44 protein-coding genes, 1 tRNA gene and 1 other RNA gene (2 of these 46 only partly in view) are annotated in these 57,671 nt (G+C 63.4%); 30 read left to right on the top strand and 16 right to left on the bottom strand.

The annotated features are described in order from the left end of the window. Positions 1-2,106, top strand: the 3' portion of a protein-coding gene (locus JSV08_10015) for a hypothetical protein (protein ID UCF80816.1). Its footprint begins 417 nt before the window's first position; 2,106 of the gene's 2,523 nt are visible here — the last part of the coding sequence; its start codon lies beyond the left edge, outside the window; the stop codon is at positions 2,104-2,106. Between the two features lie 191 nt (positions 2,107-2,297). On the opposite strand, the gene JSV08_10010 is transcribed toward JSV08_10015, so the two are convergent. Then, positions 2,298-4,079 (bottom strand): SLC13 family permease, encoded by a 1,782-nt coding sequence (locus JSV08_10010; GenBank protein UCF80815.1) that lies wholly within the window; start codon positions 4,077-4,079, stop codon positions 2,298-2,300. Positions 4,080-4,202: 123 nt separating this feature from the next. Here JSV08_10010 and JSV08_10005 point away from each other — a divergent pair, with 123 nt between their 5' ends. From JSV08_10005 to JSV08_09955, 11 genes are all read left to right on the top strand, one after another. Then, complete coding sequence (locus JSV08_10005) at positions 4,203-4,484, top strand: DUF503 domain-containing protein (GenBank protein UCF80814.1); 282 nt, start codon at positions 4,203-4,205, stop codon at positions 4,482-4,484. Further along, the gene (gene rbfA, locus JSV08_10000) at positions 4,471-4,833 is read left to right on the top strand and encodes a 30S ribosome-binding factor RbfA (GenBank protein ID UCF80813.1); all 363 of its coding nucleotides are present in this window, start codon (positions 4,471-4,473) and stop codon (positions 4,831-4,833) included. Before JSV08_10005 ends, rbfA begins: the two co-directional genes overlap by 14 nt. A 20-nt stretch (positions 4,834-4,853) precedes the next feature. Then, positions 4,854-5,759: a tRNA pseudouridine(55) synthase TruB gene (gene truB / locus JSV08_09995; protein UCF80812.1), complete on the top strand. Its 906-nt coding sequence runs from the start codon at positions 4,854-4,856 to the stop codon at positions 5,757-5,759. Between the two features lie 14 nt (positions 5,760-5,773). Next, positions 5,774-6,304: a macro domain-containing protein gene (locus tag JSV08_09990; GenBank protein UCF80811.1), complete on the top strand. Its 531-nt coding sequence runs from the start codon at positions 5,774-5,776 to the stop codon at positions 6,302-6,304. A gap of 163 nt (positions 6,305-6,467) precedes the next feature. Then, a complete protein-coding gene (locus JSV08_09985; GenBank protein ID UCF80810.1) occupies positions 6,468-7,007 on the top strand; it encodes a prepilin-type N-terminal cleavage/methylation domain-containing protein in 540 nt (179 codons plus the stop codon). A gap of 5 nt (positions 7,008-7,012) precedes the next feature. Next, entirely contained in the window at positions 7,013-7,702 is a 690-nt protein-coding gene (locus JSV08_09980; protein UCF80809.1) for a prepilin-type N-terminal cleavage/methylation domain-containing protein, read from the top strand. Between the two features lie 4 nt (positions 7,703-7,706). Beyond that, positions 7,707-8,972: a hypothetical protein gene (locus JSV08_09975; GenBank protein UCF80808.1), complete on the top strand. Its 1,266-nt coding sequence runs from the start codon at positions 7,707-7,709 to the stop codon at positions 8,970-8,972. 21 nt (positions 8,973-8,993) lie between these two features. Next, positions 8,994-9,845, top strand: a complete 852-nt coding sequence (locus JSV08_09970; GenBank protein UCF80807.1) for a pilus assembly PilX N-terminal domain-containing protein — start codon at positions 8,994-8,996, stop codon at positions 9,843-9,845. Next, positions 9,832-15,435, top strand: coding sequence for a hypothetical protein (locus JSV08_09965; protein UCF80806.1), 5,604 nt, complete (start codon positions 9,832-9,834; stop codon positions 15,433-15,435). Before JSV08_09970 ends, JSV08_09965 begins: the two co-directional genes overlap by 14 nt. Positions 15,436-15,615: 180 nt before the next feature. Continuing rightward, positions 15,616-16,389: a hypothetical protein gene (locus JSV08_09960; GenBank protein UCF80805.1), complete on the top strand. Its 774-nt coding sequence runs from the start codon at positions 15,616-15,618 to the stop codon at positions 16,387-16,389. A gap of 79 nt (positions 16,390-16,468) precedes the next feature. Next, complete coding sequence (locus JSV08_09955) at positions 16,469-18,340, top strand: hypothetical protein (GenBank protein UCF80804.1); 1,872 nt, start codon at positions 16,469-16,471, stop codon at positions 18,338-18,340. Positions 18,341-18,348: 8 nt separating this feature from the next. On the opposite strand, the gene JSV08_09950 is transcribed toward JSV08_09955, so the two are convergent. Then, a tRNA-Ile gene (locus JSV08_09950) sits at positions 18,349-18,420 on the bottom strand. 366 nt (positions 18,421-18,786) lie between these two features. Here JSV08_09950 and sppA point away from each other — a divergent pair. From sppA to JSV08_09935, 3 genes are all read left to right on the top strand, one after another. Then, on the top strand, positions 18,787-20,511 hold the full coding sequence (gene sppA / locus JSV08_09945) for a signal peptide peptidase SppA (GenBank protein UCF80803.1): 1,725 nt from the start codon (positions 18,787-18,789) through the stop codon (positions 20,509-20,511). A gap of 61 nt (positions 20,512-20,572) precedes the next feature. Further along, a complete protein-coding gene (locus JSV08_09940) occupies positions 20,573-21,064 on the top strand; it encodes a hypothetical protein (GenBank protein UCF80802.1) in 492 nt (163 codons plus the stop codon). Between the two features lie 3 nt (positions 21,065-21,067). After that, positions 21,068-21,520, top strand: a complete 453-nt coding sequence (locus JSV08_09935; GenBank protein UCF80801.1) for a nucleoside recognition protein — start codon at positions 21,068-21,070, stop codon at positions 21,518-21,520. A 31-nt stretch (positions 21,521-21,551) separates the two neighbouring features. On the opposite strand, the gene JSV08_09930 is transcribed toward JSV08_09935, so the two are convergent. The 3 genes from JSV08_09930 to JSV08_09920 are packed head-to-tail and all read right to left on the bottom strand — an operon-like array spanning position 21,552 to position 27,444. Next, positions 21,552-22,145: a hypothetical protein gene (locus JSV08_09930; protein ID UCF80800.1), complete on the bottom strand. Its 594-nt coding sequence runs from the start codon at positions 22,143-22,145 to the stop codon at positions 21,552-21,554. A gap of 12 nt (positions 22,146-22,157) precedes the next feature. Further along, positions 22,158-23,645 (bottom strand): tetratricopeptide repeat protein, encoded by a 1,488-nt coding sequence (locus JSV08_09925; GenBank protein UCF80799.1) that lies wholly within the window; start codon positions 23,643-23,645, stop codon positions 22,158-22,160. A gap of 25 nt (positions 23,646-23,670) precedes the next feature. Beyond that, positions 23,671-27,444 (bottom strand): tetratricopeptide repeat protein, encoded by a 3,774-nt coding sequence (locus JSV08_09920; protein ID UCF80798.1) that lies wholly within the window; start codon positions 27,442-27,444, stop codon positions 23,671-23,673. A 220-nt stretch (positions 27,445-27,664) separates the two neighbouring features. On the opposite strand from JSV08_09920, the gene JSV08_09915 reads away from it, so the two are divergent. The 7 genes from JSV08_09915 (at position 27,665) to JSV08_09885 (ending at position 38,361) form a co-directional block, all read left to right on the top strand. Then, positions 27,665-28,633 (top strand): hypothetical protein, encoded by a 969-nt coding sequence (locus tag JSV08_09915; protein ID UCF80797.1) that lies wholly within the window; start codon positions 27,665-27,667, stop codon positions 28,631-28,633. Positions 28,634-28,783: 150 nt separating this feature from the next. Next, a complete protein-coding gene (locus tag JSV08_09910; protein UCF80796.1) occupies positions 28,784-31,000 on the top strand; it encodes a sulfatase-like hydrolase/transferase in 2,217 nt (738 codons plus the stop codon). A 115-nt stretch (positions 31,001-31,115) separates the two neighbouring features. After that, positions 31,116-31,523 (top strand): chemotaxis protein CheW, encoded by a 408-nt coding sequence (locus tag JSV08_09905; protein UCF80795.1) that lies wholly within the window; start codon positions 31,116-31,118, stop codon positions 31,521-31,523. After that, positions 31,498-31,971: a chemotaxis protein CheW gene (locus JSV08_09900; protein ID UCF80794.1), complete on the top strand. Its 474-nt coding sequence runs from the start codon at positions 31,498-31,500 to the stop codon at positions 31,969-31,971. The genes JSV08_09905 and JSV08_09900 overlap by 26 nt, the downstream gene beginning before the upstream one ends. Further along, the gene (locus JSV08_09895; GenBank protein UCF80793.1) at positions 31,968-33,563 is read left to right on the top strand and encodes a response regulator; all 1,596 of its coding nucleotides are present in this window, start codon (positions 31,968-31,970) and stop codon (positions 33,561-33,563) included. Before JSV08_09900 ends, JSV08_09895 begins: the two co-directional genes overlap by 4 nt. A gap of 90 nt (positions 33,564-33,653) precedes the next feature. After that, positions 33,654-34,694 carry a DUF1611 domain-containing protein gene (locus JSV08_09890; protein ID UCF80792.1) on the top strand — a complete coding sequence of 347 codons (1,041 nt, stop codon included), beginning with the start codon at positions 33,654-33,656 and terminating at the stop codon, positions 34,692-34,694. Positions 34,695-34,761: 67 nt separating this feature from the next. After that, positions 34,762-38,361 carry a protein kinase gene (locus JSV08_09885; GenBank protein ID UCF80791.1) on the top strand — a complete coding sequence of 1,200 codons (3,600 nt, stop codon included), beginning with the start codon at positions 34,762-34,764 and terminating at the stop codon, positions 38,359-38,361. 14 nt (positions 38,362-38,375) lie between these two features. On the opposite strand, the gene JSV08_09880 is transcribed toward JSV08_09885, so the two are convergent. From JSV08_09880 to JSV08_09840, 9 genes are all read right to left on the bottom strand, one after another. Then, on the bottom strand, positions 38,376-40,481 hold the full coding sequence (locus JSV08_09880; protein UCF80790.1) for a glycine--tRNA ligase subunit beta: 2,106 nt from the start codon (positions 40,479-40,481) through the stop codon (positions 38,376-38,378). Next, on the bottom strand, positions 40,474-41,337 hold the full coding sequence (locus JSV08_09875; protein UCF80789.1) for a site-specific DNA-methyltransferase: 864 nt from the start codon (positions 41,335-41,337) through the stop codon (positions 40,474-40,476). Before JSV08_09875 ends, JSV08_09880 begins: the two co-directional genes overlap by 8 nt. Continuing rightward, positions 41,334-42,200, bottom strand: coding sequence for a glycine--tRNA ligase subunit alpha (locus JSV08_09870; GenBank protein ID UCF80788.1), 867 nt, complete (start codon positions 42,198-42,200; stop codon positions 41,334-41,336). Before JSV08_09870 ends, JSV08_09875 begins: the two co-directional genes overlap by 4 nt. Then, positions 42,197-42,985: a DNA repair protein RecO C-terminal domain-containing protein gene (locus JSV08_09865; protein ID UCF80787.1), complete on the bottom strand. Its 789-nt coding sequence runs from the start codon at positions 42,983-42,985 to the stop codon at positions 42,197-42,199. The genes JSV08_09870 and JSV08_09865 overlap by 4 nt, the downstream gene beginning before the upstream one ends. A 47-nt stretch (positions 42,986-43,032) precedes the next feature. Next, a complete protein-coding gene (locus JSV08_09860) occupies positions 43,033-43,965 on the bottom strand; it encodes an RluA family pseudouridine synthase (protein UCF80786.1) in 933 nt (310 codons plus the stop codon). Positions 43,966-43,976: 11 nt separating this feature from the next. Further along, positions 43,977-44,747: a cobalamin-binding protein gene (locus tag JSV08_09855; protein UCF80785.1), complete on the bottom strand. Its 771-nt coding sequence runs from the start codon at positions 44,745-44,747 to the stop codon at positions 43,977-43,979. 45 nt (positions 44,748-44,792) lie between these two features. Continuing rightward, the gene (mdh, locus tag JSV08_09850; protein ID UCF80784.1) at positions 44,793-45,719 is read right to left on the bottom strand and encodes a malate dehydrogenase; all 927 of its coding nucleotides are present in this window, start codon (positions 45,717-45,719) and stop codon (positions 44,793-44,795) included. 59 nt (positions 45,720-45,778) lie between these two features. Continuing rightward, a complete protein-coding gene (icd, locus tag JSV08_09845; protein ID UCF80783.1) occupies positions 45,779-47,020 on the bottom strand; it encodes an isocitrate dehydrogenase (NADP(+)) in 1,242 nt (413 codons plus the stop codon). A 91-nt stretch (positions 47,021-47,111) separates the two neighbouring features. Further along, on the bottom strand, positions 47,112-48,788 hold the full coding sequence (locus JSV08_09840; protein ID UCF80782.1) for a hypothetical protein: 1,677 nt from the start codon (positions 48,786-48,788) through the stop codon (positions 47,112-47,114). Between the two features lie 114 nt (positions 48,789-48,902). On the opposite strand from JSV08_09840, the gene rnpB reads away from it, so the two are divergent. The 8 genes from rnpB to JSV08_09800 all read left to right on the top strand — a co-directional run bounded on the left by rnpB (position 48,903) and on the right by JSV08_09800 (position 55,365). Further along, an RNA gene (gene rnpB / locus JSV08_09835) (RNase P RNA component class A) lies at positions 48,903-49,341 on the top strand. Positions 49,342-49,381: 40 nt separating this feature from the next. Continuing rightward, positions 49,382-50,605, top strand: coding sequence for a M20 family metallopeptidase (locus tag JSV08_09830; GenBank protein UCF80781.1), 1,224 nt, complete (start codon positions 49,382-49,384; stop codon positions 50,603-50,605). A gap of 130 nt (positions 50,606-50,735) precedes the next feature. Further along, positions 50,736-51,275, top strand: a complete 540-nt coding sequence (locus JSV08_09825) for an LOG family protein (protein UCF80780.1) — start codon at positions 50,736-50,738, stop codon at positions 51,273-51,275. Positions 51,276-51,295: 20 nt separating this feature from the next. Continuing rightward, a complete protein-coding gene (gene lepB / locus JSV08_09820) occupies positions 51,296-52,018 on the top strand; it encodes a signal peptidase I (protein ID UCF81884.1) in 723 nt (240 codons plus the stop codon). A gap of 60 nt (positions 52,019-52,078) precedes the next feature. Then, positions 52,079-52,831, top strand: a complete 753-nt coding sequence (locus tag JSV08_09815; GenBank protein ID UCF80779.1) for a response regulator — start codon at positions 52,079-52,081, stop codon at positions 52,829-52,831. A gap of 86 nt (positions 52,832-52,917) precedes the next feature. After that, the gene (locus tag JSV08_09810; protein UCF80778.1) at positions 52,918-53,916 is read left to right on the top strand and encodes a lysophospholipid acyltransferase family protein; all 999 of its coding nucleotides are present in this window, start codon (positions 52,918-52,920) and stop codon (positions 53,914-53,916) included. Continuing rightward, positions 53,913-54,485, top strand: coding sequence for an HAD family hydrolase (locus tag JSV08_09805; protein UCF80777.1), 573 nt, complete (start codon positions 53,913-53,915; stop codon positions 54,483-54,485). The genes JSV08_09810 and JSV08_09805 overlap by 4 nt, the downstream gene beginning before the upstream one ends. A gap of 10 nt (positions 54,486-54,495) precedes the next feature. Continuing rightward, a complete protein-coding gene (locus JSV08_09800) occupies positions 54,496-55,365 on the top strand; it encodes a DUF3108 domain-containing protein (protein UCF80776.1) in 870 nt (289 codons plus the stop codon). A 194-nt stretch (positions 55,366-55,559) separates the two neighbouring features. On the opposite strand, the gene JSV08_09795 is transcribed toward JSV08_09800, so the two are convergent. After that, the gene (locus JSV08_09795) at positions 55,560-56,048 is read right to left on the bottom strand and encodes a HEAT repeat domain-containing protein (protein ID UCF80775.1); all 489 of its coding nucleotides are present in this window, start codon (positions 56,046-56,048) and stop codon (positions 55,560-55,562) included. Continuing rightward, on the bottom strand, positions 56,048-57,671 hold the 3' portion of the coding sequence (locus JSV08_09790) for a cyclic nucleotide-binding domain-containing protein (GenBank protein ID UCF80774.1). It continues 203 nt past the right edge of the window; the window shows 1,624 of its 1,827 coding nt (coding positions 204-1,827); its start codon lies beyond the right edge, outside the window — the gene reads right to left on this strand; the stop codon is at positions 56,048-56,050. The genes JSV08_09795 and JSV08_09790 overlap by 1 nt, the downstream gene beginning before the upstream one ends.

Below are 57,671 nucleotides of genomic sequence, written 5' to 3'. Positions count from 1 at the left end.
GTTTACGAGCTTCTTTCGGGAGAACGGAAGGTGCCCGGCTCGGAAGTGACGGCAGCGACGGAGGGTAAGCTTCCGGAAAAGCGCCGCGAGCGCGCCAAGAAGCTTTTCCGCCGGCAGGCCGGCCCGCCCGACTGGCGGGAGATTCCCGTTCGCGTCGTTGTGTGGCACCATCTGAACAATTTTCCTAACGAGCACTTCGAATTCCGAGCAAACACCGAGGATTTCGAATGGGTTCGGTATCGGTTTAATCCCAACCTCGAGCGCGAATGCAATGCAAGGCGCATCTCCTATGAAACGGCGTGGGGACGCCGGCAGGTGATCTGGAGAGGGGGCGTAAACTGGGACCGCCGGGAAGACTATCGGCAGGACGAGGGCGGCTGGACGGCGAACCTGCGAAAGCGCCTTCACGAAGACCGCCGCCCCATCGAGATTCTTCATTACGATATGGACATCACGGTGGAAACGGACGTGTTCCTTAAAAATAGAATGACGATGCGCATTCGCCCGCGAAAGGAGGGAGTGCGCTGCGCATGGTTTGAATTTTGGTCCCACATCCCCGACTACAATCAGAAGGCCTTTATCATAAAGAAATGCACGGACGCCGGGGGGAATCCCCTTCCCTTTTTCCACGACCGTAATGAGCTTCTGGTGGACATGGGAAAGCCCATGGAAACGGGAAAAGATTATACGGTCGCTCTGGAGTATGAGGCTAAATTTGTCTGGCTGGACGGCGATTATCCATGGTACCCACAAGTAGGCGCTATGGAAAACGAGGCCACTTACGATGTTAAAGTCAGAGTGCCTCTCAAATTCACCATGGGGGCGTCCGGCACAACGGTGAAGCGCTGGGAGGAACCCGGCTACGAATGCCTGCACACGCGCCTCGATAAGCCGGTGCGCAATTTCGCCGTCTTTTTCGGAGAATACCAACGGCGCTTCAGCAAGCTTTACGACGTCGAAGAAGCTCCGGAAACGAAGGAATTCGCCGAGAAATGGGGCAATCCCACGATTTCCGTCTATGGTTCTCAACGACAAAATCTTCCCGACAGGCTTGCGCAAGCGTGCAGCTTCCTCCAATTCTACAGCCAATATTTTCAAATGCCTTTTCCTTATGACGAATTGGACATATTCACAGCGTCCAAAATGAGGCCGCACACCCCCGGATTGGTACAGGCGTCGATGGAGAATAACCGCTATCTCGCCCATCAACTGGCGCACCAATGGTGGCCGGAAATCACCGGCATGCGAAACTATCACGAAGACGCATGGCTGAGCGAGGGATTCGCAGAATATGCATGGGGGCTTTCCCTGGAGTTCTTCAAGGAACAAAGAAAGAAAGGCTCGGGCGCTGCGGCGTTGTCGGAAGAAGCGGAGACACAGTGGCTCATGGGTCCCGAGGGCGGATTCTACGGGAGAGGAATCCTCACCCTGGAGCCTTACAAACAAGCCTCCCTCTATTCTCCCGGGGGGAGCTACAAACCCAGTTTGCGCTTCTCACGCTGGGAGAGCTACAAAACCCAGGTGCACCGAAAAGGTCCCTACGTTCTCCACATGCTCCGCCAGATCCTAGGCCCCGAGCTTTTCAGGGCGCTTCTGACACGGTTTCTAAGAGATTTCGCGGGAAGGCAGCCCGTTACGCCCGACTTCATCGACACCGTCAAGAAGGTCGTCGGCGAATACATGTGGAGCGAGCCGTTCAGGGCCTACCGTGAAAGCAAGACGCCGGTCGCGGAGTGGCCGCGCGAGACTCGGAATCAATTCCTCCTCCTAGATGATTTCTACAAGAATCTCGACGACTGGTTCGAGGACTGGTACATCGACCCGGGCCACGCCAAGATCCGCTTCTACTGGAGCGTGCAGGAGGACGCCGAAAAAGACGGCTACGTCTTTACGGGCCGCATCAAGCAGGACCCGGAGGAATTCAAGCTGGTGCTCGCGCCCATCACCCTGCGCTTCAAAAAGCACCGCGCGCTCAAGCAGCGCTTCTTCGTAGACGAGCCGGATTACGAGTTCCAACTGCACGTTCCCGGAGAGCCGACGGAAGTGGTCTTCGACGAACTGAAGACGCTCGCCGCCGCGGTCACGGCCGAAGAAGAGTGGAAGTAATTTCAAAATCCTTTTTGGTTGTAGGGCGGGACTTATGCCGACCGAAGGCCGGGTGCCGACCAAGGCCCGACGCCGAAGCCGTTTTTTTGTAAGGGCAATTCACGAATTGCCCCCACGGGCGGCTCGTGAGCCGCCCCTACGTCTTGCTGGCCCCTGATCCCTGACAACTGGCTGCTGGTTCTTGGCGGCCGCTAGAACGGCCAGACGCGCGGCACCCACCAGAGGCAGAAGAAGAAAAGAATGACCGTAAGCGGCAGCCCGATCTTCGCGAAATCCTTGAAGCGGTATCCGCCGAGACCGTAGACGAGCAGGTTCGCCTGGTGGCCGATGGGCGTGAGGAACGTCGCCGAGCACGCGATGGCCACGGCCATGAGCAGAGGATAGGGAGACACGCCGAGGCCGTCGGCGACCTGCACGGCCACGGGCGCGACGAGAACGGCCGTGGCGGGGTTCGAGAGCACCTGGGTGAGCGCCGAGCTCGCGAGAAACAATAGCGCGAAGGCAACGTAGCCGCTCCCCGCCCCGCCCAGGGTGGAGATGCCGCCCGCGACCGCCGAGATGATTCCGGTCTTCTCCATCGCGGTGCTAAGGGGAATCATGCCCGCGATGAGAAAGACGACCTGCCAGTCAATCTCGCGGTACATCTCCTCGACCTTCATGCATCCCGTTAGCACCATAAGAAGTACGCCCAGGACGGCCGCCAGCGAGATGTGAAAGATTCCAAACCCCGCGAGAGCTACCACGATCGCCATCACGCCCACGGCGTGCCACGCCTTCTCGGTGCGGTGAAAAACGTAGTTGAGATGGCCGATGACCAGGAAGTTGGGGTCCTTGACCAGGCCGCGGATGCTCTCGGAAGGCCCTTCCACCAGCAGCACGTCGCCCGCTTGAAGCTCCTCGTCGGCGAGCGCGCGGTGGAGCGTTCTCGTGCCGCGACGAATGGCGAGCACCACCACGCCGTAGCGCGTGCGGAACTGCAGGCTCCGCACACTCTTGCCTATGGAAATCGAGTTAGGGGGAAGACTCACCTCGCTCAGCGCGAGTTCCTCGGCAAGGAGCACGTCGGGAGAAACTTCCTCCTCGGCGCGCATCTGGACGCCTTTGATTTTCTTGATTTCCATAAGATTCTCGGCGCTCCCCTCGACGACGAGGACGTCGCCCGAGCGGAGAACCTCGTGCGGGGGGGGAAGAAAAATCGCGATGTCGCCGCGCAAGATTTTCAGGACCTCGAGGCCCATGCGCCCGAGCTGCGCCCGGCCGAGCGCCTTGCCGACCCAGGGCGAATCATCGAGCATCACGAGCTCCGAGAGATAATCCTCGATCTCGTAGCGGTCGGCCAGCTCCGTCTGCGGCGTGGGCTGCCGCGCGGGAAGCACCCGATGGCCCCAGACAACCATATAGACGACGGACACGCCCGTGATGGCGAGCCCCGTCGGCACGTAGTCGAACATGCGGAAAGGCTCGTGCGGCGTGCCCTCGAGCGCGATGTTGATCAGAAGATTGGGCGGCGTGCCGATTAGCGTGCAAAGGCCTCCGAGGAGAGACCCGAACGAGAGCGGGATGAGGAGCTTGGTGGGCGCCAGCTCGGCGCGCCGCGCCGCCGCCATCACGGCCGGGATAAGGATCACGGTCGCCGCGATGTTGTTCATGAAGCACGACATCGCCCCCACGGCGAGCATGACGGTCGCCGTGAGAAGCAGGGGGTGCCCTCCGCCCACGGTGCTGATGAGCTTTCCCATAAAATCCGCGACGCCCGTTTTAACGAGGCCGGCGCTCAGAAGAAACATCATGACCACCGTGATGACGGCCGGGTTGCTGAACCCCGCAACGCCCTCCTCCACCGTCACGAGCTGAAACACCATCAGGACGGCCATGACGAGGAGCGCCACCAGGTCGGGGCGCATGATTTCCCTGGCGAACAGGTAGAGCGCACCCGAAAAGACCACGAGCACCAGCACAGATTCCCACCACATAGCGCTTCCATTTTATCCTAGCCCGCCCCGGTTGGCGAACGGGACGCTTCTCCCCGCGCGAAATTTGAATCCCTCCCTCCGTTCTGCTAAGCTCTTGTTTCAAGCGCCGGGAGGAATTTCAGCATGCGCGTGGCGTTGCTTCGGATCGAGATGCACTTTTTCGAAACCCGCTCCTTGAAGGACAAGCGCTCCGCCTTGGCACGCCTCCGCGCGGAGCTTCGCAAGCGCTTCAACGTTTCCGTCACCGAACTCGACCATCAGGATTTGTGGCAGCGCGCGACCTTCGGGCTCGCCTTCTTCGCGCCGCACGCCGACGCCGCACGGGCCGAGGAGGAAAAAATCCTGAGATTCCTCGAGTCGCGCCTCCCCGGCGAAATCGTGGAGCACACGCTTGAGCTCTGCTAAGAAACGCTCGCCGCACCTTCGCCAGCCCTCGCACCGCCCGGAGAGCGTGGGCGACCTGGTGCGCGCGGAGCTGGGGCGCCTGCTTCAGCAGGAGCTGCGCGATCCCCGCCTCGGCTTCGCCACGGTCATGGACGTCGTGATGAGCCGCGATTTGCGCCATGCGCGCGTTTACGTAAGCGTCCTGGGCGGCGCCGAGGCGCGTCTCCAAAGCGCCGAAGCGCTCCGAAGCGCCCGTGGATACCTTCGGCGGGAGCTCGGGCACGCGCTGGCGCTGCGCTTCGTGCCCGAACTCGATTTTCGCGTCGATTCGGCGGGCAAAGGCCCGGAATTAAAACCCACGGACACCTGAATGAAAAATCGGCGATTTAAATGAACGGCCTCCTCATCGTCAACAAGCCCCGGGGGATCACGTCGCACGACGCGGTGGACCGCGCGCGCCGGCTCCTGGGGGTGCGGCGCATCGGCCACACCGGGATTCTCGACCCCATTGCGACCGGGGTGCTTCCTCTCTGCGTGGGCCGCGCCACGAGGCTCTCGCAATTCATTCTGGCCGAGCACAAAACCTACGAGGGTATTTTCCGCCTCGGCTGGGCCACGACGACCTACGACGCCGACGGCGAGCCCGTGGGCGAGCGCAAGACGCCCAACGTCACGCAGGAGCAGGTCGAGGAAACGTTCGCGCTCTTTCGCGGGAAAATCCAGCAAATCCCGCCCATGTTTTCCGCCAAAAAGGTGGGCGGCAAAAAGCTCTACGAGCTCGCGCGCGAGGGAAAGGAAGTGGAGCGCAAGCCCGTCGATGTCGAAATTTTCGAGCTTCGCGTGCTCTCGTTCGACGGCGACCGCGTCGGTTTCCGCATGCGCTGCTCCTCGGGCGCCTACGTGCGGAACGTGGCCCACGACACGGGACAGAAACTCGGATGCGGGGGACACGTCGAGTCGCTCGCGCGCACGGCGGTGGGCCTCATGACCCTGGACCAGGCGGTGTCACTCGACGAGCTCACGCGAGAGAGCGCGGCCGGGCACGTGATCCCGATGGAAAAAATTCCCCTCGACATGCCCTTCATCCGCATCACGCGGGCGGGCCTCGCGCATTTGCGGCACGGCCAGCCCCTCGACCGCTCCGTCATCCTGCCCGCCCCTCCAGGGGAGGCGCAAGGCGAATCGGGCGGCGGCCGCCCCGTGCGGGTGCTCGGCCCCGAAGGAGAGCTGGTCGCCATCGCCGAGCGGCGCGCGGCGGCGTTCTTTCAGCCGCGCGTCGTGCTCCTCGCCTCCTAGGACATAAGAGAGCCATGCCGGGCTCCGTCCGCGTCGTGCAGGGAGACATCACCCGGGAAAGCGTGGACGCCATCGTCAACGCGGCGAACACGGATTTGCTGCTCGGGGGCGGCGTCGCGGGCGCCATCCGGCGCGCCGGCGGCCCCTCGATCCAGGAAGAGTGCAACCGCCTGGGGCCCGTCGGCCTCGGCGAAGCGGCCGCGACGGGAGCGGGCCGCCTGAGCGCAACTTACGTGATTCACGCCGCCGTCATGCACCTGGGCGGCTCGGCATCGCTCGAAAGCTCGGAGGCGGCCCTGCGCGCAAGCCTCCAGCTTGCCGACGACTTGTTCGTGCAAGCGGGAAAGGAGGCGGGAAGCCTTGCGGTGCCGGCCCTCGGCTGCGGCATCGGCGGTTTAACGGTCGAAGAGGCCGCGCCGCGGTTCGTCCAGGCGGCCCAAGAGTTTCTCAAAAAAGCGCGGTCGCTTCGAGAGGTTCGCTTCGTACTTTTTGACGTCCATTCCTTCGAGGTATTCAAGCGTGCCTTGCACTCAAGTGTTTCATAACGTAACATATTTTCGCCGCGCGTTCTTTCGCTCCAGCGAGCCTTAAAATCGGCCTATGGAAAAATCAAAAAAATTCTTTACTTATATATAGTTAGAACCACTTTCTCACGCCCTGTAAACTTGGCACATCGATTGCTTGGTCAATATGGTGGAGGATTTTAGAATGCATCATCGGGAACGCGGTTTTACGCTGATTGAAATGCTTGTCACGCTGGGGGTTCTTGCCATCCTCTCATTCGTGACCGTCGGGGCATTCGGCTCCTGGATGCTCCGGCAACGCTTGAACCTCAGCGGCCGCGAAACCGTGGCGCTCATGCAGCGGGCGCGAATCATCGCCATCAAGCGTTCCTCGACGACGCGCGTAGTCTTGATTCAGGGGGGCGAGGCGAGACTGGCGGAATTGGAAGTGAGAAACTCCACCGGCAATTGGGCGCGGGTTGACGGCGTGCGCTCGGAAGTGTTTTTGGCCGAGGGAGCGTTTTTCACTAAAGTCACCAATCCGGGTATCAACACTCCCCCGGAGCCAGAAGTGTACGTCTTTCGCAATAATGGACGCATAGCGGACGGATCAGACGGAATAATCGGCTCGGACATTTCGGTTTCCACTCTGGTTCTTCAGAACCGCTACGGCCACCAAGTGGAAATTGAATTGAGAGGTACGGGAAAAATCACCATCGTCAAAAAAGCCGGAGAGGAAGGATAACGGCCATGGCAAAAACGAAGCACAGCACGGACGAGCGCGGGCGGGGATGGGTTCGCGGCACCTCCGAGGGCCGCATCCCGGCCCGACCGAGTCCCGGGAAAGGCTTCACGCTCATCGAAGTTCTGGTGGCGATGGGCATTATGGCCATGATGATGGTCTCGATCGTGCAGCTTTTCGTGATGGCGACCTACGTGAACAAGAGCGTGGAGCAAAGGACCCGGCTGGCGAACATCGCTCAGATGCAGACCGAAGAGCTGAAGCGAACCTACATGTCCCTGCCCGTGGGTGTGGCGGTCCCCCCGGCCATCGGCACCGACGACGTCACGGCGCTTGCTTCTTACAATCCCAGCAGCGATTTCGAGACGTTTTTGCCATTCTTTCAGAGCCAGTGGGCGAAGGGCCGCGCGGCCATCTACGTGGCCGTGACCGTCAACGACATACGGCAATATCTTCCTTACACCAAGGACTCCACCCTGCCGGGCGGAGCCACCCTCGACGATTTCCTGCAGCCGGGAAGCGGCCTCGAGGCGTTCGTCACCTGGGTGGTGGACGGCGGAGTATACACCAGCCAAGCGCTCGAGGTGCGCTTGGACATCCGGTCGGGCTATCTCCTGTCGAACACGCCCTTTCTGAGAGACGTTGCCGTAAGCTACACCGCGGTTTTTCCAAGGCGGCAGGCATACAAACTCGATTAAAGCGATGCGACAAAAAACCGTTCCTCGCTCCCGTTCCGAAGCAGGCGTCACGCTGATGGAGATGCTCGTGGCCTCGGTGGTCATGCTGTTTGTCTTGGCCGGGCTTGCCGTCATCCTGGTAAGCACCACCCAAATTCAGGCCTACCAGAACGAGCTCGCCGAGGCGCAGCAGAACATGCGCATCGTGCTGACCATGGCGGGCGACCGCGCCTCCCGCGCCGGCACGGGACTCATGCCGCACACGCTCTCCCTTCAGACGGCGCAGGAGCTCGATGAGTTCAACTACGTGAAGACCGCCCGGACGAAGGTGGGATTGGACCCAAACGATCTCGTCTTCGGTGTCTATTACCAGCGGGACTTCCCCGGCGAAACGGCCGGAGCGGGCGCTCCGCTTCTCGACCGACTCACGCTCGAACAATACACCACCCATTTCGGCTGGAATGGAAACCAGGTCCATGTAAAGGCCCGCACGGGATTCTCACTTCCGGATTGGACGCCACCCGGGCAGATGCCGCTTCTGCTCTACAACGTCAGGCTCGGCAACGACATTATCACCGATACCACCATGTCCCCCGCGGTGAAGCTTCAGAACCTTTACACGAAAGCACTTCACTTTACACGCCTTGCCGCCGCACCCGCGGAAAACTCGCCGTCGGAGTCCATCAGCACCATTCAGATTCTCCACGATCCCACTTCACTGGGATGGAACCCGGGCGCCGCGCCCGGGGGCGACACGCCCATCCTGGTCTACGTGAGCGTCGCGCACGCCGTGTTCGCCTATAAGCGGGAGATCCTCTCCGTGACGGATTCTTCCGGCAATGTGATCGAAACGCCGGGCGGAAATTTCTACATGGCCGAATTCCTGCCCAGCACAGACACCAACGCGGCGAACGTTCAAGGCCAATTCGACCTCTATGCCGAGAACATCTACGATCTGGAGGCCGTCGCGGTCTTCCGCGACCCCAACACCGGCGCGAGCATCCGAGCGCGGATGTTCCCGCCGCCCATGGAAACCGTTACGACGTCCGTGGCTGCTTCGAAAGGTGACCCCCTGGAGGATCACTACCTGAACCGCATCAATTTGCGGGAAGTTGAAATTACCGTCACGGTGCGGACGGGGGAGCCGGTGCCGGCCGGAAGGGCGAAAGGGCTCTTCGTGAAGGCCGCGGATAGCAGCTATGTTTACCGCGTGGTGCGGGGCTCGACGCGCTCGCACATGCAGTCGTTCTATATGGACTATTCGTTCATGGCCGGCGCGAAGGAAGGTTAAAGCAAGACAAGGAGCGAAGTCATGCCGTCAATTAGGAATTTTGGACATCGGTCATCGAAGGAGCGCGGCTCTGGACTCGTCCTGGCCATTTTGCTCGTGATGGTCATGACGGTGCTGGGGCTCGGGCTGGTTTTTGTTTCCGAGGTGGAGCGCGACATCGCCATCCATGACCAGCAGGCAAAACTCGCGCGGGAGATCGCCCGCTCCGCTCTCACGCATGCCAAGTTCATGCTCGTCGAGGCGCTCGTCGACGGCGAGATAGACAACGATCTCAAGGGCGCGCCGGAGCCGGGAGTAACGGTTCCGCCCAAGTATCTTTGCATCAACGAAGATGCGCCTTCCGAGAACGAATGCCGAGGCTGCCTGCGCACGACGGACTTCATGCAGTGCAAAGCCGGCGAACAACGCATGCAGGCCGTTCCGCTTTACGATTACTACCAAGACGTTTTCCTGTTCATGCGCCCCTATCTCGAAAAGAGCGAGCCCTTCTTTACGCCTACCTCGGCGCCGGGGCCGACCGTCAAGGGCTATTTCTCAGTCTGGATTCGCAACAACCCAAACGACACGGACCCCGACGATCCCTTAGCGGCCAGCAAGGCGGGCACTGATTTGGACGGCGATTTTGTTCTTATCGCCGAGGCCTGGGTCAAGAAGCACCCCGAGCCTTTTAGCGATAATACTAACTATTGGTTCGACAAGTGGCTTGCGGGAGGCGGCGACGCGGAAGTGGCGACCCAGGGCACGCCCGAGAATCCCATCGTGGCGCGCATAGTTATCATGGAAGTCATCACGCAGAAGGACCCTCCCCGGCTCACGTATTCGGGCCGCAACATTGACCTTCACAACACGAACACCATCTATGCCGCTGGTTAAGAACCGCAGAAAGATTACCCCGCCCTTGCGCAGCCCGTCCGCCGTCCGAAGCCGGGCGGTGGAGGACAGGCACGGCATCCGGGGGGCTGCCATGAAGGCGAAGCCCCGCTTAAGGATTGGGGCGGTAGCGCTCGCAGGAGCGGTGCTCTGTATGGCATGGCTCGGCGCCGCGCGCGCCGAGGAGGAGTTCCCGGGGGTGGATCCGCTGCGGCAAATGGGTTCCTCCTCCGCCAATCCCCTCATTTATCTGTTCCTCGACACGTCGAAAACCCTATCGAACCCCCTGGAAATCAACGACGACCAGGGAAACGAGCCGTGGTTCATCAACAACACGGGCGGCTGGCGCTACATTGAAGACAGGGCGAGCTTCATCGACGCAGACGGAAACGAACTGTGCAGCGCCTTTTCGGACACCGTGGAGTTCGGGGACATGGGGTGGACGCTCTCCTCGATTGATCCCATGTATCCCAACCTGTGGCACATCGTGCGTGAGCCGACCTGCTCGCCGTCGTCTGCGTCCGGCGGGGAGTATAGCTGGTACTTCGGCTGTTCTCCGGACAATCCAAACAATCCCGCCAATTGCGTCCCCTGCACCTTCGAGGTTGCGGACCCCGTAGCCGACTGTCCGGACCCCGGATGTGTCTCTCTGGACACACGGGGTAATCTTTGCGACCGGAAACACGATGCAACGCTCTGCCGCCGACGCGTGGCAGGCGCCATCGAATCCCCGCCCATCGACACCCTAGGCGCGACGATCATCGATATTCTCTTCATGTCGCGGGCGGTAACCGAAAGCAACCCCAAGTATGACAAGAAGCTGGTCGAGGTTCGAGTTCAGGATTCCGCAACCGGCGTCTGGAGCAACTGGCACTTCGCGGGCCAGGTGCTGGACACCTCCGGTATTTGGGTGCCTCAGAGCTTCAACCTGGACTCGATTTGTGCCGACTGTGCCGACATCGATCCAGGCTTAGATGGCATTCTAGGAACGGCCGATGACATTTCCAATTGCACCAACGGTAGGGACGACGACGGGGACACCTTCATAGACGAGTCCGATTGCACCAACGGAATTGACGACGACGGGGACGGCTTGACAGATGAACCGCTTATAACGCCCGGGGACACGATTCAGATTCGTTTCCGCTTCGACAGCATGGACTACATCCATAACTTCGGCCTCGGCTGGATGGTGGACGACATCAGGATGCTCTACAGCGACCTGCAGTGCGCGGGCTACGCCTGGTACGAGCCTTCGCGCATCTCGACGGTCAAGAACGTCCTGGGAGACAGCGTGAACATTGCGACGCTTCGGGACCTGGGGGGGTGCAACTTCGGAACCAATCTAGAAGGCCCCGACGGGGAAACGCCGTACAGCCTCGCCCTGGACGCGGACAGGAACCTCTCGTGCGACGAGCGCACCGTCGACCCCTTCCTTGCGCCGCGCCTTGAGGACTCGGGCGACATCTTCACGGCGGAGGCCTCCGTGTTCGGCGCGGCGGGCGTCTACGGCACGCAGGTGTGCGCAGGCGACATGCACCCGAGCCCCCACGCGACGAAAACCCATGCGACATGGAACGCGAGCCCGTGCGCCTACTTCACGGAGAATCCACCGAACATTGACCCCGACCTGCAAACTTCCGCCTGCGGCGAGACCGATTGCACCGACGGTATTGACAACAACGGGGACGGCATCATCGACGACGACGACGGACACACCATCGCCTGTAGCTTAGTCAATCCGACCGATCCGAAGAACAAAGAAAAAGCAGGTAGCGGGGCCCTTTCCCACAACACCGCCTGCGCTGACGATCTCATATCGAGCCTGGTGTTCAGCATGAACTTCGGGCTCATGATCGGCGCGTCGAACGTCGGAAAGGCCATTGATGGGGGAGACCCAAACTACAACACCGACCTGTATGATGCCGTCGGGAATCCGATCGGCTACACCACCGTGGGCGGCATCGCGCACCTCGTGCCCGTCAATACCAACGACGAGGACTTCACGGGCCAGAGGTACAACACCGACCGCATCAACGCTTACCTTCGGAAATGGGGAGTGACAACAACGCTCGACAAGCCCGACGGAACCGGATCCGTCGACATCGGCGGCCTGGGCGTCACCGACCAGCCCACCTTCCCCATTCAGAACAGCGATGCGGCGGGGCAGACGCTTGTGGACATCGTCACCGCCCTGTCCGACGAAAACGATCCCAACTACGATCCCCGCGCCCGGTGCCGCAACGGGTACGTGATTATGCTGATTGACTCGTTCTTCACCTCGGGCAGCCTGGCCTCGTGCCAGGGGCAGATGACGGCCGCCGAGGGCCGCCTGGCCACCCTGGCCACGGGCAACAACGTCCGCACCTTCGTCATCCAGTTCGGCCCCGAGAGCCGGCGCTACAACGCGAACCGCCTGGCCTACTTCGGCTGGACGGACGCGAGTGCCGGTCCCGACAACCCGGGCGGTTTGGAGCAGGACGATGCCGGATTGCCGGTGGACCTCAAGCTCGCGACCTTCGATGACAGCGGATACACCAACGACTCCGGCTGTGCGAAGGCAGGCTGCGACTGCAGCAACACGGCCGACGAGATTTACGACTACGCCTACTTCGCCACGAACCGCAAGGAGCTCAAAGAGGCCTTCAAGGCCATCTTCGAGGCCATCGCGCAGGGCGATCTCGTGACGGCGCCGCCCACGGTAACCCCCACCATCAGCGCGACGGGAGATGATCAATACGTCGGCCTTCTTACCTCGGCGGAGTTCCCCGGCTGGAGAGGCCACCTGCGCGCCTTCGACCTCCGACCGGATGAACCCGAGGAGCTCTGGGACGCGGGCGGCGACAACGGAACGGCCCCCCCCTACCAGGATCCTACCACATACCCCGCCCATGGGTTCACAAGCCGCGACCTTAGCGCCGACCCGCGCGCCATCTGGTCAAGCGAGTTTAATTCCACTTCGCCTGCGCACAAGCTCTTCCCAATCAATGATGCAAATTGGAGCTCGCTTGCAAAAAGTTTCAACGACATGGCAGCAAAAGGCCTCGTCAGCTTTCCCAAGGACGGCTTCACGGCTGTCGCCGGTGAAGAAACCACAGACGACTGCTCGAAAATTAACATCTATGAACTTATCGATTTCATCAAGGGATTCGACGGCCGGGTGAATTCCGCGGTGGGGCACCTCCAGAGGCCGTGGATTCTGGGCGACGTGGTGAACGTCTCGCCCGTCCTGGTTCAGAGACCGCTCGACTTTCTTATGGGGACGGCCGCCAATAAGGAGGCGTTCGACGACAAATACGAAAACCGCCACCCGATCATCTATGCTCCCGCGAACGACGGTCTTCTCCATGCGTTCGACTCCGTCGACGGCTACGAGGTGTGGGCCTACCTGCCGCCTACGCAGATCGACAACGCGGCGCGGCTGTACTGCAGCTTCAAGGACGCCTACGACGCGTCCCTCGAAGTGTGCCTCGACAACGAGAACGACCCGCCCCCGCCCTGCGTCCTCGACGGCGATTGTTGTAGCAACGGTGTTGACGACGACGGGGACGGCGCGATCGACGAGGAATGCGGCGACTACCTAACCTGCACCCAGGATGCACTCGACAAGATGGAAAATCCCACCGGGCAGAATACCTTTCTCACCGACCATATCTACGGGCTTGCGGCGGCGCCGCGCGTGGGCGAGATTCGCGTCAAAATGGATCCCGCCTGCGATGATACCTTGACTCCCAACTGCCCTTCCGGGGATCCGCTCTTCTGCTGCCGCTCATGGGCGACGGCGCTCTTCATGGGCGAGGGCGCAGGGGGCAGCAACTACTACGCCCTCGACGTGACCCATCCCTACGGCCCCGGCGGGCGAACCGTTACGGACCATCTGAAGGGCCAAGACTTCACGGCCGACGAAGACGAATGCTTTGGCTATCCCGACAGTTGCTCCAACACCAGCCCCCCTCTCTCTATTCCCCTGCACGGCAATCCCACCAACTCACCTTTCCAGGTGCTATGGCGCATCGGCCCGGACAAGCCGGGCTTTGAAGGCCTGGGCGAATCGTGGAGCACCGTGCCCGTGGGGCTTATCAACGATCCCACGATCAACAGCACAGCGGATCCGCCGCCGAAACTCCAAACCTTCGCCGTCGCCCTCGGCTCCTACCACCGCCCTCCCGAGTTCGGGGTTTGCGTCGAGTCCGACTGCACCGACGGCATTGACAACGACGGTGACGGCTCCACCGATGAATGGGAGTCGCGTTGCGGGCAAGTCCCCTGCGCGGCGGGCGATCTCGAGACGCTCAATACCTACTGGATTGTGCGCGCCGAGGACGGTGCGCTTCTGAAACGCTCGGACGATTTTAAAGATCCGGCCTTACTCCCCGCTACCGATGGGGACCGTCCCTATCACCAGAGCGCCGCCGATTTCCTGCCCGACGGAACGAAGGCGTCCTACGATTCGGTGGGCGAATCGGTCGACAACGACGACGAGCGCAAGAAGCCAAAAATTCCCAACTCCACGCTTCCCGACGTGATTATGATGGAAACCGACTTCGCCGGCCTCCCGGCCGCCTTTTACCCGGACGGCATCGTGACGCACCTTTTCCAGGCCGACCTCCACGGGCGAATCTGGGCGGCCGACATCAGCGACGAGGGAACCGATTGGGGCATCGGGACCTGGGCGGAAAATTGGAAGCAGTGGAAGCTCTTTGATCCCCTGAACGCGCCCCCGGATGATATCGGCTCTCCCGGCGATGTGCCGGTAAGCACCACACCAGGTGCGACGAAGGGCCTGTGGACCGACACCGACGGGTTAGACCCCGCGAATATGACCGCCATCGGCGCGCAGCCCATACACTACACGCCCGCCATCGGGCACCTTTCGGCGAATCGCTACGTGGTCGCGTTCTCCACGGGCGGCTGGGGGGAAACGCACTCGAACGTCGCCGGAGAGCAGTTCGCGCCCCACCTGGTGCTTCTCGTCACGGACGAGAACCTCGTCGACCCCGCGCTGACCAAAGGTTCTACATCGCACGGCATCTGTCAGGCCTGGGTGGTGCGCCTCGACAACATCGCCATTGTAGGCGAGGTGCTGATATGCGGGGAAGCCGATTGTGACAACGGCCTTGACGACGACGGGGACGGCCTCATAGATGAACTGGATCCTGCCCCCACGATCACGGGTACCCTTTCGCCATCGGCGCGCGTCACTGGCTCGCCGCTTCTCGTTATCCAGCGGGAGGCTTCCCTGGGGGGAGCCGGGCGGACAAGCGGCACGGCCATCTTTTCGGTCTACGACCCGATTGAAATTCCTGACACGGGCCCCTGTGTGGGCACGTCGTTTGCCATCGTCGTGGATTTTCAACATGTGAACAATTTTGAGAATTGCAACGACCCGACCGGCGCGACCGTGGCACAAGCCATCGAGATCGGGATCGGGTTCCAAACCCTGACCGCAGGCCCCACGTCGCCCATCATGGCGGTAAGCAGCACCAAGTTTGGAGATGCAGCCAAGCTCAAGAAGGTGAAAGGAATGAAGTGGCCGGGCGCGGGGCCCGAAATTACCGTGCTCTCGTGGCAGGAGCTCAGCTGCGACTATTAGGGAAGGAGGCGGTTGTGGGACAGGGGCGAGGTCCGTGTGCGGCCTCGCTTTTGTTATTGACTTTCGGCCCGGGACAGGCTATGCTATAGCCTTTAGGACGAGCGGAGAACGCCCGGCTTGCCCCGACAGGTCGAGACCGGCCGGGGCTTCGACGGGGGCATAAGACAAAGGGAGATTGCTATGAACGTATCCACCAAGGTTTGGTTGGCAATGGCGGCAACGGTGTTTCTCACGAGCGGGGCCGCGCGGGCGGATTACGTGGTAATCCTCAAGGACGGCTCGGCCATCATGGCCGAGGAGCCCTTCCGCGTGGAGAATGGGGTTGCCATTATGCGCACGAGCGACGCCCAGTTGGTGAGCGTTGCGGCCGAGCATGTCGACGTGCGCCGCACCGAGGAGGCCAACGCCCCGGATGTCGTGGTGGTGGACCGGAGCGCACGGTCCGAAAAGCCCGAGGGAGAACCAACGCCGTCCCAGCCCCCGCGCGAGGAAAGCGCGGCCTCCCCCGCGGCGCGGACGGTCGACAACTACGAGCTCCGGAAGTACCGCAACATTCGCATCAACGCAAGCGAAAATCCTGTGCCCTGGGAAGCCGAAGAAGGCGAAGAGGAAGAAGAAAAAGCGTCCACAGCATACAAGAAATCGGACCTCCTGAGCCGGGAGGAAGAGCTCCGAAAAATGGTGGACTCCATCAACACCAAAGTGGAGGAGGCGAATTCCCGAAGAACCAATCTCGCGTTCCAGAAACGCATGGAGAAGGAAATCGAGGAGATGCGCGAGAACTACCAAAAAGAGTGGGATGGCTACGCCGAGATGGTCAACCAATACAACGCCCAGCAGTACGCGAGCGGCCGGCCGCCTTCCAGCACCGAAGCCGCCCCCGGCGCCGGCGAGGAAGCTGAGGAAGAAACTGAAACCGTTCCCGGCGCCGGCGGGGAAGTCGAGGAAGAGTAGGCTTTTCTCCGTATGACTTTCCTTCCACGAGGCACTTCGAAGTTGTCCGTGTTGCCTCCGGCAGGACTGAGGTGAGCGAATGATGGCTTGGCCGCGCTACTGCCTTCTGTGGGCTCTCTTGCTCGCGGCGGGAGCCGTGACTCTCATTCGCTGCCACTCCGGAGGCTCCGGCGGAGTGACTATACCCCCCAGCATCTGCGAGGGAGCGGGCTGCTTTTCCGGACGCCACTACGACGTCCGGCTGCGCATCTCACCATACGGGACAACCGACTTTCGGCGCACGGGGGGATGTCTTGCCAAAACCAAGGTAACCCCGGCCATCTACGATGGATGCATCCTGCGTTCCGACATGGCAGGTGAGTTGGTTCTGGAATTCAAACTCTGCGAAATCGGCGATGAGTTTATCGTGACGGTCATCGATAAAACGAGCGCCGACCTCTATCCCGCCGAGAAGGATTACAACACCCTTCTTGCGAGGAAAGCGGACGAGAGTGCCGAATACGAGGACTGCTGGACCAGCCAGGGCGCTCCCCCCCCTCCCACGGTGGAAACCCCCTGCTTTTCGAATATGATCGATCCGCATAATATCGGGGCAGACCGCTTCATGGTCAAGGGGGACCTGAAGGGAAAGCCCCACAAGGAGTTCTGGTTCCAAAAAGAGGCGACGCAGAGTACCGGAGTCACGGGATATGATGCCTTCTTATCCGGCGCCCCCCTGTTCCCATGGTTTGCCTCGAACCAGCAGAGCGGCAATTTCTGTCCTGGCGGGAATTTAACGGGCGGATGGACCGAGCGAATCCAGGTGGGGCTAGATCTGACGTTCATCGGAGACAGCGTTTCGGGCACTTTCACCTTCACGGACCGGGATCCGGATCGAACGGCCACCCGGCAGTGCCTCAACTGGTGCCCGACCTACATCAATCCAGGCGGCCCAAACTGCCCGGGCGGCCCAGTCCAGCGCAACTTTTGCCCCTTTGCAAACACCTCTCCGACGAGCTGCGGACCCAACTGGGTGTATGAGCTTCGTTTCTACGACCTCTTCCCCTACTGCAACCCGTATTATCTGACGCGCACTTTTGGCCCATCCCCAGCAAGCGGGTGTGAGAGCTGCGGTTTCTTCAATCTAATCGACGGCACGACCCGGCATACGTGTGACTACGCAGACTGCCCTCCCTGGGTGTGGGGCATGGAGGACGAGCTGAGAGAGTTTCCCTTCTGCGCGCGCGTGGTCGACCTTCCCTGCGTTGTTTGCGGTGATTGCGCCGACATCGATTGTACCAATGATATTGACGACGATGGTGACACCTTCATAGACGAGTTCGATTGTACCAACGGTTTTGACGACGACTCGGACGGCCTCGTAGATGAAGGGTGCGATGATTGTGCCGACATCGATTGCACCAACGATACTGACGACGATGGTGACACCTTCATAGACGAGTTCGATTGTGCCAACGGTATTGACGACGACGGGGACGGCCTCACAGATGAATTGATTCCCGAGTGGCACTGTACCGGGGTAAGCCATGCTGACAATATAATTGTAGGAGGGGGAGGAAGCGACGCACAGAAGGACATGGCGGCAGAGACCTGCAGCAGCCTCACGTCCGCCGACATCCTCAGTGGCCGTTGCTTTGTGGGCCCCGCGCCTTGCTGCAACGGCGCCCCGCACGACACGAGCTGGGAAAAATGCCGTGACAACGGCGTCCGCCCCCTCTCCCAGCCTCCCTTCAGCGGATACGCGATTCCCTTTGGGAGTCCCAAGTTGAGCGACCTTGACTACAAATGCCCGCTCGACAGCCCTCCTTCTCCCGCCCGATACCGCAACCGCCTGCTTCCCTTCGATTGCGACAGCGCGTATGCGGAGAACTGCATTGCGGACGACGTGACCATCACATTCGACGTCAGCGGCACCCTTACTTACCGGGAAGCAGCCCCCACCTGCCCTTAGGGAGGGCATGGGCCCGCCTGGATTCGAACCAGGAACCTATCGGTTATGAGCCGATGGCTCTGCCGTTGAGCTACGGGCCCGCCGTCTTCTCTCCCTTGCTCATTATACCGTAAATCTCCACGGTCCCCACGCCAAGACTCGTCAAGGCAGCCTCGCTCCGCCGAAGCGCTTCGCGAAGGCGAGAGCGCTTCGCGGAGGCGAAAGCTCGCTCGTCCCGGCAAAGGCCGTGCTGTAGCCTGGCACGCCGGGAAAGCGGCCTGCTTTCCTTTGGGCCCGAATTGGAATATACTTTCCCGATAGGAGACGAGGCCGTCCTCGGCGGATTCGCGTAAAGGACGGATTCGTCCTCCCTGGCCGGGCCGCTCCGGGCCTTGGAGGGGCAGGCCTTGGCCGGGCAGGCTGGCGAATGAAACCATCGAAATTCTGACCCAAACAGGAGGTCTCCCATGGCAAGGAAAGGCACATGGCTTGTGCTCGCGGTTTTGGTGCTCGTGTTGGCTCTGGGCGTTGCCGTCCTGGGTGCCGTGCTCTACCTGACGATTGAGACTCCCGTCAAGGAGGAAAGTTTTCTTTTCTTCTCGCTCGAGGGCGAGCTTCCCGAAGAAGTTCCGGACGATTCGCTGGCATGGCTTCTCGGCAAGAGGCCCCTGAGCGTCCGCGAGGTGCTCGACGCCCTCGAGAAGGCATCGGAGGACGAGCGCATTGCGGGCGTCATTCTCGACGTGGGCTTTCCGGACATCGGCCTCGGCAAAGTGCAGGAAATCCGCTCGGCCCTCGAGGCCTACCGCGCCAAAACGCAAAAGCCCGTCTACGCCTACGGCGAGATGTTGACGGACGCTACGTATTACCTCGCGCTCGCGGCGGACGAGATTTACATGCCGCCGCAGGGATACCTTCTGCTCGACGGCTTCCGCACGGAGGTCCCGTTTTACAGGAGATTCCTCAACTGGCTCAACATCGTCCCCGAGCTGATTCAGGTCGAGGAATACAAAAACACCGCCGATATCTTCATGCGCGAAACCATGAGCGAGGCCCATCGGGAGGCCACGACGGCCGTTCTCGATGATCTGTACGGACAGCTGGTGCGGGTCATCGCCGCGCGCTGGGGTTTCGAGGAGGCCGACGCCGCCGTGCTCGTGGACCAAGGGCCTTACTTCGGCCGGCCCGCCCTGGACGCAGGGCTCGTCACGGACCTGCTCTATCAGGACGAGTTCGAGGCGCATGTCCTGGAGGCGCAGGGCAAAGACCCCGAAAGCGACGAGCTTGAAATCATAGGAATCCACAAGTACCTCAAGGGCCACAGCGCCTGGGGAGAAGAAAAGATTGCCATTGTCGTAGCCGAGGGCGTGATCGTTTTGGGCGAGAACTCGGAAGATCCCATCCTCGGGAAACGCATGGGGAGCGACACCATAGCCGAAGCCTTCCGCGACATCCGAAGTGACGGTTCCATACGGGGCGTCCTCTTCCGCATCGAAAGCCCCGGGGGCTCGGGCCTCGCCTCGGACATCGTCTGGCGCGAAACGCAGCTTCTTCGGAACGCGGGAATTCCCGTCGTCGCCTCGATGAGCGACGTGGCGGCCTCGGGCGGCTACTACATCGCGATGGGATCGACGACCATTGTGGCGCAGCCCGCGACCCTGACGGGCTCCATCGGCGTCATCAACGGCAAGTTCGTCACGGACGGCTTCTGGCGCGAGTGGCTGCGCATAAACCACGAGAGCATCCAGCGCGGGGAAAACGCGAATCTCTTCAGCAGCTTGACGCGCTTCTCCGAGGCGCAGGCCGAGAAGATGCACAAGGACACGTGGGATTTCTACTGGCAGTTCGCGGACAAGGTGGCGCAGGGGCGCGGCATGACGCGCGACGAGGTGGATGCCGTCGCCCGCGGGCGCGTCTGGTCGGGCGAGCGGGCGTTCCGAAACGGACTCGTGGACGCCCTCGGCGGCTACGACGAGGCTCTCGCGCTCCTTCGGAAGGAGGCCAACCTCGCCGACGACGTGGAGCTCCGGCACCTGATCTACCCCAAGGGGAAATCGTTCCTGGAGCGCCTGGCCGAGTTGGTCGCGCCGCGCCCGCAATTGACCCTCGAGGATTTGACCGACCCCGACCGTATGATTCCCTACCTGCGGGAGCCGACTCTTCTTCTCGCGCCCGTCGCCGAGATTCGGTAGGAAAAAAAGTGGCGCCCGCAAGGCCCCCACTGCCGGCCGTCGCGCACCACCTCCGCAGCTGGTGAGCGAATCCACCTCCTCCTTTCCCGAGGGCGCTCCGCTCGACCAGGATGAGCGAACGGCCCGGAAAAAGCTCCGGGACGGCCTTATGCGGGGCCTGTGGACGACGTGGATTCTGGCAAGAGTGATCGTGCCCGTCGCGGCGGGGCTCGAAGTGCTGCGGCTCTCGGGCGCCCTCGACGCCCTGGGACGGGCGCTCGCTCCGGCCATGGGCTGGTGGGGGCTTCCGGGCGAGGCGTCGCTCGCGGCGGCGAGCGGAGCCCTCGTGAGCCTCTACCCCACGGTGGGCATTGTGGCGAATCTGTCGCTCTCGTGGAAGCAGGTGACGGTGCTCGGCCTGGGGATCGGCATCTGCCACGAACTTGTGATCGAGATGGCCGTGCTGCGCGAGGTGGGGGCGCCGTGGAAGACGCTCCTTGCGGTGCGCGTTGTTTTTGGGATGCTCGCCGCATGGCTTCTTCACCTTTTCTTCCTATTCTTCCTCCCGGGATAAGCCGTGGCCGAGTGGGGTTTGGCTCTGCTTCTTGCGATCGGAAACGCCCTGCTTCTCTGCGCCAAGCTGGCGCTGGTCCTGGTGCCGGTGATGGTGGCGTTCGAATTCGCGAAGGGAGCCGCCGTGTTCCGGTCGGGGGAGAGCCGGTTCAGCCGCGCATTCGCGCCCTTCGGATTTTCTCCTGCGTCGGCGACGGTGCTCCTCGCGGGCCTCGCTTTCGGCATCGTGTACGGCGTGGGCGCCCTCGTGGCCCTCACGCGTGAGCACCGGATTCCGCGCCGCGAAATCACCACCGTGAGCTTATTTCTCTGCCTGTGCCATGCCATGGTCGAGGACCCGCTCCTTTTCGTCGTGGTGGGCGCCCACTGGGTTTACCTCGTCGCGCCGCGGCTCGTCCTGGCCGTGCTGGCGGTTTTTCTGCTCAAGTGCTGGCTGCGCCGGCGAGCGGCGGCGTGAACACCCTCCCTGTTCCCTCACGGAAGGAAGGTTACTTTTTCTTCTTCGGCTCGTCGGGAACCAGGTCGTCGAGGATGTCTTCGAGCGAGAGGTTGTCGTCTGGTGCCTTTTTCGACGAGCCCGCCAGAAGGTCGCCGCTTATTTCCAGCGTGGGAAATTTCTTGGAGGCTTGGGGGGGGGGCGGGGACGCCGCAGGACGGGTGGGAACGTCCTCGGTGCGCTTCGCTTGCGCGGGTGATTTCGCAGGCGGCTTCGCGGGCGGCTTCTTGGGCGACTTCCCGGGGATGTTTTCGCCCAGGAGCTCTTCGAGCGTGACGCTTCCCCCCAGCTCGAGCCCGTCCAGGTCCTCTTCCGACACGGCCGGCTCCTTCTTGGGCGCCTCCTGGGCCGCGGCGGCGCGCTGCTCTTCGGGAATCTCCTTGTCCAGAAGCTCCTCGAGCGAGACGCTCCCCTCGGTTTCGAGGCCCGCGACGTCCTCGTCGGTCACCTTGTAGGCAACCTCCTCCTCGGAGCGAAGCTGCGAGGGCCACGCCTCGGGCCGGGGCAGAAACGAGTCGAGTGCGCGCGCCTTGCGCGGGCGGTGCGCCTCGATCTCCAGCTGGCGAAACAGTTCCTTTACGGCCATGGGAAAACCTGCTTAAGACGTTTCCTTGTGGAACATCTCGAGGGCGCGCTTGGCGTCCTTGTTGAGGGGGTTAAACTCCAGGGCCTTCTGCCACGCGGCGACGGCCTCCTTGAACTTTTTCGCCTCGTAGTAGGAATTGCCTAAGTTCGTGTAGGCCACAGAGGGATTCGCGTTTTTTTGGAGGCTCGCCTGGAACATCTCGACGGCCTTGCCGTACTCGGCACCCAGGTGGTAGAGGAGGCCGAGGTTGTTGTAGGCCTCGCCCATGCCGGAGTCCAGGGCGAGCGCCTTCTTGAATGCCTCGACGGCCTCCTTGTTCTTCTTGAGCTGCGAATAGGCGAGGCCGAGGTTGTTGTGCGCCTCGGCCATCTTGGAATCGATTTCGAGCGCGCGCTGGAATTCGAGCACCGCCGCCTCGTAGGCGCCGCGGTGGTAGAGGGCCGCGCCGCGGTTATTGGCCTCGCGCGCCTCCTCCTTGCGCTCGCGCGCCTTGGCCTCCTCGTCGCGCTTGCGCCGCTCGTCGAAGTACTTCGCCATGGCGCGCTGGCCCTCGGCGAAAGTCTCAAGGTGCGCCTTCAGCGTGAGCGTCTCGGCCGCCGTCTCCTTGAGGCGTTTGTCAAACGCGGCGGCGCGGGAGGCCGCCTGCTCCTCGCCGTCCGCGACCGCCTTGGTGAGGGCGGCCTGCGTCTGGCGAAGCGCCTCGGCCGATTTTTTCGCCTGCTCCTCGCTCCGCGCCTCGAGCGCCTTCCGGACGCCCGTCAGGGCCCCTTCGAGGGCGAGCACGCTCTTTTTGCGCTCCTCGTCGAGGGCGCGCAGCGTGCCCTCCAGCGTGCCCAGCTGCTTGTGCAGGTCCGCGAACGCCGACGCCGCCTGCTTCTCCGAGTTTTCGCTCTGCCCCCGCACGAACGTCGCGAGCTTGTCGAGCGAGTCGCCGTGGCTCGTGAGCGCCCCGGCGATGCGCCCCAGCGTCTGGCCGTGCTCGACCAGGGTGCTCGCCTGGCTTTCCGCCTGCTTGGCCGTAGCTTCCGTTTTTTCAAGAAGCGTCTTTTCGAGCTTCCCAACCTCGGAGGCGACGTTCTCCTTGAGCTTCTTCTCCAGCGCGAGGACGGCGTCGGAGCTCCGCGCGGCGGCCGCGTCCGAGACCTCCTTCAAGGACTTCGAAAATTCCTCGCGCGCCGCGGCGAGGGACTGCTCGAGGGCGCGCACCGGCTTTTCAATCTCCCCCTGAAGGGCGGAGCGCTCCTTCGCCCCGGCCTCGGCGAGCGAGCGGAGCGCCGTCTGCATCTCCTCCAGCCGAGGGCCGAGGTTAGCCACCCGCTCGTCGAGCTTCCGGACGAGCTCCGGGTCCGCCGAGCTCTTCTCCTCGGAGGCCGGGCGCTCGCTCAGCTTGTAAAGCTCGCTCTTGATGTCCCGAAGGGCGGCGAACACGCCGCCCTCGTCGTGGAAGAGCTTCAGCAGTTCCTCGATTTGTTTCGCCACGTCTTCAGAGGTTTCGGCCATCTCTCTATTCTAACAGAATGAATCCTCAGGCGCCGCCCTTCTGCTGCGTCCGCCTCGAAAGGGAAGAAATTCCACAGAGGATTTTCGGTTTTCGCGCAAGCGACTCGGCCACGAGCCGCTCGTATGCGTGCGCGAGGGCCTTCTGAACGCCGGCTGTTTTGGTCTCGCGCGCGAGCGCCTCGAGGTGCGCGGCCGCCCTCGCCCAGTCGCCGGCGAGCATCGCCCGGTGCGCGGCATCGCCGCGGTCGCCCGACTGCTCGTCGAGCGCCATCGCCGCCTCGACGTTGCCCTGCCATACGTAGCAAAGGCTCTTGACGCGGGCCGCCTCCTTCCCGTCGCCCGCTCCGAGGCGGGCCAGAAGCCCGGGCGTCGCATGCCGCCGCAGGATCTCGATTTCCTGGGGCGAGAAATTTTTAAGCTTTCCCCCGGACCGCAGGCTCTCCAGGCGCTCCGAGACGAAGGCGGCGGCGAAGTCGTGGAGCGTCACGAGCATCGCCTCCTCGTTCTCCGAAAATTCGTAGGCTTTCGCGAACGCCTCCCTCGCGCCGTCGCGCTCGCCGAGCTGCTCGAGCACCATGCCGCGCCGCATGAAAATCTGCGCCGCCTCCCCGGGCGTGAACCGCTCGACGTTCTCCGAGGAGAGCACCTGGAACGCGCGCTTCCAGCGGCCGAGCGCCATCAGGGTGTCCACTTCCAGGTCCAGGGCGTCGAAGCGGCGGCTCTGCTTGCGCAGCCCCTCGAGCAGGGGGAGCGCCTCCTCGCGCAGCGCGGGGGCAGTCCGGACGGCGGCGCGCACATCGGCGACCGCGTCGGCCCAGCGCTCGGCGGCGGCGCGCACGCTCGCGCGCATGAGCTGAACGGAGGCGTTCTGCGGCTGCTCCCGAAGAAGCAAATCCAGGTCTTCGAGCGCCAAGTTGAGGTTCGCGCCTCCGAGCGCGAGTGCCCGACCCAAGCCCTTGAAGCCCTGCTCTCGGAACCCGAGGCGGAGCGTCTCGTGCGCGAGCGCGCCCGTGAGCGCGCCGTCGTGCTCCACGGTGGCGCCCAGCTCCTCGATCTCCTTCTGGAGCGCCCCGCGCTCCCCCTCCGGGGGCGCTTTTTTGAGTTGTCCGAGCGCCTCGACGGCCGCCCTGGGCTTTCCTTGAGCGACGTGGGCCCGCATGGCCACGCGGTGCGGTGCGGTGGTTTCGGGGTTTTTTCGCATCATCTCGCTCGCGGTGCCCAGAACGGCCGGCGCCGCCTTCGCGTCGAGCGCAAGCGCCTGCGTCAGGCTCCGCGCCGCCTCCTGAAAGCGCTCCAGGCGGGCGAGAATTTTTCCGTGCGCCGCATGCGCCTCGGCCGACTTGGGCGCCTCCTTGAGAAGCGCCGCGGCCTGCGGAAGCGCCGCCTCGAGAACGGTCTTCTCTGAGGCCGGGATGCCGCCCAGCAACTCGGCGGCCCGCACCGCTCCGCCCGACGCCGCGTGAATCCGCGCCTCCAAAAGACGCGCGGGCGCGTAGCCCGCACAGCGGGACTCGAGCTCGGCAAGAATCGCCTTGCCCTGCGAGGCGTCCGCCTCGAGCGCGGCGCGGTAGGCCTCGAGTCCCTTGTCCCACTGGGTCTCGGTGGCGTAGAGCCGCCCGAGCCACATCAGGGTCGCGACGTGGTCGGGGCGCGCGGTGTGCATCGCCTCCAGCCGCTTCCGCACTTCCGGAAGGAGGTTGCGCGCCTGCTCGGCCGCCTGGCCGTAGCGCGCAACGGCCTTGTCGAGGTCCTTGCTGTCGCGGAAGGCGTCGCCCAAATACAGATTGATCTCGGCGAGGGCGACGGGATCTTCCTTCGCGAGCGGGATGGCCTCGGAGGCGAGCTTCACGGCGGCCTTGGGCGTGCGGGCCTTGAGGTGGGCGCGCATGAGTCCCAAGGCGAGCGCCGGGTCCTTGGGAAGATGCATGCGCAGGGCCTTGTATTTTTCCACGATGCGCGGCATCTCCTGCGGCGCGGTCTCCATGAGGCGGTCGAGCTCGGGGCGAATCTTGTCGTAGAGCTTGAGGGAGAAATAGACGTCCACCAGGTCGAGCCGAAGCGCCTCGCGCTCGGGATTCTCTCGAAGAAGCGCCTCCATCGCCTGCTGGACGACGGGAGTCTTGTCGGGCGCCTGCGTGAGCACGCCCTTGTAGTGCGCGAACGCCTCGTCGAGCAGCTTCCCCGCGCGCGCCACCTCGCCCGCGGCGAAGCTCACCGCCGCCGAGGACTCGAGGCGCTTCAAGAGCTCCAAAATCTTCGGCGCGGTTTGAGGCTCCTTTTCCGCGAGCTCGAGCGCCGCGGAAAGCCCGCGGGCCGCGTCCCCGGGATAGGCCGAAAAGAATCCGCTCAGATACTGGAGCGCATGGGGAACGTCTCCGGCCGCGACGGCGCACTCGACGGCAGCCAGGTACGCCTGCGGATGGCCCCCCGGAGGCATGGCGACGGCGAGCGCCTCGGAGGCGCGCTCGGGCGTCGCGCGGAGAAGCGCGCGAAGCGCCACGCCCATGCGCCCGACCTGCCCTTCGCCCTTGGCGAGCTCGGCGAGAAGCAGCAGGCACTCGGCGTTCGCCATATCCACCTCGACCATGGCCGCCGCCTTGCCCAGAAGCGTGAAGCGCTTTCCCTCGGCGCGGGCAAGGAGGCGGAAATGCTTGGCCGCCAGGTCGTAGCGCTTCACCGCGAAATACGCCTCTCCGAGAAGCTCGTTCGCGCGTGCGTTCTTCGGCTCGCGGGCGAGCACGGCCTCCAGGACCGGCACCAGCTCATCGCTCTGGGCGCCCTCCTGCCTTGCCGTCCCCAGGGCCTGGACGCCGCGCTCGACGTCCCCTCCCTCCGCGTAGAGCCGCCCCAGCAGAAGAAACACGTGCGGCTCGTTGGGAAGCTGCTCTCGAAGGGCGTTCAGGTGAGCGACGGCTTCCCGGCGCTCCTGGTCGCCGGAGGCCGCGTACGAATCGAGCGCCGAAAGGGCGTCCCCGACGTTGCGCTGCGCGATGTGCGCCTGAAAGAGAAGTATCTTGGGCAGAGGGTCTTCGGGACTCTGCGACGCGGCGGCCTTGGCGCGCTCCAGAACCTGCGGCGCGGCCGAGGCGTCGCCGCGCAGCAGCAGGCGGTATTCCTCGAGCGCCTGCTTCATGCGGCCCGACGTCCGCCAGAAATCCCCCAGCGAGAGCCGAAGCCCGCGCAGCCTCGGGTTGTGGGAAATAAGGGCCTGAAGGTGCTTGGCGATTTTTTCAACGTCCGAGGGCAGAACCTGGGCCACCACGCCGTAAGCCTCGACCGCATCCCTGTGGCGGTTGAGGTGCTCCGAAAGAAGCGCCGCCTTGTAGAAATTGAGGGCGTTGGGCGGCAGGCTCTCGCGCGGCCCCTTGAGGAGCTTCTCGCACTGCGAGCGATAGCGCTGAAGGAGCTTTTCGGCCTCGGCCTGCGCGAGGCGCTTGATGTAGCCGGCGGCGCCTTCGAGGTTCTTCTGCCGGATTTCGCAGCCCGCGAGCGCGTCCCAGCACTCGTAGAGGTTGCTGACCTGCGAGCGCAGGTCCTCGAGGCGCAGCATAAGCTCCTCGACGTGCTGGGAGCCCAGCTTGAAGAGGCGCTCGATGGCGGGGCGCGCCTCCTTCATCCGGCCTCCGAGCACCTCCAGCTCAACGAGCGCGATGTGGTAGGGCGCGTAGTTCGGATCGCTCTTGAGGCCGTTTCTCACGAGCGTGCGCGCGCGGTCGAACTTGCGCTGCGCGATGTACTCGTAAATGCTCGTGACGCGCTTCTCGGGCGTCGAGAAAAGAAGGCTCTTCAGGTCAACCATGCCGAATGAACTCGCATTGCCTGCCGGACTCCAACGTTAAACCCACCCGGCAGGCATTATACACGGCGCGGCACGGCGGGGCAAAAATTCAAGCTGTCGTTCGACTTGACTTTCCCCGTTTACCTGTGATAGAGTACCCTCTCTTTTGGGCGGGAAAACGTGGGTTATCCTGTCCCGAAAGGGGGGAGGCGAAAAAACAACAACCAAAGGAGAAAGACAAATGCAGAAAACAATCGCGTTAACTGTCGCGGCGTTTGCGCTGTTTCTGGCGGCGCCCCTGTTCGCGTACGACGCCGAAGGGTTCTTCGTCACGGGCGACATACAGATGCTCGGGCCGACGAACATCGACCACAGCATAGGGGTGATTGAAGACGAGAGTGGTAGTGCAGATACCTATAACAAGTGGCAGCTGGACTACGGGAGCGACTTGTCGTTCCGCCTCGGCGGCGGCTACAGCTGGGCCGAAAAAGGCCGCCTGAGCCTCACCTACTGGGACTACAGCGACGACGAAGTGGAACGCCGCTACCTGGACTCCAGCCAGTACTTGGACGACAGCTTCTTCGGGACGTATGTCAACAGCGGTTATTATCTTCAAGGCGCGAGCGAGATTGACGCGACCTCGATTGAGATAGCCTTCGAGAAGGACCGCGACTTCGACAATCCCTGGACGCTCACGTGGAAAGTCGGCCTTCGCTACGTGGACTTCGAAGAAACGGTGAGACTGGACTGGTTAGATGATCTTGGTTCTCCCTATGAATGGGGCTACGACCTGCGCACGATCGACGCGAGCGGCATCGGGCCGACCGTGGGAATCGGCGGCGCGCACCACTTTGCCGAGCGCTGGTCGGTCGTAGGCAACGCCTCCCTCAGCTACGTCTTCGGTGACAGCGAAACCAAAGGCACGGAATACAACGAATGGTGCTGCTGGGGCGACGACACGGACAACATCTCCCACACAGACGACAGTGCGGCAGGGTTGATCACCGACCTGAATGCCGGTGTGAATGTCAACGTGTGGGGCGGTCTGGACCTGGCCCTCCTCTACACCTTCAGCTCGTGGGAAGATCTCGTTACCAACAGACTCGGAAACGGCGACGACATTGACGATGAAATGAGTTTTCCGATCCGCGACAACGTGACGTTCCACGGCCTCAACCTGCGCTTCCGCTGGCTGTTCGGGAGAGAATAATAACGACACTTTCCATTCAGAATCGCTGGGGCGCTCCCTTTGGAGCGCCCCTTCTTTTTAAGCGCGCGAGCGTTTATAATTCCATAAAACCGGCTGCTGAAAAACGGCTGTTCGATTAAGCCCATGTTCGGAAAAAGACTTTTTCTAACGTTGCTCTTTTCTTTAGGAGTCCTAGGCTGCGGCCAAAGCACGCGCCCCAATCTCCTTTTCATTACGGTGGACACACTGCGCGCCGACCGGCTCGGCTGCGCCGGCTACGCGGACATCGAGACGCCGGCCATCGACCGCCTGGCCCATGAAGGCGTGTATTTCCCCGGTCTCTACGCCACGGCCCCCATCACCTTTCCGACCCACGCCTCGCTTTTTACGTCCAAGTACCCCTTCTCGCACGGCGCGCGCATGAACGGCCTTCACGTGCTCGACGACGCGCATCCGACCCTCGCCGAAATCCTGAGACAGCAAGGCTACGAAACGGGCGCCGTCATCGGCTCGTTCGTCCTCCACTCGATGTTCGGCCTGGATCAGGGATTTTCCTACTACGATTCCGTGGAAGATTACCCCAAGGAAAAGACCGATTTCTTCCAACTGCGCATCAACGACCGCGCCGCCTCGGAGGTCACCCGCCTCGCCGTCGAATGGTTCGATAGAAGCCGGCTGGAAGGCGGGCCGCCCTGGTTTCTCTGGGTACACTATTTCGACCCTCACAATCCCTACGAACCTCCGGAGCCGTTCCGCAGCCGGTACGAAGGGAGCGCCTACGACGGGGAAATCGCTTATACCGACAGCCAGATCGGCGTGCTTCTGGAACATCTGGAGGAAAAGAATGCGATGGACGACACGCTCGTCGTATTCGTCGCGGACCATGGCGAGGCCCTTGGCGAGCACGGCGAGCCCACGCACAGCTTCTTTCTCTACGAGGCCACGGTACGGGTTCCTCTAATCTTTTACGGACAGGGAATTTCCACAAGGGGAATGCGCCATGAAGCACCCGCCTCTCAGGTGGATGTGGCCCCCACGGTGCTCGACCTCCTCGGCTTGGACATTCCCTCCGAATTTCAAGGGAAGAGCCTGCGGCCGCTTTGGGAAAACGGAGCCGCGTATGCGCATGACGTGTACATGGAAGCGTATACCCCCTACTACGATTACCGCTGGGCGCCCTCGGAGGCCCTCGTTCGCGGGCCGTGGAAATACATCCTTGCGCCGAGGCCGGAGCTTTACCGGACGGGCGAGGATCCGGAGGAGCTCGACAATCGAACCGCCCGGGATTCGGAGCGGGCCCTGGAGATGAGGAGCGCCTTGCTCAGTCTTCGGCGACGCTACCCGAAAGCCTCGGAGACCAAAGCCGAGCTTACCCAGGATCACCTGGAAAAACTTCAAAGCCTGGGCTACCTTACGGGAGGGGCCGCAACACTGGAAGAGCCCGACGCTCTCAAGATGGCAAAAATACTTCCCGACGTCAAAGATCGCGTCCCGGTCATCGAGTTGAACCTGAGAGCGAGCCGCGCCGCCAACGCCGGAAATTTTGATGAGGGCATACGTCTTTGCCGCGAAATTCTCGCCATCGATCCGGAAAACCTGGGAGTGCTCGCCCGCCTCGCAAAACTTTACAAAAAAACAGAGAAGCTTCGGGAAGAGATTCGTCTTCGGCGCAAAATCGCCGACATCGAGCCCTCCCATACATGGAGCTACTACCATGTGCTGGCCGCTTGGGAGGAACAGCAGGGCAACGAGGAAGCGCGTAAGGAAGCCCTTCGCAAGGCCGCCGATTCGTTCGCGATTAACGAGAGACTCACGGGAACGCTGCTTCCCGAGGAACTCAACAATCGCGCGCGGTTCTACCGGCTGCTGGAAGATTACGAGCGGGCCGAGGCGGACTACAAGCTGGGCATTGAGAAATACCCCCATGCGGCTTTCCTCCCCTACGGCCTCGGGAATCTATACCGGCGCCTCGAGCGCCTGGACGAGGCGCGGGCCATGTACGAGGAGGCGCTTCGTCGGGATCCCCGCCACCGCGGCGCCAAGGTCAACCTGAGCAACGTTCTCGCCGAGCAGGGGCACTACGAGCGCGCGATCGCACTGATCGAGGAAATCCACCGCGAATTCGACCCCACCGCGCAGACGTACTCGAACCTCGGGCAGTGCCACATAAACCTGGGCAAGGTGGACGAGGGAATCGATTATCTTCTGAAGGCGCTGGAAATAAACCCCGACCACGCCGAGTCGATTCTCGGCTTGGCGGAAATCCTGTTCCGGGAGGGCAGGCGGGAGCGCGGGATCGTCTATTGCAAAAAAGTCCTCTCCCAGGACCCGGAGAACAAGCAGGCTCTTGCCCTGATGGATAAGTACGCCGGGACGCCGCCCGGTTGAGGTGCGCGCGGCAAGATTTTACGGCGCAATGCGTTTTCTTGACACGGGGGGCGGGGTGCGATAAAGTGAGATACGAACGCCTAAGGTGCACATACACCTTTAAAAAAAGCGAATCATGGACGTCTCGATTTTCGCGTTTTCGGTTGGCGACTATATCGGCGGGCTTAATTTCGACCACGTCGAACATGTCGAGGAACAGAGCAACGTGTCCGGCGAGGTTCGGGAGCGGAGCCTGCGCGTCGGCGACGAGATCCTGCCGCTCGTGGACCTGCGGACGTGGTTCGGCGTGAAAGGGCTGCTTCCGGCGGGCGGCCGCGTCTTCGTCTGGGACGTGAATCGCCGCGTGTTCGTGGTGGACGAGGCCCTCAAGGTGATCCACCTGAGCGCCGGCGATATCCACCCCCTGCCGCCGTACATCTTTCAGAAGGAGCGGCCGTTTCGGGGTCTCTTCCCCTACGAGAACCAATGGGGTCTGCTCCTAGAGGAGAACGCAGAGCATGCTGCTTACGCTCAAGTGGGATGAGGCGCGCGGGGCGCTGCCGCTCGAATCGATATGGGAGGTCGTCCGCCTCGGTGAAAACGGAGACGAAGCGCTCCAGAGCGTTCCGCAAATGCGGGTTTCGCTCGCGGGCATGCTCATGCGCCGAAGCTACGCCGTGCCGGTGTTCGACCCGCGGCGTTGGAAAGGATTCTTTGAACACGTCCCCAAGATCCGGGGCCAATACGCGGTGCTCCTCCAGACCGAGGACAGCCTAGACGGTCTGCTGGCCCAAGAGGTGGGCATCTTGAGTGCGTTCGAGCGATTGACGGATTTCGCCCAGGCCGAAACGCGGAATGCGACGGGGCTTGGGAAGCGGTTTGTGGACAGTGCCGTGCGCGGCGAGCGCGCAGTCTGGGCGCTTCTTTCGGTGTCCCGCCTCGCGCGCGCGATGCACGGCGAACTTGATCCCCCCAGCAAGGAGAACTCATGAAGAAACGCGTTCTTGTGGCCGACGACAGCATCACCATTCAGAAGGTGGTTGAGCTTTCCCTTTCGGAATCCTACGAGGTGCGCTGCGCGGCAAACGGCGCCCAGGCCATCGAGCTTTTTGAAGATTACGGGCCCGATATCGTTCTCTGCGACGCCCTGATGCCCGAAAAGGACGGCTACGAAGTGTGCGCTTTCGTGAAAGGCCACGCCCAACTGAGACACACGCCGGTGCTCATGCTCCACGGAGCCTTTGAAAGCTTCGACGAAGCGCGCGCCCGCGACGTGGGGGCGGACGAGACCCTGACGAAGCCCTTCGACACGCAGACGCTCATCGACATGGTGGGAAAGCTTCTCTCCCAGATCGCGCAGCCGTCGGCCGAGGCGGCGTCTCAGGAAGAAGCGCCCCCTCAAGAGGTCGTGGCCAAAGTCGAGGAGGACGTGGAGAGCGCCTTCGAGGCGTTCGAGGAAAAAGCCGGACCGGCGGAGGAACCGTCCGCGCCCGAGGAGCCGCCCGAGGCCGAGGAAACCATGGCCATTCCCGTTCCGACGATGCAGTCCCTAGCCGCAGGGGATGCTCCCCAAGCCGAGCCTCCCAAGGAGGCCGGGGAAGCTGCCGAGTCCGAGCCGTCCTATCGAGGGGAAACCGTTGCCGTTCCGCGCCGCGAATTGGCGCAGGCGCTCGAAGAGGACAAGAAGCCTTCGGAGGGTGCCACGGCCGGCCCCGAGGCACCGGAGGAAAGTCCCGCCGAGGCACCCGGGACGAGCCCCGCCGAAGCATTCGGTGCAAGCCTCGCCGAGTCGGGGGCAGGTTCACCGGCAGAAGACGTAGCATCCGAGCTTGACGCCGAGCTCGCGAACATGGACTTTGGCGGCGATGAGGAGCCTTCGCCCCTGGGGGAGGCGGCGGAGGAGCCGGTCGCCGAGGCTCAAGAAGAATCTCCCCTGGAAGCCGATGTGCCTTCGGAGTCCGCCCCGGCGGCGGAAGCTGAGACGGAGGCCGAAGAAGCAGCGGCGCCGCCTCTTCCTTCCGAGCCGACGCTGGACGTTTCGCAGGAGGCGATGCCAGCGGAGAGCGCTCCTTCGGAGGAAGCAGTGAAGGAGCCGGTCGAAACGGAAGCGCCGGCCCGGGCCGAGGAGGAAGAAGCCCCCATCCTCGGCGAGGAGAGCGCGGAGCAGGTCCCCGAGGCCTATTACGAGCCGCCGCAGGGCGTCACGGAAGACGACCGGGCGTTCGCGCGCGAGATGGCCGAGAGCAGTTCCGTTTCGGCAACCGAGATGCTCGGCGATGAAGCCGTAAAAGCGCCGGCTGAAGAGCCTCGAGAAGAAGAACAAGCGCCCGCCGCCGAAGAAGAAAAGGCGCGAACCGAGACCGAAGAGATGGCCACCTCGGAGCTCCTGAAGGAAATGGGAGAGCCGTCGGCTCGGGAGCTTTTGAACGAGGAGGAGATTCAGAAAGTCGTCGAGCGCGCCGTCAAGCGCATCTCCGAAAAGGTGCTCCGTGAAATCGCCTGGGAAGTCGTTCCCGATCTGGCCGAGGTGCTCATCCGCAAGAAGATCGAAGAGATCGAGAAGGACGCGGAGAAGAAGAAGTAAATTTTGCTGTCCACCGCCAAGGGGTGGATTTAATGGCCGATTACCGATAACCAATCAGGAATCGGTCATCGGTCATAAAGCATTGATCCCATGCCTCGCCGCCGCATCCTGATTCTCGCCGAGGGCCATTTCGGAAAGCTCGAGTCGAAGACCGCCAATTGCGTCATCCGCTACCGTGGGCGCGAAGTCGTGGGCGTCATCGATTCCCGCCGCGCGGGCAAAACCGTCCAGCGGGTGCTCGGCTTCGGAGGAAAGATTCCCGTCGTGGGGAGCCTGCGCGAGGGACTTGCCCTGCGCCCGACCGACCTTCTCATCGGCGTGGCGCCGCAGGGGGGCATGATCGAGCCCTCGTGGGAGCATGTTCTCCTCCGCGCCCTGCGCGCGGGCCTGAACGTCGTGAACGGCCTCCATGTCCTTCTTTCCGAAAATGCGCACTTTCAGAAGGCGGCCCGGGCGGGAGGGGCGAAGATTTTCGATTTGCGCAAATACGACCGCCCGCTCCGCCTCCCGAAGGTGAAGCCTCCCCGCTTGCGCGCGAAGGTGCTGCTCACCGTCGGAAGCGACTGCAACGTGGGCAAGATGACGGTCGCGTGGGAGGCGGCCGAGGCCCTTCGGGCGCTGGGTCTTCGCGTGGGCGTCGTCGCGACGGGGCAGACCGGCATCTATCTCACGGGCAAGGGGATTCCCGTGGACGCCATCAAGAGCGACTTCATCGCGGGCGCCGTGGAAGAGGCGGTCGAGCGCGAGGCACGCCGCGCCCAAGCCGTCGTCGTCGAAGGGCAGGGCTCGCTGAACCATCCGGCCTACTCGGGGGTGACGCTCGGGCTCCTGCACGGCTCGCATGCCGACGCGCTTCTTTTCTGCCACGAGCCGGGGCGCGCCTGCATTGACGGCTATCCGAGGTGCCGCCTCCCTTCGCTTGCGACGCTCGTGCGCCTAAACGAGGAGGCCGCCGCGATGGTCAAGCCCGCCCCCGTGGTGGCCGTCGCCCTCAACAGCGCCCGCCTGAGCGACGCCCGCGCGAAGGCCGCCCTTCGCGAAACCCAGACCGAGACGCGCCTTCCCGCGGTGGATCCCATCCGCTTCGGCCGCCGGGCACTCACCAGCGTCCTTCGAGAAGCCTTGTTCTAAATCGGGGGCCAGCCTTGCAAAGAGGGGGCCGTTGCGATAGAGTGGAGGCGGTTGGAAAAAGGATAGCATGCCGGACGACGAGATCACTAAGGAAGCGGCGCCGGACAAAGCCACACCTCCCACGACGGGGGAGTTGCGACCGGGCCAGGAGTTCGCGGGGCGGTACGAGGTAATCGAGACGCTCGGCCGGGGGTCGTTCGGGTTGGTGTATCGGGCGCGCGACCTTTCGCTCCACCGCACCGTGGCCCTCAAGGTGCTGCGCACGGAGATTATCGACACCAAGGCGCTCACGGAGGACAAGGCGCGATTCGTCCGAGAGGCGACGACGGCGGCCGCTCTGACCCACCCCCACATCGCGACCATCTACGACGCGGGCGAATCGGGCGGCGTCCCGTACATCGCCATGGAGCTGGTGGAGGGGCGCACGCTTCGAGAAATTCTCGAAGCCGAGGGGGCGCTTCCGCTCAAGCGCGCCCTCAATATCGCGCGCCAGACGGCCGCCACGCTCGCCTACGCCCACGCCCACGACATCATCCACCGCGACATCAAGCCCGGGAACATTCTGCTCACGGCCGATGACCAGATCAAGCTCGCGGATTTCGGCCTCGCGAAAATTTACCGCGGCGACGCCTCCGGCTCGCCAACGACCGCGCCCCTAACGAAAGAGGGCACCATCGTGGGGACGCTCCAGTACCTTTCGCCCGAGTACATCCGCGGCGAGGCCGTGAACGACCGCGCGGACGTCTATGCAATGGGCATCGTCCTCTACGAGATGCTGTCGGGCAAGCCGCCGTTCGACTCGCTGAAAATGATGGAAATCTTGAAGATGCATCTCGAGAGCGAGCCCAAGCCCCTCGTCGAGGCGGTGAAGACGTCCCTGCCGAAGGACTTCGACGTGCTCGTGCACAAGATGCTCTCCAAAAGCCGCGCCGAGCGCCCGAGCGCCGACGAGGCTTCCCTCGAGCTCGACCGCGTCCACATGCTCCTCGCGGACGAGACGAGCAAGACCATGATCGTGGAGCTTCCGAAAACCGAGGGCCTTTCCACCGATGAGGTCCCTCCCGATCCCTACATCGGGCGCGTCATCCGCGACTGCAAGGTTCTGGAAATCATCGGCGAGGGCGGCATGGGCGCCGTCTACAAGGCGCAACACATCCAACTCGGCACGTACCGCGCCATCAAGATCATTCGCAAGGAGCTTGCCACACAGGCCGGCTTTTTCGAGCGCTTTCGGAACGAAGCACTCCTCACGGAGGGGCTGCGCCACCCCAACCTCGTGACGCTCTACGACTTCAGCCGCCTTGAGGATGGCTCCATCTACTCGATGTGGGAGTTCGTCGAGGGGGAGAACCTCGAGGAGAGCCTCAAGCGGGACAGACGCATCCGGCCGCAGGAAGTGGTGCGAATTATGCTGCAGGTGCTCAGCGGCCTCGCCGAGGCCCACCGGCGGGGCATCATCCACCGCGACCTCTCGCTCGACAACATCATGCTGGTGCGCGAGGACGACACGGAGAACGTCAAGCTTATTGATTTCGGCATCGCCAAGAGCATGAAGGCGCCCGAGCCGGGAACGCCCTTTACGGAGGTCGGCGTCTTCGTGGGCAAGATCGGCTACAGCTCGCCCGAGCAGCTGGGGGATCTCCCGAAGAACCAGACTATAGATGCCCGCACGGACATTTTCTCCTCGGGCGTCGTGTTGTTCCGCATGCTCACGGGCCGCTTCCCGTTCAACACGTCTTCCATGACGACCTATATGCGCGACATCGCGGTCTCGACGCCCGAGAAGCTGCGCCGGCGCTTCCCGCCCTACGTGCCGCTCCCGCTTCGGGAAATCGCGGTCAAATGCCTCTCCACCGACCCCGCGCTGCGCTTCCAGAGCGCGGACGAGCTGAGCGAGGCGTTGCGCCAGGTGGACATCAGCGAGCTGATAAGGCGTCCCGTGCAGGTCAAGCAGCGCAGGGGGTTTAGGGTGGCGTTAGCGGTGATGCTCGTGCTGCTCGCCGGCGCGACCTTCTACCTCCAGCAACAGGGGCTCCTCGACCTGACGCACCTCGACCTGGAGCGCCTCGGTCTCCGCACCGCGGAACCGGAGGTAACGGTGCGCGACTTTCGGCGCCTGGCCGAGGAAGCCTTCACGGCGGGAAATCTCATCGAACCTCCGAACGCAAGCGCCCGCTACTGGGCGCAGCGCCTGGCCGAAGCGGAGGGAGGCGACGCCTCGTACCTCAAGGAAATGGAGGGGCGCATCGCCGAGAGCCTTATCGCCGAGGGAGAAGCACTGCTTTCAAGCCGCCGGCCCGAGGACCAGGCGAGGGCGCGCGACGCCTTCGTCCGCGCGCTCGCGCTGTGGCCTGACGACCAGAAAGCGCGCTTCGGAGCGTCTCTTTCCGAGGGAGCGCTCGCGCTCCTTGGGGATGATCCCGAGGCGGCGCTCGCCTTCTTTGAGGAGGCGAAGGGCATCAACCCGATGTCGAAAGAGCTGCGGCTCTGGATGGCCGACGCGCACCGGGCGCTCAGCGACCGCTACGCCGAGGCGGGGGACTGGGACGCGGCGCGCCGCGAGCGCGACGAAGCGACGTTTCTCAACCCGAACTACGGACCCGGTGATTTCAAGCTGGCCGCGCTCGAAAAGGAGGAAAAGGAAAAAGCGACGCAGCAGAAGCTGGCCGCCTTGAAGAAGCCGCGCCCCGAGCCGTCGCCACCCCCCAAGCCGCCCCGGCCCGCGAAGATGGAAACGGTGCAGCCCCCCCGCTCCGCGCGAAAGGTCGAAGCGCGCCCCGGGCGAAGAGAGGAACCGCCGCCGCCCGCGCCGCGCGCCCCGGCTTCCGACGACCCCGCCAAGTACAACAACCAGGGAAACCTCTACTTCAAGCAGGGCAAGTACAAGGAGGCCGAGGAGCAATTCCGCCTGGCCCTGAGCATCGACCCGGAGAACCCGCTCATCCAGAACAACCTCGCAAACCTCTACTACACGCAGGGGAAATACGCCCAGGCGCAGCCGCATTACGAAAAGGTCGTCCTCAAGGACCCAAAGAACCACAAGGCGCACTATTACCTCGGCATGATCGCCATGGAGCAGGGAGATCCCGGGCAGGCGGAGAAGATGTTCCGCGAGGCGCTGCTTCTCTCCCCCGCCCAAGCGCTCTACCTCTTCGAGCTTGGAAACGCCCTCGAAGACCAGGGACAACTGGACGAGGCCGCCCGGGTGTTCCAGCGCGCCATCGACGCCGGCCTCGACAAGCCCGCCGTGCACATGAACCTGGGAAACATCTACCTGGACCTCGACCGCCCCAGAGAAGCGGCCGAGGAATACCGGAAGGCCGTGACACTCGCGCCCGGGGACGCCTACGCGCACTACAACCTGGGGATGGCCTATTTTGATTTAAAGAACTACGGCGAGGCGCGCGCGAGCTGGGAGAAAGCCATCCAGCACAGGCCCGGTTACGCGTCGGCGCACTTCGCGCTCGGCAATCTCCACTGGCAGCAGAAGCGCCTCACGGACGCGAAGTTCCACTACGAAAAGACGGCCCAGTTGAAGCCTGACCACGGCAACGCCCACTACAACCTGAGCCTGGTCTACGACGAGATGGGCGACGGCGCGGCGGCCGCGAAGAGCCGCCGCAGGGCGTGCGATCTCGGGGTCGCGCGGGCCTGCTCGCCGCAGTAGGGCGAGCCCCTACCCTACCCTTTCGCCTTGTCCCTCACGGACACCGCGAGCTCCGAAATATCCGCGAGCCTTAAAAACAAGTCCCCGAGCTCGTAGAGGAGCGCCACGCGGTTGCGCCTGAGCGCCTCGTCCTCCTCCATCACCAGAACGTCGTCGAAAAACTTATCCACCAAAACGCGCATGGAGGCGAGCGCCTGGAACGCCTTCAGATAATCTCTCCTATCCATCCACTGCGCGACGTTCTCGCGCACCTTGGAAATACCGGTGTAGAGCTTCTTTTCGGTGCTCTCCTGGAGAAGCTTTTCGTCCACCTCGCCGCGCTCCTGGTCCTTGAGGATGTTCTTGACGCGCTTGAAGGAGATGGCGAGCGCCTTGAGGTCGTCGGAGCCGCGCATCTCGGCAAGCGCCCGTCCGCGCAGGTAGGCGTCGGCGAAGGAGACGTTGGGAAAGAGGCGGGAATCCGGCCAGCTCGCGCCGAGCACGGCTCGCGTGTAATTCACGAATCCGAAGTAATCAAGACTTTCGAACCGCTCCAGCAGGAACTCGCCGAGGCGTTTCTTTGCGTCGTCGCCCCGGATTCCATGGCCCTGGCAGGCCGCCTCGACGACGGGATGAAGCGACAGCGCCGCGTCGAGGCGCATGAGGGCGACGACGGCGTTTCCCGCGCGGCGCAGGGCGTAGGGATCCTTGGTTCCCGAAGGGACGATGCCCGCGCCGAAGAATCCGGCGAGCGTATCCATCCGGTCGGCGAGCGCAAGCAACCGTCCCATATCGCTTTCGGGCGTTTCCTCAACATCCGCACGCACGTCGAGCGGTTTGTAATGCTCGTAAACCGCCCGCCACATCTCCTCCGGCCGCCCCTCCTCCCTCGCGTAGACGCCGCCAATGATCCCCTGGAGCGAAGGGAACTCGCCCACCATCGCCGTTGCCAGATCGCATTTACTCAATCGCGCCGCCGCGCCCAGCGTCTCCGCCCTGTCGGCACGGCCCGCAAGCCCGGCAATCGTCGGCGCGAGCGCTTCGAGGCGCCCGGTCTTGTCGCGGTAGGAGCCGAGTTTTTCGTGGAACGTGGCGGCCTCCAGCTCCTCGAGGTGCGACTCGAGCGGCCGCTTGCGGTCGGCTTCGTAGAAGAATCTGGCGTCCTCGAGGCGCGCGCGGAGGACGCGCTCGTGGTTGCGAACCACGTCGGCGCCCGCTCCTTCGTCCACCTCGGCGACGGTGAGGAAGTGGGGAAGCAGTTTCCCGTCCTTTTCCATGGCGAAGTACTTCTGGTGCTCGCGCATGGACGAGACGAGCACTTCCTTGGGAAGCTCGAGAAATTTTTTGTCGAACGAGCCGCGCAACACCACGGGCCATTCGACCTGCGCCGTCACGGTGTCCAGAAGGGACGCGTCGGGCACGAGGGCGCCCCGCGCTTCCCCGGCACGCCCGGCGAGCGCCGCCTCGATGCTCTTGCGCCGCGCGCCGGCGTCCGGCTCCACGAAGCTCTTTCGCATCGTTTCAAGGTAATCACCGGCGGACGAAATCTCTATTTCCTTGTCGTCCGCCAGAAAGCGGTGACCGCGCGTCGTCCGTCCGCTTGCGACGCCGCAGAACGAGAGCGGCACGACGTTTTTTTCGAGAAGCGCCGCCACGGCGTGCACGGGCCGGATGAACGAGTGCTCCCCCCTGCCCCAGCGCATCGTGAGGGGAAACTCGAGCGAGGCGAGCACCTTCGGCACGATTTCCGCGAGAATGTCCGCCGCCGCCGCCCCGCCGCGCCGCACCTCGACGGCCGCGTACTCTCCCTTCGAGGTCGTCACCTTCTTGAGCGCGGAGGGGGAGCCGCCCTTGCCCTCGGCGAATTTGATCCCGACCTTCGTCGGCTTCCCGTCCTTGCCGAACGCGGCTTTCGCGGGCGGCCCGGTGACCTCCTCAACAAATTCCTCCTGTTTCTCCGCGACGCCCTCCACGAGCAGCGTGAGCCGCCGGTAGGTGCCGAAGGCTTCGATTCCTTCGAAGCGGAGCCTGGCGCTCTTCAGCGCGTCCCGCGTCCGGGAAAGAATCTGCTCGAGCGCAGGCGCAACGACGCGCGCGGGCAGGTCTTCAAGAAGAATTTCGAGGAGGAAGTGGCTAGGCACGGGCCGACCTCTTTTGCGGGTGGTAGCCGACGAACTCCACTTCCTTCATCTCCGCAAACCTCTTCGCCATCACCTCCAGCGCCTCGGGGTTGTCGTCAATCAAAATAAACCGCCGGCCCAGGAGGTGCGCCGCCTCGCCAGCAGTGCCGCTACCAGCGAAGAAATCCATTACTATATCACCAGGGCAGCTATGGGTTCGTACCAGCCAATCAATAATGCGTCTTGGCTTCTGTGTAGGATAACCTGTTTTTTCTTTTCCTGTCGGGCTGACGATCGTATGCCACCAGACATCGGTGGGAGTCTTGCCGCGCTCCGCTTTCTCCTTCCCCACGAGGCCGGGCGCCATGTAGGGAATTCTTTCGATCTCGTCGTAGTTGAAGACGTAATTCTTGGGGTCCTTCACATAGAGGAAAATCGTGTCGTGCTTCGCGGACCACTTTTTCTTTGTGCGCGCGCCGTAGTCGTAGGCCCATATGATCTCGTTCAGAAAAGAATCTCGCCCGAAGATTTCGTCGAGCAGAATTTTGCAGTAGTGCGCCTCGCGCCAGTCGATGTGGAAGCAGAGAGTGCCGTCGGCAGTGAGAATCCGGTGCGCCTCCCGGAGGCGCGGCTCCAAAAATGCTAGGTAGTCGTCAAACAGGTCGTGGTACGCCTTCGTCCCCACCTTGACGGTCTCGTAGCGCCGCCCGGCGAAGCCCGTGCGGTCGCCCCCCTCGGAGCGGACGGTCTTGATTTGCGTGCGCCGCTGTGCCTTCCCCGTGTTGAACGGCGGGTCGATGTAGATGAGGTTGACCGATTCCGATTCCATCTCGCGGAGTATCGGAAGGTTGTCGCCGAAGTAGATCTTGTTCGTCATTCTCTTTCGGCTTCGGGCCGGCGCGCCTTGAGGTAACCTTCCGCGCACTTGCACGCCAAGCGGCGTATGCGCCGGATGGTGTTCGCGCGCTCGGTCGCGCCGACGGCGCCGCGCGCGTCGAGCACGTTGAAGTAATGAGAGCACTTCAGCACGTAGTCGTAGGCGGGAAGGACGCACGGCGGCTTCTGCGCGAGAAGACTCTTCGCCTCCTCCTCGGCGAGGCGAAAAGATTCCCTGTGGCGCTCAATGTCGGCGAGCTCGAAGTTGAACCTGGAGAATTCCCTTTCCGCCTCGCGGCGGATCTGCTCGTAGGAGAACTCATCGTTCCACTTCAGATCGTAAACGCTCTCCGCGCCGCTCAGAAAAAGGGCAATGCGCTCCATGCCGTAGGAGAGCTCCACGGAGATTTTTTCGAGCTCGACGCCGCCCGCCTGCTGGAAGTAGGTGAACTGCGTTATCTCGCAGCCGTCCACCAGCACCTGCCACCCGACGCCCTGCGCCCCGAGCGTCGGCGCCTCCCAGTTATCCTCATCGAACCGGACGTCGTGCCGCTTGAGGTCGATTCCTATGGCCGCGAGGCTCCGCAGGTACACGTCCTGCACGTCCGCGGGCGAGGGCTTCAAGACCACCTGGAGCTGGAGGTGTTTCTCCAGGCGCTGCGGGTTGTCGCCGTAGCGGCCGTCGGCGGGGCGGCGCGACGGCTCGAAATACACGACGCGCCACGGCTCGGGGCCGAGCACCTTGAAAAAGGTCGCCGGGTTCATCGTGCCCGCGCCCTTCTCGACGTCGTAGGGGAACAGGCGGACGCAGCCCTCCTTCTCCCAGAAGGACTCGAGCGCCGCCATCAGTGCCTGGAGCGTCATGCCGCAACGCTCCGCCGCCGCGGCCGCGCGGCGCGGGCGGCTGTTTTTTCGAAATCCGTAAGAGGGTTCAGGCGCAGGCCGAGGCAGTCGTCGAAGACTTTTTCCACGAAGCGGCCCGCGCGGCGCACCGCCCTGTGCGGAAGCGGCGAGCGGGCGAAAACGCCGGGCCGCTCGCGCAGGACCCGCCCGAGCACACGGAGGGCCTCGGCGTCGAGCGCGGGAGCGGCCTTCCCCTTGTAGCACCGCTCGCACGCGAGCGCGCGGCTCTTTCTAAGCCACCACGCGCCCCGTGCCCCGAACGCGCGGCCGCACTCGGTGCAGCGCCTGGGGTCCGGAAAAATTCCCTCGAAGCGGAGCGCCCAGGCGCTCGCGTAAAGAAGCGTCGCGGCGCGCCGCCCCTCCTCCGCGACGTCGAGCGCCTCGTGCATGAGGCGGTAGAGCGGCGGCCGCTCGAGCCCTTCCTGCGCGAGCGAGCGCGCCAGGCCGGCGAGCGCATGCAGGTAGGCGCCCGCCTCCGCGTCGGCGAACGAGTCGAAGCGCGAGCGCACGAGCGTGCACAACTCGAGGCGCGCGAGTCCGGACCTGTCCGGCCCGTCGTGGGCCTCGAATGCTGCCTCCACTTCGCTCCAGAGTAGGAAGCACCCGACCCATGGGTGGCGCGCGCTCTGCCCCCCGCGCACCGAGGCGCGGCGCAATGCGCCCGACTCCTCCAGAAGCGCGACGACCAGATCGTTCTCTCCGAGCGGCCTGGCGTCGAGCACCAGTGCCCGCGTGGACTTAAGCATCGCAAAAGCATAACAGCCGCGAGCGGCAGGGCGCAACTTTTCTTTGCCTACCTCAGCCCGTCCGCGAGCGCCCGCATCTCCTCGGGCACGGGCGCCTCGAAGGAGATGGGCAGTCCCGTGCCCGGATGGCGCAGCGTGAGACGCCAGGCGTGGAGCGCGATGCGGTCCAGGGGAGCGCCAGGCCCCTTGTCGCCGCCGTAGACGGCGTCGCCCAGGATCGGGTGGCCGACGTGCGCGAGGTGGACGCGGGCCTGGTGGCTGCGGCCGGTCTTGAGGTTGACCTCGAGGAGCGTCGCGCCGGAGAGCCTCTCCAGGACCCGGTAGAGCGTGAGCGCCGCGCGCCCGCCCTCCATGACGGCCATCTTCTTCCGGTTGCGGGGGTGCCGCGCTACGGGCTCCTCGATCCGCCCCTCGTTCTTCCGGACGCGCCCCCGGACGAGCGCCAGGTAGACCTTGTCCACGCGGCGCGCCTTGAACGCCGCGGAGAGCGCACGGTGCGCGCGGTCGTGCTTTGCCACGAGCAGGAGCCCCGAGACGTCCTTGTCGAGGCGGTGGACCAGGCCGGGGCGCTCGGTGCCGCCGATGCCCGAGAGATCTTGCAGGCGGTGGAGAAGGGCGTTCACGAGGGTGCCGCTCCAGTGGCCGGGCGCGGGGTGCACCACCATGCCGGCGGGCTTGTCCACGACGGCCACGTCGGAATCCTCGTACAGGATGCTCAGGGGAATATCCTCCGGCCGGGTCTCGGACTTTTTCGGAAACGGGACGACGACGCGGACGCGGTCGCCGTATTCGACCTTGACGGAAGGCTTGAGCGAGGGCGCCCCGTTCCGCTCAACGCTCCCCTTCTCGATGAGTTTTTGGAGAAACGAGCGGCTCAGGTGCGGCAGTCTCTCCCGGAGAAAACGGTCGAGGCGTTTCCCCGCGCCGCCCCGGTCCACGCGGAGCGTCTCTTCCCGCTCGACGCGGCGCGTCGCCGGCACGCGTTTTGCCTTCAGCGGGCGCCGTCCAGAATCCGCGCCAGGCGCTGGGCGCCCTGGGAAAGGCGCGGGCCTGGGCGGGTCAGGAGCGAATCATGAACCACGAACACGTTGCCCTCACTGCACGCCCTCAGGTCCTGCCAGCCCTCGCGGACGTAGACCTCCGCCGGGTTCATGCGCTCGCCGTAGCCGCACCAAGAGAGAACGATGACCTCGGGGTCGAACTTCTTGAGCTCCTCGATCTCCACGGGGCGGCTCGCCTCCCCCGACTTCAGAAAGGGCTGCGCGCCGCACGCCAGGGCCAGGTCCGACACCCAGTTGCCAGACGCCGTGGGCGGCTCGCTCCATTCCTCGACGTAAACCCGGAGCTTGGGTTTCCCGTTGGTGCGCGACTCGCGCAGCCGCCGGATGTGGGAGCGCATGGCCTTCACGACGCGGTAGGCGTCGGCCTGGCGGCCGGTGAGGCCGCCCACGTCGAGCACGGTGTCGCAGACCTCCTCGAACAAAACCGGATTGAACCGCTCAACCCGAAGGCCCAGTTTCTTGAGGCTCTCGGCGATTTTGTCCTGAAGAGACGACGCGGTCAGGACCAGGTCGGGGCGCAGGGCCGCCACCTTCTCGCTCTCCACCGCAAGCCAGCCGCCCACCTTGGCCTGCAGGCGCGCGGCGAGCGGGTAGTCGCAATGGTCGGTGACACCGACGATGCGCTGCTCGAGGCCGAGGGCGAACAGGATTTCCGTGTGGCTTGGAGCCAGGGAAACGATGCGCTCCGGCGTTTGGGGCATAACCCCCTAATTATACCACTGCCGCGCCGCGCGGCAAGGGTGACGCTAAAATTCCAGCTTGTCGATGTTCTTCTTCACGCCCGCGACGGACTTTTGAAAGGCTTGTTCCTCGTCCTTGGTGAGCCGGACCTCAAAGATGCCCTTGATGCCGCCCTCGCCGAGAATGACGGGAACGCCCGCGAAGACGCCGCTTGCGCCGTACTCGCCTTCGAGGTACGCGGAGCAGGGCAGGATCTTGCGGCGGTCGTAGAGGATGGCGTCCACCATCTCGACCGCGGCCGAGGAAGGCGCGTAATAGGCGCTTCCCGTCTTGAGGTAGTTCACGATCTCGATGCCGCCGTCGCGCGTGCGCTGAATCAGAGCGTCGAGCTTTTCCTTGGGAAGAAGCTCAGAAAGCGGCACGCCCGCCACGGTCGAGTAGCGCGCAAGCGGCACCATGGAGTCGCCGTGGCCGCCGAGCACCAAGGTCTGGATGTTATCGACCGACACCTTGAGCTCCTCGGCGATGAAGGCGCTGAAACGGGCCGTATCCAAAATGCCGGCCATGCCGACTACCCGCTCGCGGGGGAAGCCGCTCACTTTGTACGCCACGTAGGTCATCACGTCGAGCGGATTCGACACGACGACCAGCACCGCCTTCGGCGACCTCTTGACGACTTCCTCGGTCACGCTCTTGACGATGTTGAAATTGACGTTGCGCAAATCGTCGCGGCTCATTCCGGGCTTGCGCGGCGAGCCCGCCGTGATGACGGCAATGTCCGAGTCGGCCGTCTCGCCGTAGTCGTTCGTGCCGAAGATGCGGCAGTCGGACTTCTCGACGGGCGCCGATTCCAGGATGTCCAACCCCTTGCCCTGCGGGATGCCTTCAAGGATGTCCACCAGGACAACGTCGCCCAGCCCCTTGTCCACGAGGCGCTGGGCCGTGACTTCTCCCACATGGCCTGCTCCTACAACGGTAATTTTTGCTCGCATAGCGGAAACTCCTGTAGTGTTTGGTGGTTGCTTACATTCCGATTTTTCTCAAATAGGGCTCATGCAAAATTCTTCACAACCTCCTCGCCGTACTCGGAACATTTGATTTCCTTCGCGCCCTCCATCTGGCGCGCCAGGTCGTACGTCACGGTCTTCTGGGCGATGGTGCGCTCAAGGCCCCTTATAATCAAGTCCGCGGCCTCCTGCCAGCCCATGTGCTCCAGCATGAGGACGCCAGAGAGGATGAGCGAGCCGGGATTCACCTTGTCCAGGTTGGCGTACTTGGGAGCGGTGCCGTGAGTGGCCTCGAACACGGCCGCCTCGTCGCCGATGTTGGCGCCGGGGGCCATCCCCAGGCCGCCCACCTGCGCCGCGGACGCGTCCGAGACATAGTCGCCGTTCAGGTTCAGCGTTGCAACGACGCTGTATTCGTCGGGACGCAGAAGAAGCTGCTGAAACATAGAGTCCGCGAGGCGGTCCTTCAACAAGACCTTCCCCCCGGGAAGCTTGCCGTTGTGCTGCTCCCAAAGTGCGCTTTCGCTGATGACGCTGTCGGAAAATTCCTCGCGCGCAAGCTCGTAGCCCCAGTCCCGGAAAGCCCCGTCGGTGAATTTCATAATGTTCCCTTTGTGCATCAGCGTGACGCTCGGCCGGCCGCGCTTGATGGCGTACTGGATGGCGCGGCGGATGAGGCGCTTCGTGGCGAAGGCACTCACGGGCTTGATGCCGACGGCGCTGCGCTCGCGGATTTCAGCGCCCATGCCTTTCGTCAGAAAATCCCAAAGGCGCTCAGCCTCCGGCGTGTCGGCGGCCCACTCAATGCCCGTGTATACATCCTCGGTGTTTTCCCGAAAGATGACCACGTTCAGCTTCTCAGGGTTCTTGACCGGGCTGGGCACACCCTCGAAGTAGCGCACGGGGCGGACGCACGCGTACAGGTCGAGTCGCCGGCGGATGGTGACGTTGAGACTCCGGAAGCCTCCGCCTATGGGCGTGGTCAGGGGCCCTTTAATGGCGACGCGGAAATACCGGATGGCCTCCAGGGTCTCTTCGGGAAGCCATTCCCCGGTGCGCTCCTTGGCAAGCTCTCCCGCCAGAAGCTGCACCCACACGATGCGGCGCTTCCCTCCGTAGGCCTTCTCCACCGAGGCGTCCAGGATCCGCTTCGTGGTGCGCCAAATGTCGGGGCCGATGCCGTCGCCTTCGATATAACCCACATAGGGATGATGCGGGGTCTTCACTCCCCCGTCTGCCAACTCGATGCGCTCTCCCCCTTCAGGTACCTGGATGGTTTTCCACACGGTGTTATTCCTTTCTGGTCAAGCGTATTGTTCCCACGACTCTCGGCGGCGCATGCGCAGCCTCGCCCCAGTATACCACATGAAGCTCTTTTTATCTATTTTTTCCGTCGGAGACGGATTCCGGCCCGCGTTGACCCAGATCGTAAACGACCATGCGAAGGCTCGGAACCCTCAGCACGGGAACGTAAAGGGCGTCAAGGTGCGGCCAGAGCGCATCCACCGAGGCATTGACGGGCGGAGCCATAACAAAGTAAAGGGGACGGCCGGGATGCTGACGCGACACCTCGGCCCGGAAGCGCTCCACGTCCTCGGGCGTGAGAAGATTCTGCACGAAGGGACGGTTCGTGTAGTAGAAAAGCGCCGGCAGAAAGGTCGAGTGGCCGACAAGGGCGCCGGAAGGAAGAAACCGGTCCACAGCCCGCGCATCGGCATAGCGGCCCTTAAATTCCGGGTCGGTTTCAAAGCGGCGGCAGAAATCCACGTTGAGGGCGAGGCTCAAAAAGGCCGCCGCAAAGCCCAGCATGGTGAAACTTCGCCGGGCAGCCGGGGAAGAGGCCCGATCCCGCATGTTCCGAAGCCCGAGTATCGCCGCGGCCATTATAACCGACACGCCCGGAGCAAAGTCTCCTACCGGGAAATAGTGCACCATGACGCCCTGCGCGAAAAAAATAAAATAGGGCAAGGCGGCTCCGAACAAGACGAGCCCCAGACACCAGGAGCGGTGAAGCGGGTCTTTGGAAGAATTCTCCGCGCACCGACTGCGTGTCCACCAGAGCCAGCCAAGCGAAGCGGCCGCGATAAGCAGGAACGCTTTCCCAGAGTGAGGAAGCCATCGGAAAACCGCGAAAGTGTCGGGAAAACGGTACAGAAATTTTTCGATGTGTGCCGCCCACGAAAACGCTCCTTCCGTCGAACCTGCGCCGTAGCCCTGGTAGCTGAATCCTCCGATGCGCCAGAGCACAACCTGAAAAAGGTCCCGGGCGGCGTTACCAAATCCCAGGTACCAGGCGTTGCGGGCAAGCGTCAGGACGAGAGCGAGCCCATGCCCCGGCACAAGCCACAACAGATGACGCTTGGGCCAGGGAATACCAAACGCAAAGGCATAAAGCCAGAGAAAGGCGTGGGCGTAGAGCCAGTACTCCACCAGCAAATAGAGGCCCTGGAGCAAAAACAAGGCATTGACCCAAAACCACAGGGAAGCACGGAGTTGGGGGCGTTCCACCGAAACGTGCCACAAGAGAAGAGGCCCGAATGTAAGCACGAAAACACCAGGGTTCACCTTGAGGCTGTCCGCGAAAATGTAGAGCGGCAGCGCAAAGGATGCAAACGCCGTGGCAAGGAGCGCCAGCGAGGCATCTTTCGTAATACGCCGTAGGAGCAAAAAGAAGCAGGCCATGCCGGCCGTGTGAAAGAATATGGCTACGATGCGCAACCCCAGAAGCGTTTGTATGCCTGCTTTATGGAAAAGGCCTGCGGAAATAAACGTCAAAGGCTGGGAGTGGAGATAAGGATAGCGCTGTCCCATGGGAGCCTCCTCCAGAGGCCCGAACTGAAGATGGGGGGCGAAGCGCTCCGAGAGAAATCCCTCTTCGCCGAATCGCTGCGCGGCTATCAGCGCCATGGCGTCATCCCAGTAGCCGTGCCCATAGCCGCGAAGGGGCTCGCCAGCTTTGCGCACCAGCATGAAAGTGAGCAGCCCCAGCACCGCTCCAAGTCCCACGAGCGACCAGAGCGCCTGTGTTCGTAGAGCAGAGTAGGCACGCGTCATGACGCGTGCCCATGCTATGTTTCGCCGAAAGGCGAGTCAACGTGGGCGGGAAATCCCCCATAGCCCCCTCCCGGTTTCCCCAAGGCCTGTCATGTGTGCTACACTGACGTATGAAGGGCAGGCAAGAGGGCCGCCCCGCCCAACGGGCGGGGAGGAAAGTCCGAACTCCACAGGGCGGCGTGGTCCCTAACAGGGACGCCTCAGCTTGGTGACGAGCGGAGGACGGAAAGTGCCACAGAAAACAGACCGTCCCGACTCGCCGGTCAGGCGTGTCGGGATAAGGGTGAAACGGTGCGGTAAGAGCGCACCGCTCCGGCCCGCGAGGGCGGAGGCACGGTAAACCCCACGCGGAGCAAGGCCAAATAGAGAAAGGCCGAGGCGGCCCGCCTCTTTCCCCTTGTCCCTCCGCGGGCGAGAGGAGCCTTTCCGGGTAGGCTGCTTGTTCCGTCAAGGAACAGAGGTCGCGCGCAAGCGCGGCTCGAGAGGAATGGCCCTCTCCCCGACGCCTCCGGGCGTCGGGGAAACAGAATTCGGCTTACGTCCTGCCCTTCGCGGTTTTTGAAGAATTGGCTTGCTCCGGAAAGATCCACACGATGGAAGAGAAGCTGCTTATGACAGAAAAATTTCCATTAAGTCCGCGAGTTGAACAGGCCCTCGAGCGCCACCGCGAGGCGATTTTAAGCATTAGCCGGACGCTCTTCGAGAATCCCGAGCTAAGCGGCGAGGAGCGTCAAAGCGTTGCCTTCCTTGCCTCGGTGCTCAAGGAGCACGGTTTCGAGGTCACGCAGCCCGTGGGCGGCCTGGAAACGGCCTTTCGCGCCGAGCGCCGGGGGCGCTCCGAGAGGCCGCGCGTCGCCTACCTGGCCGAATACGACGCCCTGCCCGATGAGATCGGGCACGGCTGCGGCCACAACCTTATCGCGGCCGCCTCGACGGGAGCGGCGCTCGCGCTGGGCGACGTGATCGGGGAGCTCGAGGGAAGCGTCGTTCTCTTGGGCACTCCCGCCGAGGAGACCATCGGCGGAAAAATCGAGATGCTTCGCGCCGGCGCGTTCGAGGACATCGACACGGCCATGATGGTGCACCCGTCGAACGAGACCCGCGTCAACACCACCTCGCTCGCGGCGTATCCGGTGGAAGTCATCTTTTACGGCAAAGAAGCGCACGCCGCGTCTTCGCCCGAGTTGGGCATTAATGCCCTGGATGCCCTGGTAACGTTCTACGTGTCCCTGGGGCTTCTTCAGAAGCAGCTTCGGAGCGACGTGCGATTTCCCGGAATCATCAAGGAGGGCGGCACGCGCCAGAACATCGTTCCCGCCCGCGCCGTGGGAATCTTCAGCGTCCGCGCCGCCGACACCGACTATCTGGACTACGTCATCGAGCGGATTCGTGAAACGGCCCAGGCCGCCGCGCAAGCGCACGGCGCCCGTTTCGAAGTCCGTCATCCCGAAAACTACTTCTACGAAATGTGCACGAACCAGGCGCTTGCGGAGGTGTGCGGCCGGCACATCGAGGAGGGGGGCCTGAGCCTTATCCGCACGCCGCGCAAGAAAATGGGCTCGCTCGATATGGGAACCGTAAGCCATACGCTTCCCGCCATTCATCCCATGATTTCGGTTTGTGACGAGCTTTCGGCGCACACGCCGGAGTTCGGACGCGCCACGCAGAGCGAGCGCGGCCAGCACGCGCTCCTCGTCGCCGCACGCGCACTCGCCCTCACCGGCCTCGCTTACCTGAGCTCGGACGACCTGCGGCGCCGCGTTCACGAAGAATTCGCGCAGGCGAAGAAGAAAGCTTCGGCGCGCAAGGCGAGTTGAGTCTCCCAAGCTCCGATGCTTCGTTTTGGGTGCAAAGCAGAGAAAAATCTTTCCTCTCCACACTTAGCAACTGTCTTCCCAAGGCTTTGCGCCTCCTTTTTCACAGATTCTGTGAAAGACTTTTTTAACGATGCGCTACGTTGCCGTCTTTGGAAGCTCTGAGGCGCGTCCGGGCGACAAAAATTACGACGCCGCGTGCACGGTGGCGCGGCGCATGGCCGAGCGCGGATTTGGGATTGTGACGGGAGGCTACGGCGGCGTCATGGAAGCGGCAAACCGCAGCGCGAAGGAAGCAGGAGGCCGGAGCCTGGGCATCACGACTCAGGCGTTTTCGGCATTCCCCGAACGGCGGGCAAACCCATGGCTTGACGAGGAGCGCTGCGAGCCGACGCTTTTTGCCCGCACGCAGGCTCTCGTGAAGACGGCGGCGGCGTATGTTATCTTCTCCGGCGCGGCGGGAACTCTCGCGGAGGTGGCGTTTCTCTGGGCGCTCGTGCGCGCGGGACTCCTCGGCGAAAAGCCCATTGTGCTGGTCGGCCAAGTGTGGGAGAATGTGCTCGTGGAACTTGAGCGCGCCGATTTTCTAACGAGCCGCGAACGCGAGGCGTCAACCGTGGTGCGCACGGCGGAGGAAGCCTGCGCCGCTCTCGAACAAGGGCTCAGCCCATGAGCGAACCCCGATATTCCGATATGGGCAAACCCGAAAATTCGGAAGCCTACGAGCCGCCGAGGGTCAGCCTGCTGCGGGAGTACTACGAAACAGTTCTCGTATGCGTCCTTTTCATCCTCTACACATGGACCTTCGTTGTGATGCAGTCGAAGATTCCCACCGCCTCGATGCAGAACACCTTGCTCATCGGCGACCGGATCATCGTGAACAAGTTCGCCTACGGGACGGAGACATGGCCCTGGCTCAAAATGCTGTTTCCTTACCGCGACATCCGACGGGGCGACGTGGTGGTGTTCAAATCGCTCGAAGACCCCGAGAAAGACTTCATTAAGCGCGTGATTGCCGTGGGCGGCGACCGCCTGGAGATGGTCGACAAACGGACCTACCTGAACGGCGCGCCGCTTGACGAGCCCTACGTCCAATTCGGCGACTCGCGCGTTTACGGCGTCCGCGACCTGCGAAGCCCCTACGGTCATCCCCGCGACAACTTCGGCCCCATCGTCATCCCCGACGGCCACTACTTCGTGATGGGCGACAACCGCGACAACTCGAACGACAGCCGCGCCTTCGGCCCCGTCGAGCGCCGCTACGTCAAGGGAAAGGCCGTGCTGATTTTCTGGTCCATGGAGCAGCCAGGGGAGTGGAGCGACCCCTTGGGGAAAAAAGCATGGAACGTGCTCAAAAGCGCCGCAAACTTTTTCCGCTGGACGCGCTGGGACCGCATTTTCCGCCCCGTAGAGTAAGCCCCATGGACCTCGAGCGGACCGAACGCCGTCGAAGGGTCCGGAAAACGAGAGCTTCCCATGGCTGAAAAACAAAAACGCATTCTGATTGCTGACGACGCCCTCTTTTTTCAAGCCACCCTCAAGGAGCTTTTCGAGCGCGCCGGCTACGATGTGCTCGTCGCCTCGAACGGCGAGGAAGCCCTTCAAAAGATTCGAGATGCCCTTCCCCGGCTCGACATGGCGGTTTTGGACCTCCTCATGCCCAAGCTGTCGGGCTTCGACGTCATCCGCAAGGTGAGGGAGCTGGAAGGGGGAAATCTCCTTCCCGTCGTCGCCATCTCGAGCCTTTACCGCAAGGAGCAGCACCTTGAGCTGCTGCGCGAGCTGAACGCTACCGGCTACCTCGACAAATCCATGCCGCCGGAGGAGGTTCTGTATTTCGTCAACCAGGTTTTGTTTCCAGCAGATCACGAGGGGCGCAAGCATCTGCGCGTCGTCGCCTACTTCACCATTCAATACCGGGTGCAGGAATCGCTCTTCAAGGCCTACTCCTACACCCTCAGCGAGGGAGGACTCTACATCCGCACCACGCGGCCCGTGCCCTGCGGAACGGAGCTGGAGGCCACCTTCAATTTGCCCGACTCGTCGGAGCGCATCCGCGCCAAGGCCGAGGTCGTGCACGTTCATGAACGAGTCGATTTCCATCTCTACCCGCCCGGCATGGGCGTGCGCTTCACCGAAATCTCGCGTGAGGACGTCGAGCGCATTCGCGCCTACATCGAGGACAGCATGTGGGGTTGGCGGCCGGAAAGCCCCGCCGATAAGGAATAATTCTTTCCGGCACCCCGCTGCACGCCGCGGCCCCCCCCGATGACTGATTTATTGTCCGCCGCGCGCGCGGCCCTTATAATGAAGCGATGAGACGCACGCTCGAATGGCTGGCCGTCTGCCTTCTGGGCTTCGTCGTCCGCCGCTTGGGCGACGGCGCGGCGGCGTGCATCGGCCGATGGATCGGTCGGGCGGCGTTTCGGCTCTTGAGGCGCCGCCGCCGGGTGGCGCTCCGCAACCTCGAAGCCGCCTATCCCGGCGCTCCGTCGGGGCTCGCCCCGGATGCCTCGGCGGGGCTTTCCCCAGACGAGCGGCGGGCACTCGCGCGCCGGACTTTCGAGCATTTTGCCTGCGTGGTCGTCGAGATTTTGCGATTTCCCTTGCTGGACAAGGAAAGTTGCGTTTCCCGTGTCGAGTTCGCGGGCCTCGAACACATGCGCGCGGCGCTCGCCGAAGGCAAGGGCGCCATCTTCTGTGCCGGCCACTTCGGCAACTGGGAGCTCGCGGCGCTGGCCCTGGGCTACGCGGGCTTCCCGATGACCATGCTCACGCGGCCGCTCGACAACCCTCGCCTGGAGAGACTGCTCGCGTGCTACCGTGCGGCCTCGGGCAACCGCCTTCTCCACAAGCACGCGTCGCTGCGCCATCTGATGCGCGACCTGCGCGACGGGCAGGCCGTGACCGTCGTGATGGACCAGCACTTCGGCGACGCGAACGCCGTGGTCGTCAACTTCATGGGACGGCCGGCCGCGACGACGCCGGCGGTGGCTCTCCTTTCGCTCAAGACCGGCGCCCCTGTCGTGATGGTGTTCCCCATCGCGCTCGGCGGGGGACGCTACCGGGTCCTCTGCGAGCCGGGTCCCCCAGCGGCCCTCACGGGCGACCGCGCGCACGACGAGGCGGCGCTCACCGTGGCCATGACGCGCCGCATCGAACACTACGTGCGGAAGCACCCGGAGCAGTGGCTCTGGATGCACGAGCGCTGGCGCGTGCCGGCTCGTCCGAGTCTTGGGAAAAGCGCCGCCCCGGAGAAAGAGGCCGAAGCGCCGGACAAACCTTCCGAGGCGGCCGGCGTGGTGCGCGGATGAAGAAGCCGGCCGTGTTCCTCGACCGCGACGGGACCCTCACCGAGGAAGTGGGCTACGTCAACCACCCGGACCGCCTGCACCTTCTGCCCGGCGCCGCAGAGGCCGTTCGGCGCATCAACGCCATGGAATGGCGCGCCATCGTCATCACGAACCAGGCCGGAGTGGCGCGCGGCTACATGAGCGAGGACGTGGTGCGCGAGACGATGAAACGCCTCGAAGCGCTTCTCGCGGAAGAAGGCGCACGCCTCGACGGCATTTACTTTTGCCCCCATCACCTTTCCTCGCAGGACGCCCGCTACGCGCTCGACTGCGCCTGCCGAAAACCCCGCCGCGGCCTCGTGGACGCCGCCTGCCGCGAGCACGAGATAGACCTCGCCCGCTCCGTCGCCGTGGGCGACAAGTATTATTCCGACGTGGCCTTGGCCCACGGCATCGGAATTCCGGGAATCCTCGTGCTCACGGGATACGGTCTCGGCGAGCGCGAGAACCAATCCAGGGACTGGCCCCGCCAGCCCGAATACATCGCCCGGGACGTGCTCGACGCCGTGCGGTGGATTTCGGAGCAGTAGGCACCCGCGAATGCGAAAACCCGCCGCCCCGCTTTCCCTCGGCCTGTGGGCCGCCGCGCTGCTGTGGCTGGGCGCGTCCTTCCCGGCGGGGCACGCGTTCGGCCAGACCGCCGAAGAGCCCGCCCCTGCGCCATGCCCGTCTCCGGAAGCGGTCGCGGCGTCGTTCCGGCCGGGCGAAGCTTTCAAATACCGCGCGAGCTGGAGCTGGTTCTCCCATGCGGGAGACATGGCCATCGAGGTCTCCCTCGACCGGACGCATCCGAAATTCTTTCGCATCGTGACGACGGTCTCCACCCAAGGCCCCATACGGTGGTTCCACAAGATCGACAACCGCGTCGAGTCGCTCCTTCTGGCGAACCCTCTGCGCATCCACTCGACGGCCACCGTCTCCGCCGAGGGCAAGCGCCGCGGGGACGACATCACCACCTTCGACCACGAGGCGGGTGTCGCACGCTTCACCGACCGCCTGCGTCCCGAAAAAAGCAAGACCGAGCCCATCGACCATCCCTGCCTCCTCGACATCATGTCGGGCGTTCTGCGCGTGCGCGGCATGCCCATGGAGCCGGGGGACGTGCAGGCCATCCTGGTGCACTCGGACGGCGAGAAATACCTTCTTACCCTTCATGCGGAGAAGGTGGAAAAAATCAAGACGCCGCTCGGTGCCTTCGAGGCCCTCCGCGTCCAGCCCCGGATGGATTTTAACCCCAAAGGGTTCTTTCGCAGGAAGGGGAAGCTTTGGATATGGTACTCGCTGGACGAGCGCCGGCTTCTTCTGAGAATCAAGACCAAGCTCAAGATCGGCGCCGCCGTGGCGACGCTCGTGGAATACACGCCGCCCTCCTCGGAAGAGGTCGATACGGGGCCGCCTGCGAGTCCGTAACTGCCTCCGGGGCGCAGCGTGGGGGCCGCCCCGGCGGTCTCTCAAGGCCCGCCCTTGCGAGCAGACCAGAGATTTTGCCGGATCTGCCGGATTTTTTGAGGAAGGAGAAAGGAGTAAGGAGCTATCTGCCCACCGCCAACGGCTGGCAGCTAACCCCTGACGGCTGATCCCTGGCGACCGGCCCCCGCCCTACCCTACTTTCGAATCCGCTCCAGCGCCTGCCTGGCGTGTTTTCGCACCAGGACGTCCGCGTCGGAGGCGGCCCGCTCGAGCGCTTCCCGGGCTTCCGAGGCGCGCAACTGCCCGAGAGCGCGCGCGGCGCTCTTTCGGACGATGGGGTCGGGGTCCCCGAGGGCCGCTACGAGCGGCTCGACGCCGCGCCGGTCACCGAGCATTCCGAGGCCCTTCGCGGCGCTCTTGCGCACGCGGCCATCGGGGTCTTTGCGGACCAATTCCACAAGGGGGAGCACCGCCCTCTTGTCCCGGATCTCGGCCAGCGCGAAGGCGGCGTTGTCGCGCACCAGCTTGCTGGGATCCCGGAGCGCCGCAATCAGCGCGGAGAGCGCCGCGGGGTCCTTGAGCTTGCCCAGCTTGTGGGCGGCGTCCCGCCGGGTCAGGTCGTATTCGTCGTTCAGGTCGCGGAGAAGCGTCTCCAGGGTCTCCCCCACCCCCAGCTCCGGCATCAGAACCCCCCGGACATGACGCGCCAGCGGGCCAGCTTCATGGTAATCTCGCGGAGGCGGTGCGTCAGAATCTTGCACAGAAGATGCAGGAACTGGTAGGCGCTCTCGACGTCGAGGGAGAGAATCTCGTCGAGCGTCTTCTTGTCGATCGCAAGGAGTGTCACGCCCTCCGCGTGCGCCTTGGCGTCCGCCGAGCGCGGTGACTGGTCCACGAGGGCCATCTCGCCGAAGAAATCGCCCCGCTCAAAAATGGCGAGAGCCTCCTCGCCCACGCCGGGGATGTCCTTCGAGATGATGACCTTGCCGTCGAGGATGATGTACAGCTTGTCGCCGGGGTCGCCCTCGCGGAAAATGATCTCGCCCGCCTCGAAGCGCTTCTCCGTGCTGAACGTGGCGAGCAGGCGCAGCTCCTTCGAGGAGAGGCCGCGCGTGGCGAGCACCTCGACCTTCTCCTCAACGCCGACCTCGACTTCCTTGGCCTCGGCCAAGTCCTTCTCGGTCACCTCCGGCACCGGCTCCTTCATGTCGGCAAAGAAGCTCTTCATGAGCTCGTTCGTGCGGCGGGTGTTCTTGGCCAGGGCCTTCCAGAAGTTCCAGTAGAAATGCACCGCGATCTCGCGCTCCACCTCGAAAAGGCTGTCGAGGCCGGCGTTGGAAAGCAGCCACAGCGTGGTGTCCTCCATGGCCATGGCCGAGGCCACGTGGTTCGCCTTGTCGATGAAGTTGATTTCTCCGAAATATTCGCCCGGCGCCGCCATCCCGACCTCCTGCTCCCCGACGGGCGTCGGGCAGATGAGCTTGATGCGTCCCGAGTCGACCACGTAGATGTAGCCGCTGTCGTCGCCTTCGTGGAAGACGTAGACGCCCGACTCGTAGTGTCGTTCTTCCACGAGCTTGGCGACCTTGTAGAGCTCGTCGTCGGTAAGGTTCTCGAAGATCGGAAAACGCCGCAGCCGGAGCGCCGTGCGCAGCCGGTCGGTGCGCACGTGCTTGTGCTCGCGCGCCGTGGTGATGAGGCGCGTCACCTGCGCGAAGGAGCTCGACTCCAAAAACTCCTTCTTGCGCTGGTCGAGCATGCCCATAAGGCGGTTCAGGCCCTTCATGCGGGTGCGGATGTGCTCGTTGCGGGCCTGTTTGGTCGCGATGCCCAACTTGTCGAACAGGAATTTGATGCGCCCCTTGTGGAGGGGGTTGCCCTCCTCCCGGCGAAGCATGGACAGCAGGAACGCGTCGATGGAGTTTTGAAGAGCGCTCCGGTAGTCGCCGCGCTCGATGTAAATTTTTCCCAGAAGCGCATGCGTTTCCTCGTGGAACGGGTTGATGTCGCGCGCGAGTTCGAGCTCCGCGAGCGCCCGATCGAGGTCGTCCTGCTGGTAAAAGAGGCTCCCCAAGTGATAGTGGGGAAGGTGCAGGTTGGTGTTCTGGTGCTTGGCGAACTCGAAGAACTCGAGCGCCTTCTCGAACCGCTGCCGCTCCAGATACACGAGCCCCAGCCCGATGTAGCGGCTCGCCAGGCGGTCGGCGTCCTCGCGCTCCTTTTCGAGTTCGTTGCGCAGGTGGTCCTTCGAGACGACCTCCATGCGCTTTTGCAGGTCACGGGCGCGCCCGAGGTTGATTTTGAGG

The sequence above is a fragment of the Acidobacteriota bacterium genome, assembly GCA_020349885.1.
Taxonomy (GTDB): Bacteria; Acidobacteriota.
This window is presented reverse-complemented; position numbering and strand designations above follow the sequence as displayed.

Bases quoted from the DNA above. Each gene is read 5' to 3' on its own strand.
- JSV08_09955 (UCF80804.1), top strand. From the start codon at position 16,469: ATGATGGCTTGGCCGCGCTACTGCCTTCTGTGGGCTCTCTTGCTCGCG.
- JSV08_09990 (UCF80811.1), top strand. From the start codon at position 5,774: ATGCCGGGCTCCGTCCGCGTCGTGCAGGGAGACATCACCCGGGAAAGC.
- JSV08_09805 (UCF80777.1), top strand. From the start codon at position 53,913: ATGAAGAAGCCGGCCGTGTTCCTCGACCGCGACGGGACCCTCACCGAG.
- JSV08_09825 (UCF80780.1), top strand. From the start codon at position 50,736: ATGCGCTACGTTGCCGTCTTTGGAAGCTCTGAGGCGCGTCCGGGCGAC.
- lepB (UCF81884.1), top strand. From the start codon at position 51,296: ATGGGCAAACCCGAAAATTCGGAAGCCTACGAGCCGCCGAGGGTCAGC.
- JSV08_10010 (UCF80815.1), bottom strand. From the start codon at position 4,079: ATGTGGTGGGAATCTGTGCTGGTGCTCGTGGTCTTTTCGGGTGCGCTC.
- JSV08_09840 (UCF80782.1), bottom strand. From the start codon at position 48,788: ATGACGCGTGCCTACTCTGCTCTACGAACACAGGCGCTCTGGTCGCTC.
- JSV08_09965 (UCF80806.1), top strand. From the start codon at position 9,832: ATGCCGCTGGTTAAGAACCGCAGAAAGATTACCCCGCCCTTGCGCAGC.
- JSV08_09970 (UCF80807.1), top strand. From the start codon at position 8,994: ATGCCGTCAATTAGGAATTTTGGACATCGGTCATCGAAGGAGCGCGGC.
- JSV08_09870 (UCF80788.1), bottom strand. From the start codon at position 42,200: ATGACGCTCCAGGCACTGATGGCGGCGCTCGAGTCCTTCTGGGAGAAG.
- JSV08_09920 (UCF80798.1), bottom strand. From the start codon at position 27,444: ATGGTTGACCTGAAGAGCCTTCTTTTCTCGACGCCCGAGAAGCGCGTC.
- JSV08_09830 (UCF80781.1), top strand. From the start codon at position 49,382: ATGGAAGAGAAGCTGCTTATGACAGAAAAATTTCCATTAAGTCCGCGA.
- JSV08_09800 (UCF80776.1), top strand. From the start codon at position 54,496: ATGCGAAAACCCGCCGCCCCGCTTTCCCTCGGCCTGTGGGCCGCCGCG.
- JSV08_09890 (UCF80792.1), top strand. From the start codon at position 33,654: ATGCCTCGCCGCCGCATCCTGATTCTCGCCGAGGGCCATTTCGGAAAG.
- JSV08_09895 (UCF80793.1), top strand. From the start codon at position 31,968: ATGAAGAAACGCGTTCTTGTGGCCGACGACAGCATCACCATTCAGAAG.
- JSV08_09925 (UCF80799.1), bottom strand. From the start codon at position 23,645: ATGGCCGAAACCTCTGAAGACGTGGCGAAACAAATCGAGGAACTGCTG.
- JSV08_09905 (UCF80795.1), top strand. From the start codon at position 31,116: ATGGACGTCTCGATTTTCGCGTTTTCGGTTGGCGACTATATCGGCGGG.
- mdh (UCF80784.1), bottom strand. From the start codon at position 45,719: ATGCGAGCAAAAATTACCGTTGTAGGAGCAGGCCATGTGGGAGAAGTC.
- JSV08_09810 (UCF80778.1), top strand. From the start codon at position 52,918: ATGAGACGCACGCTCGAATGGCTGGCCGTCTGCCTTCTGGGCTTCGTC.
- JSV08_10005 (UCF80814.1), top strand. From the start codon at position 4,203: ATGCGCGTGGCGTTGCTTCGGATCGAGATGCACTTTTTCGAAACCCGC.
- JSV08_09875 (UCF80789.1), bottom strand. From the start codon at position 41,337: ATGACGAACAAGATCTACTTCGGCGACAACCTTCCGATACTCCGCGAG.
- JSV08_09815 (UCF80779.1), top strand. From the start codon at position 52,079: ATGGCTGAAAAACAAAAACGCATTCTGATTGCTGACGACGCCCTCTTT.
- JSV08_09885 (UCF80791.1), top strand. From the start codon at position 34,762: ATGCCGGACGACGAGATCACTAAGGAAGCGGCGCCGGACAAAGCCACA.
- JSV08_09915 (UCF80797.1), top strand. From the start codon at position 27,665: ATGCAGAAAACAATCGCGTTAACTGTCGCGGCGTTTGCGCTGTTTCTG.
- JSV08_09975 (UCF80808.1), top strand. From the start codon at position 7,707: ATGCGACAAAAAACCGTTCCTCGCTCCCGTTCCGAAGCAGGCGTCACG.
- JSV08_09855 (UCF80785.1), bottom strand. From the start codon at position 44,747: ATGCCCCAAACGCCGGAGCGCATCGTTTCCCTGGCTCCAAGCCACACG.
- JSV08_09865 (UCF80787.1), bottom strand. From the start codon at position 42,985: ATGCTTAAGTCCACGCGGGCACTGGTGCTCGACGCCAGGCCGCTCGGA.
- JSV08_09930 (UCF80800.1), bottom strand. From the start codon at position 22,145: ATGGCCGTAAAGGAACTGTTTCGCCAGCTGGAGATCGAGGCGCACCGC.
- JSV08_09985 (UCF80810.1), top strand. From the start codon at position 6,468: ATGCATCATCGGGAACGCGGTTTTACGCTGATTGAAATGCTTGTCACG.
- truB (UCF80812.1), top strand. From the start codon at position 4,854: ATGAACGGCCTCCTCATCGTCAACAAGCCCCGGGGGATCACGTCGCAC.
- JSV08_09900 (UCF80794.1), top strand. From the start codon at position 31,498: ATGCTGCTTACGCTCAAGTGGGATGAGGCGCGCGGGGCGCTGCCGCTC.
- JSV08_09960 (UCF80805.1), top strand. From the start codon at position 15,616: ATGAACGTATCCACCAAGGTTTGGTTGGCAATGGCGGCAACGGTGTTT.
- JSV08_09980 (UCF80809.1), top strand. From the start codon at position 7,013: ATGGCAAAAACGAAGCACAGCACGGACGAGCGCGGGCGGGGATGGGTT.
- sppA (UCF80803.1), top strand. From the start codon at position 18,787: ATGGCAAGGAAAGGCACATGGCTTGTGCTCGCGGTTTTGGTGCTCGTG.
- JSV08_09795 (UCF80775.1), bottom strand. From the start codon at position 56,048: ATGCCGGAGCTGGGGGTGGGGGAGACCCTGGAGACGCTTCTCCGCGAC.